The 56,160-nt window shown below is 78.0% G+C and carries 55 protein-coding genes (2 of these 55 running past the window's edge); 33 read left to right on the top strand and 22 right to left on the bottom strand.

Annotation, left to right across the window (positions count from 1 at the left end; all coding sequences use genetic code 11):
• Positions 1–200: the 5' portion of a hypothetical protein gene (locus ACRYMN_RS01200; protein ID WP_432491112.1), read on the bottom strand. Its footprint begins 106 nt before the window's first position; 200 of the gene's 306 nt are visible here — the first part of the coding sequence; the start codon lies at positions 198–200; its stop codon lies beyond the left edge, outside the window.
• A 50-nt stretch (positions 201–250) separates the two neighbouring features.
• On the opposite strand from ACRYMN_RS01200, the gene ACRYMN_RS01195 reads away from it, so the two are divergent.
• On the top strand, positions 251–976 hold the full coding sequence (locus ACRYMN_RS01195) for a copper resistance CopC family protein (RefSeq protein WP_432491110.1): 726 nt from the start codon (positions 251–253) through the stop codon (positions 974–976).
• On the opposite strand, the gene ACRYMN_RS01190 is transcribed toward ACRYMN_RS01195, so the two are convergent.
• On the bottom strand, positions 957–2,162 hold the full coding sequence (locus ACRYMN_RS01190; RefSeq protein WP_432491108.1) for an MFS transporter: 1,206 nt from the start codon (positions 2,160–2,162) through the stop codon (positions 957–959). The genes ACRYMN_RS01195 and ACRYMN_RS01190 overlap by 20 nt on opposite strands.
• A gap of 78 nt (positions 2,163–2,240) precedes the next feature.
• Positions 2,241–2,681, bottom strand: a complete 441-nt coding sequence (locus tag ACRYMN_RS01185) for a VOC family protein (RefSeq protein WP_432491106.1) — start codon at positions 2,679–2,681, stop codon at positions 2,241–2,243.
• A gap of 107 nt (positions 2,682–2,788) precedes the next feature.
• Between ACRYMN_RS01185 and ACRYMN_RS01180 the strand changes: the two genes are divergently transcribed.
• A complete protein-coding gene (locus tag ACRYMN_RS01180; RefSeq protein ID WP_432491104.1) occupies positions 2,789–3,310 on the top strand; it encodes a MarR family winged helix-turn-helix transcriptional regulator in 522 nt (173 codons plus the stop codon).
• Positions 3,311–3,375: 65 nt separating this feature from the next.
• Here ACRYMN_RS01180 and ACRYMN_RS01175 read toward each other — a convergent pair whose 3' ends face one another.
• On the bottom strand, positions 3,376–4,005 hold the full coding sequence (locus ACRYMN_RS01175; protein WP_432491102.1) for a superoxide dismutase: 630 nt from the start codon (positions 4,003–4,005) through the stop codon (positions 3,376–3,378).
• Between the two features lie 186 nt (positions 4,006–4,191).
• Between ACRYMN_RS01175 and ACRYMN_RS01170 the strand changes: the two genes are divergently transcribed.
• From ACRYMN_RS01170 to ACRYMN_RS01155, 4 genes are all read left to right on the top strand, one after another.
• Entirely contained in the window at positions 4,192–4,926 is a 735-nt protein-coding gene (locus tag ACRYMN_RS01170) for an HAD family hydrolase (RefSeq protein ID WP_432491100.1), read from the top strand.
• A gap of 114 nt (positions 4,927–5,040) precedes the next feature.
• Positions 5,041–5,424, top strand: coding sequence for a cold-shock protein (locus ACRYMN_RS01165; RefSeq protein WP_432491098.1), 384 nt, complete (start codon positions 5,041–5,043; stop codon positions 5,422–5,424).
• 2 nt (positions 5,425–5,426) lie between these two features.
• The gene (locus tag ACRYMN_RS01160) at positions 5,427–6,452 is read left to right on the top strand and encodes a DUF3027 domain-containing protein (RefSeq protein ID WP_432491096.1); all 1,026 of its coding nucleotides are present in this window, start codon (positions 5,427–5,429) and stop codon (positions 6,450–6,452) included.
• 146 nt (positions 6,453–6,598) lie between these two features.
• Positions 6,599–9,634, top strand: a complete 3,036-nt coding sequence (locus tag ACRYMN_RS01155) for a sacsin N-terminal ATP-binding-like domain-containing protein (RefSeq protein WP_432491094.1) — start codon at positions 6,599–6,601, stop codon at positions 9,632–9,634.
• On the opposite strand, the gene ACRYMN_RS01150 is transcribed toward ACRYMN_RS01155, so the two are convergent.
• On the bottom strand, positions 9,631–9,903 hold the full coding sequence (locus ACRYMN_RS01150; protein ID WP_432491092.1) for a DUF2530 domain-containing protein: 273 nt from the start codon (positions 9,901–9,903) through the stop codon (positions 9,631–9,633). The genes ACRYMN_RS01155 and ACRYMN_RS01150 overlap by 4 nt on opposite strands.
• A gap of 153 nt (positions 9,904–10,056) precedes the next feature.
• On the opposite strand from ACRYMN_RS01150, the gene ACRYMN_RS01145 reads away from it, so the two are divergent.
• Positions 10,057–10,773: an SDR family NAD(P)-dependent oxidoreductase gene (locus tag ACRYMN_RS01145; protein ID WP_432491170.1), complete on the top strand. Its 717-nt coding sequence runs from the start codon at positions 10,057–10,059 to the stop codon at positions 10,771–10,773.
• A 63-nt stretch (positions 10,774–10,836) separates the two neighbouring features.
• Here ACRYMN_RS01145 and ACRYMN_RS01140 read toward each other — a convergent pair whose 3' ends face one another.
• Positions 10,837–13,008, bottom strand: a complete 2,172-nt coding sequence (locus ACRYMN_RS01140) for a putative bifunctional diguanylate cyclase/phosphodiesterase (RefSeq protein ID WP_432491090.1) — start codon at positions 13,006–13,008, stop codon at positions 10,837–10,839.
• A gap of 155 nt (positions 13,009–13,163) precedes the next feature.
• Here ACRYMN_RS01140 and ACRYMN_RS01135 point away from each other — a divergent pair, with 155 nt between their 5' ends.
• From ACRYMN_RS01135 to ACRYMN_RS01125, 3 genes are read left to right on the top strand one after another with little or no spacing between them, the layout of a single operon-like run.
• Positions 13,164–13,688, top strand: a complete 525-nt coding sequence (locus ACRYMN_RS01135) for a MarR family winged helix-turn-helix transcriptional regulator (RefSeq protein ID WP_432491088.1) — start codon at positions 13,164–13,166, stop codon at positions 13,686–13,688.
• Positions 13,685–14,983 (top strand): MFS transporter, encoded by a 1,299-nt coding sequence (locus tag ACRYMN_RS01130; protein WP_432491086.1) that lies wholly within the window; start codon positions 13,685–13,687, stop codon positions 14,981–14,983. Before ACRYMN_RS01135 ends, ACRYMN_RS01130 begins: the two co-directional genes overlap by 4 nt.
• 30 nt (positions 14,984–15,013) lie before the next feature.
• Positions 15,014–16,252, top strand: a complete 1,239-nt coding sequence (locus tag ACRYMN_RS01125; RefSeq protein ID WP_432491084.1) for a class I SAM-dependent methyltransferase — start codon at positions 15,014–15,016, stop codon at positions 16,250–16,252.
• Here ACRYMN_RS01125 and ACRYMN_RS01120 read toward each other — a convergent pair.
• Positions 16,237–16,536: a DUF1540 domain-containing protein gene (locus tag ACRYMN_RS01120; RefSeq protein ID WP_432491082.1), complete on the bottom strand. Its 300-nt coding sequence runs from the start codon at positions 16,534–16,536 to the stop codon at positions 16,237–16,239. The genes ACRYMN_RS01125 and ACRYMN_RS01120 overlap by 16 nt on opposite strands.
• Before the next feature lie 110 nt (positions 16,537–16,646).
• Positions 16,647–17,798, bottom strand: a complete 1,152-nt coding sequence (serC, locus tag ACRYMN_RS01115) for a phosphoserine transaminase (protein ID WP_432491080.1) — start codon at positions 17,796–17,798, stop codon at positions 16,647–16,649.
• 75 nt (positions 17,799–17,873) lie between these two features.
• Between serC and ACRYMN_RS01110 the strand changes: the two genes are divergently transcribed.
• Positions 17,874–18,296, top strand: coding sequence for a DUF1810 domain-containing protein (locus ACRYMN_RS01110; RefSeq protein ID WP_432491078.1), 423 nt, complete (start codon positions 17,874–17,876; stop codon positions 18,294–18,296).
• A 49-nt stretch (positions 18,297–18,345) separates the two neighbouring features.
• On the opposite strand, the gene ACRYMN_RS01105 is transcribed toward ACRYMN_RS01110, so the two are convergent.
• The 7 genes from ACRYMN_RS01105 to ACRYMN_RS01075 form a co-directional block, all read right to left on the bottom strand.
• A complete protein-coding gene (locus ACRYMN_RS01105) occupies positions 18,346–19,536 on the bottom strand; it encodes a serine hydrolase domain-containing protein (RefSeq protein WP_432491076.1) in 1,191 nt (396 codons plus the stop codon).
• A 212-nt stretch (positions 19,537–19,748) separates the two neighbouring features.
• Positions 19,749–20,507 (bottom strand): FAD-binding oxidoreductase, encoded by a 759-nt coding sequence (locus ACRYMN_RS01100; protein WP_432491074.1) that lies wholly within the window; start codon positions 20,505–20,507, stop codon positions 19,749–19,751.
• Positions 20,480–21,076, bottom strand: coding sequence for a molybdopterin-dependent oxidoreductase (locus ACRYMN_RS01095; protein ID WP_432491168.1), 597 nt, complete (start codon positions 21,074–21,076; stop codon positions 20,480–20,482). Before ACRYMN_RS01095 ends, ACRYMN_RS01100 begins: the two co-directional genes overlap by 28 nt.
• Positions 21,077–21,105: 29 nt before the next feature.
• Complete coding sequence (locus tag ACRYMN_RS01090; RefSeq protein WP_432491072.1) at positions 21,106–21,885, bottom strand: SDR family NAD(P)-dependent oxidoreductase; 780 nt, start codon at positions 21,883–21,885, stop codon at positions 21,106–21,108.
• 82 nt (positions 21,886–21,967) lie between these two features.
• Complete coding sequence (locus tag ACRYMN_RS01085; protein ID WP_432491070.1) at positions 21,968–22,378, bottom strand: PPOX class F420-dependent oxidoreductase; 411 nt, start codon at positions 22,376–22,378, stop codon at positions 21,968–21,970.
• Positions 22,379–22,520: 142 nt separating this feature from the next.
• Entirely contained in the window at positions 22,521–22,892 is a 372-nt protein-coding gene (locus tag ACRYMN_RS01080; protein WP_432491068.1) for an antibiotic biosynthesis monooxygenase family protein, read from the bottom strand.
• Between the two features lie 49 nt (positions 22,893–22,941).
• Positions 22,942–23,505 carry a YceI family protein gene (locus ACRYMN_RS01075; protein WP_432491066.1) on the bottom strand — a complete coding sequence of 188 codons (564 nt, stop codon included), beginning with the start codon at positions 23,503–23,505 and terminating at the stop codon, positions 22,942–22,944.
• 148 nt (positions 23,506–23,653) lie between these two features.
• On the opposite strand from ACRYMN_RS01075, the gene ACRYMN_RS01070 reads away from it, so the two are divergent.
• On the top strand, positions 23,654–24,187 hold the full coding sequence (locus ACRYMN_RS01070; protein ID WP_432491064.1) for a MarR family winged helix-turn-helix transcriptional regulator: 534 nt from the start codon (positions 23,654–23,656) through the stop codon (positions 24,185–24,187).
• A 33-nt stretch (positions 24,188–24,220) separates the two neighbouring features.
• Here ACRYMN_RS01070 and ACRYMN_RS01065 read toward each other — a convergent pair whose 3' ends face one another.
• From ACRYMN_RS01065 to ACRYMN_RS01055, 3 genes are all read right to left on the bottom strand, one after another.
• The gene (locus tag ACRYMN_RS01065) at positions 24,221–24,418 is read right to left on the bottom strand and encodes a hypothetical protein (protein ID WP_432491062.1); all 198 of its coding nucleotides are present in this window, start codon (positions 24,416–24,418) and stop codon (positions 24,221–24,223) included.
• 67 nt (positions 24,419–24,485) lie between these two features.
• Positions 24,486–25,655 carry a zinc-dependent alcohol dehydrogenase gene (locus tag ACRYMN_RS01060; protein WP_432491060.1) on the bottom strand — a complete coding sequence of 390 codons (1,170 nt, stop codon included), beginning with the start codon at positions 25,653–25,655 and terminating at the stop codon, positions 24,486–24,488.
• The gene (locus ACRYMN_RS01055) at positions 25,655–26,152 is read right to left on the bottom strand and encodes a hypothetical protein (protein ID WP_432491058.1); all 498 of its coding nucleotides are present in this window, start codon (positions 26,150–26,152) and stop codon (positions 25,655–25,657) included. Before ACRYMN_RS01055 ends, ACRYMN_RS01060 begins: the two co-directional genes overlap by 1 nt.
• Before the next feature lie 126 nt (positions 26,153–26,278).
• Between ACRYMN_RS01055 and pdxH the strand changes: the two genes are divergently transcribed.
• Positions 26,279–26,953, top strand: a complete 675-nt coding sequence (pdxH, locus tag ACRYMN_RS01050; RefSeq protein ID WP_432491056.1) for a pyridoxamine 5'-phosphate oxidase — start codon at positions 26,279–26,281, stop codon at positions 26,951–26,953.
• 61 nt (positions 26,954–27,014) lie between these two features.
• Complete coding sequence (locus ACRYMN_RS01045) at positions 27,015–28,562, top strand: Mur ligase family protein (protein ID WP_432491054.1); 1,548 nt, start codon at positions 27,015–27,017, stop codon at positions 28,560–28,562.
• A gap of 51 nt (positions 28,563–28,613) precedes the next feature.
• On the opposite strand, the gene ACRYMN_RS01040 is transcribed toward ACRYMN_RS01045, so the two are convergent.
• Entirely contained in the window at positions 28,614–29,810 is a 1,197-nt protein-coding gene (locus ACRYMN_RS01040) for a helix-turn-helix domain-containing protein (protein WP_432491052.1), read from the bottom strand.
• Between the two features lie 119 nt (positions 29,811–29,929).
• Between ACRYMN_RS01040 and ACRYMN_RS01035 the strand changes: the two genes are divergently transcribed.
• From ACRYMN_RS01035 to ACRYMN_RS01000, 8 genes are read left to right on the top strand one after another with little or no spacing between them, the layout of a single operon-like run.
• Positions 29,930–30,778, top strand: a complete 849-nt coding sequence (locus ACRYMN_RS01035) for a nitrilase-related carbon-nitrogen hydrolase (RefSeq protein WP_432491050.1) — start codon at positions 29,930–29,932, stop codon at positions 30,776–30,778.
• Positions 30,775–32,190: a dihydropyrimidinase gene (gene hydA, locus ACRYMN_RS01030; protein ID WP_432491048.1), complete on the top strand. Its 1,416-nt coding sequence runs from the start codon at positions 30,775–30,777 to the stop codon at positions 32,188–32,190. The genes ACRYMN_RS01035 and hydA overlap by 4 nt, the downstream gene beginning before the upstream one ends.
• 13 nt (positions 32,191–32,203) lie before the next feature.
• Positions 32,204–33,244, top strand: a complete 1,041-nt coding sequence (locus tag ACRYMN_RS01025) for a TIGR03842 family LLM class F420-dependent oxidoreductase (RefSeq protein WP_432491046.1) — start codon at positions 32,204–32,206, stop codon at positions 33,242–33,244.
• 10 nt (positions 33,245–33,254) lie between these two features.
• Positions 33,255–34,208 (top strand): ABC transporter permease, encoded by a 954-nt coding sequence (locus tag ACRYMN_RS01020; RefSeq protein ID WP_432491044.1) that lies wholly within the window; start codon positions 33,255–33,257, stop codon positions 34,206–34,208.
• Positions 34,205–35,014 (top strand): ABC transporter ATP-binding protein, encoded by an 810-nt coding sequence (locus ACRYMN_RS01015; protein WP_432491042.1) that lies wholly within the window; start codon positions 34,205–34,207, stop codon positions 35,012–35,014. The genes ACRYMN_RS01020 and ACRYMN_RS01015 overlap by 4 nt, the downstream gene beginning before the upstream one ends.
• Positions 35,011–35,784 (top strand): ABC transporter permease, encoded by a 774-nt coding sequence (locus ACRYMN_RS01010; RefSeq protein ID WP_432491040.1) that lies wholly within the window; start codon positions 35,011–35,013, stop codon positions 35,782–35,784. Before ACRYMN_RS01015 ends, ACRYMN_RS01010 begins: the two co-directional genes overlap by 4 nt.
• Positions 35,781–36,947 (top strand): ABC transporter substrate-binding protein, encoded by a 1,167-nt coding sequence (locus tag ACRYMN_RS01005; protein ID WP_432491038.1) that lies wholly within the window; start codon positions 35,781–35,783, stop codon positions 36,945–36,947. Before ACRYMN_RS01010 ends, ACRYMN_RS01005 begins: the two co-directional genes overlap by 4 nt.
• A 53-nt stretch (positions 36,948–37,000) precedes the next feature.
• Complete coding sequence (locus ACRYMN_RS01000; RefSeq protein ID WP_432491036.1) at positions 37,001–38,020, top strand: potassium channel family protein; 1,020 nt, start codon at positions 37,001–37,003, stop codon at positions 38,018–38,020.
• 52 nt (positions 38,021–38,072) lie between these two features.
• Here ACRYMN_RS01000 and ACRYMN_RS00995 read toward each other — a convergent pair whose 3' ends face one another.
• Entirely contained in the window at positions 38,073–38,321 is a 249-nt protein-coding gene (locus ACRYMN_RS00995) for a hypothetical protein (RefSeq protein ID WP_432491034.1), read from the bottom strand.
• A 142-nt stretch (positions 38,322–38,463) separates the two neighbouring features.
• On the opposite strand from ACRYMN_RS00995, the gene ACRYMN_RS00990 reads away from it, so the two are divergent.
• The 7 genes from ACRYMN_RS00990 (at position 38,464) to ACRYMN_RS00960 (ending at position 49,204) form a co-directional block, all read left to right on the top strand.
• Entirely contained in the window at positions 38,464–39,996 is a 1,533-nt protein-coding gene (locus tag ACRYMN_RS00990) for a CYTH and CHAD domain-containing protein (protein WP_432491032.1), read from the top strand.
• Between the two features lie 71 nt (positions 39,997–40,067).
• On the top strand, positions 40,068–40,574 hold the full coding sequence (locus ACRYMN_RS00985; RefSeq protein WP_432491030.1) for a mycothiol transferase: 507 nt from the start codon (positions 40,068–40,070) through the stop codon (positions 40,572–40,574).
• 148 nt (positions 40,575–40,722) lie between these two features.
• On the top strand, positions 40,723–43,125 hold the full coding sequence (locus ACRYMN_RS00980; RefSeq protein ID WP_432491028.1) for a HelD family protein: 2,403 nt from the start codon (positions 40,723–40,725) through the stop codon (positions 43,123–43,125).
• An 87-nt stretch (positions 43,126–43,212) separates the two neighbouring features.
• Positions 43,213–44,289, top strand: a complete 1,077-nt coding sequence (locus ACRYMN_RS00975; protein WP_432491026.1) for a sigma-70 family RNA polymerase sigma factor — start codon at positions 43,213–43,215, stop codon at positions 44,287–44,289.
• Positions 44,290–44,324: 35 nt separating this feature from the next.
• On the top strand, positions 44,325–46,703 hold the full coding sequence (locus ACRYMN_RS00970) for a helicase-associated domain-containing protein (protein ID WP_432491024.1): 2,379 nt from the start codon (positions 44,325–44,327) through the stop codon (positions 46,701–46,703).
• A 79-nt stretch (positions 46,704–46,782) separates the two neighbouring features.
• Complete coding sequence (locus ACRYMN_RS00965) at positions 46,783–47,460, top strand: hypothetical protein (RefSeq protein WP_432491022.1); 678 nt, start codon at positions 46,783–46,785, stop codon at positions 47,458–47,460.
• A gap of 67 nt (positions 47,461–47,527) precedes the next feature.
• On the top strand, positions 47,528–49,204 hold the full coding sequence (locus ACRYMN_RS00960; protein WP_432491020.1) for a DNA repair helicase XPB: 1,677 nt from the start codon (positions 47,528–47,530) through the stop codon (positions 49,202–49,204).
• Positions 49,205–49,213: 9 nt separating this feature from the next.
• On the opposite strand, the gene ACRYMN_RS00955 is transcribed toward ACRYMN_RS00960, so the two are convergent.
• Positions 49,214–50,095 (bottom strand): glycerophosphodiester phosphodiesterase, encoded by an 882-nt coding sequence (locus tag ACRYMN_RS00955; protein ID WP_432491018.1) that lies wholly within the window; start codon positions 50,093–50,095, stop codon positions 49,214–49,216.
• Positions 50,096–50,356: 261 nt separating this feature from the next.
• Between ACRYMN_RS00955 and ACRYMN_RS00950 the strand changes: the two genes are divergently transcribed.
• The 3 genes from ACRYMN_RS00950 to ACRYMN_RS00940 all read left to right on the top strand — a co-directional run bounded on the left by ACRYMN_RS00950 (position 50,357) and on the right by ACRYMN_RS00940 (position 54,972).
• Positions 50,357–51,511: an FIST signal transduction protein gene (locus ACRYMN_RS00950; protein WP_432491016.1), complete on the top strand. Its 1,155-nt coding sequence runs from the start codon at positions 50,357–50,359 to the stop codon at positions 51,509–51,511.
• A 19-nt stretch (positions 51,512–51,530) separates the two neighbouring features.
• Positions 51,531–53,786, top strand: a complete 2,256-nt coding sequence (locus tag ACRYMN_RS00945; protein WP_432491014.1) for a putative bifunctional diguanylate cyclase/phosphodiesterase — start codon at positions 51,531–51,533, stop codon at positions 53,784–53,786.
• Between the two features lie 247 nt (positions 53,787–54,033).
• Positions 54,034–54,972, top strand: coding sequence for a helix-turn-helix transcriptional regulator (locus ACRYMN_RS00940; RefSeq protein ID WP_432491012.1), 939 nt, complete (start codon positions 54,034–54,036; stop codon positions 54,970–54,972).
• Here the strand turns inward: ACRYMN_RS00940 and ACRYMN_RS00935 are convergent.
• Positions 54,932–55,699, bottom strand: a complete 768-nt coding sequence (locus ACRYMN_RS00935) for an SDR family oxidoreductase (RefSeq protein WP_432491010.1) — start codon at positions 55,697–55,699, stop codon at positions 54,932–54,934. The genes ACRYMN_RS00940 and ACRYMN_RS00935 overlap by 41 nt on opposite strands.
• A 127-nt stretch (positions 55,700–55,826) precedes the next feature.
• Here ACRYMN_RS00935 and ACRYMN_RS00930 point away from each other — a divergent pair, with 127 nt between their 5' ends.
• Positions 55,827–56,160 carry the 5' end (the start) of a helix-turn-helix domain-containing protein gene (locus ACRYMN_RS00930; RefSeq protein ID WP_432491008.1) on the top strand. 518 nt of this gene lie beyond the right edge of the window, so the window shows 334 of its 852 coding nt (coding positions 1–334); it begins with the start codon at positions 55,827–55,829; the stop codon falls past the right edge of the window.

The raw sequence follows: 56,160 nt of genomic DNA, 5'->3' as shown, positions 1-56,160 counted from the left end.
CGCAGCCCGCGCACCGCCACGACGAGCGCCCCGACGGCCACGGCGATCGCCAGCGGGAAGAACACCACCGAGCACACCAGCGACACCACGGCCGCGATGACCGCGCCGATCGCGCCGGTGGCGGTGCGGGGCCGGTCCGCGCGCCCGGCGGGCGGGGCCTGCTGCGCGGGCCGGGGTCGGGGGTCTCTGCGCTGGGCCACGCGCCCACTGTGCCAGCCGGCGCCGCCGGGGCGCTCCGTAGGGTGGGGGCGTGGACCCGTCCCGCCGGCCGCCCGCCCCCGCCCCCGCCCCCGTCCCGCGCGCACCGCGCCACCGCCCCGCCCGGCGCACCCGGCGCACCCGGCGGGGCGCGGCCGCCGCGGCGCTGGTGCTGGCGCTGGGCGGCGGGGGTGCCGGCGCGCTGGCCGTGGCCGTGGTCACCGCCGTGGTCGCCGCGCCGCCCGCCGCGGCCCACGACCGCCTCGTCTCCAGCGACCCGGCCGGCGGCGCGGTGCTGGCGCAGGCGCCCGGGCAGGTCGTGCTGACCCTCTCCAGCACGCCGGTGGGCCTGGGCACGCTGGTGGAGGTCGCCGGCCCGGACGGCGTGGTCTCCACCGGCGAGGCGCAGGTCGTCGACCGGACGGTGACGCAGGCGCTGGGCGCGGACCGGCCTGCCGGCGCCTACGAGGTGCGCTGGCGGGTCACCTCCGGCGACGGGCACCCGATCTCCGGCACCTTCACCTTCACCGCCGAGGCGGCGGTGGGCGCCGCGGCACCGGCCGGGCCGTCCGCGGAACCGCCCGCGGGACCCTCCGCGGAACCGTCCGCGGACGGGGCCCAGCCGTCCGCCGCGGAGGCGCCGGCGGAGCCGTCCGCGCCGCAGGACCCGGTGGCCGCGGCGCTCGCGGGGCCCGGCGGGGCGCTGGCCGCGGTGGCCGGCGGCGCGGTGCTCCTCGGCGCCGCGGCCGCGCTGCTGCTCAGGCGCCGGCGGGGCTGAGGCCCGGGCGCCCCCCGCGCCGCTCCACGCGCACGTCCCACAGCCACAGCGCGATCGTCGCGGCGGTGAACGCGGCGCCGGCCAGCGTCACCGCGCCCCAGCCGCCGGCGATCCAGGCGGCCGAGCCCACCGCGGAGCCGAGCGCGCCGCCGGCGAAGTACGTCGTCATGTAGGCGGAGTTCAACCGCGCGCGGGCGTCCGGGCGCAGCGGGTAGACGACGTTCTGGCTGGACACGTGCACCACCTGCAGCGACAGGTCCGCCAGCGCGTAGCCGACGACGAAGAGCGCCAGCGAGGCCGCCGCGCCCGGGCCCGACAGGCCCAGCGCCGCCCACGCGAGCACGAACAGCAGCGCACCGGCGCCGGTGGCGAGCTGACCGCGGCCGGCGTCGGCCAGCCGGCCCGCCAGCGCCGCCGCGGCCGCCGCGCCCGCCCCGGCCACCCCGATGAGGCCGATCTGCGCCTCGCCCAGCCCGAACGGGCGCCCGGCCAGCAGGAACGTCATCGAGCTGAAGAGCACCGAGACGCCGGCGAACCCCGCCGCGCTCAACAGCGCGCGGGTGCGCAGGCGCGGCTCCTCGCGCACCAGCGCCGCCGTGGAGGCCAGCGTGGCGGCGTAGCCGCCCACCCGCTGCGGCACGCTCACCGGCAGCCGGCGGCGCAGCACGAGCGCCAGCACGACCAGGCCGGCGGCCACCGCCGCGTAGGGGGCGTGCCAGTCGGCCACCTGCGCCAGCGCGCCGGAGGCGCTGCGCGCCAGGAGCGCGCCGACGAGCAGCCCGCTCATGACGGTGCCCACCGCGCGCCCGGCCCGGCCCGGCTCGGCCAGCTCCGCGGCGAAGGGCACCAGCACCTGGGCGGCCACCGAGAACAGCCCCGCCACGGCCGTGCCCACCAGCAGCACGGGGAACGAGGTCGCCACCGCGCACAGCGCGTGCCCGGCCGCGGCCAGCAGCGCCAGCACCGTCAGCAGGCGGCGGCGCTCGAGCAGGTCGCCCAGCGGCACGACGAGCAGCAGCCCGAGGCCGTAGGAGACCTGGGCGGTGGTCACGAGGGTGGCGGCGGTGCCCTGCGGCACCGCCAGGTCGGAGGAGATGGCGTCCAGCAGGGGCTGGTTGACGTAGTTGCCGCCGACGGTCAGGCCCGTGGCGACGGCCATGAGGAGCAGCAGGGGCCGGGTGAGCACGGGCTCGAGCCTGCACCACCGCCCGCGCCGCCTGCCGGGGGTTCCGCCGGTGGCCGCGCCCGCGGCGCGCCGGGGGCCTCAGCCGGCGTCGGCCGCCGGCGGTGGCGAGTGGTGCACCGCCTCGACGTTGACGCCGTCGGGGTCGGAGACGAACGCGCCGTAGTAGCCCGCGTGGTACTCCGCCCACACCCCCGGCGGGCGCAGGCTCGTGGCGCCGGCGGCGAGCGCCGCCGCGTGGAAGGCGTCGACGCTCGCGCGGTCCGCGGCGGTGAAGGCCACGTGGGTGTCGGCGTCGTAGCGCGGGCCCTCCCCTCCGCTCTCGACGAGCCAGAAGAACGGTTTGCGCCCGGCGCCGAAGGCGTGCATGGCCTTCTGGTCCCGCTCCGGGGAGGCGGGCACCCGCAGCAGCGTGCCGATGCCCAGCGGGGCCAGGGCGGCCTCGTAGAAGCGCACGGCGCGGGGCAGGTCGCCGACGGGCAGGTTGAGGTGGTCGATCATGGATCCGGTGAAGCCGTCCACGGGGTTCCCCTCCGAGCGTCGGGGCGGAGATGTCTGCGTCGCGCAGCATCTGCGCGACACAGTAGGTTTGGGGTGGCAGTCGGCGCAAGAGCGGACCAGGAGGTGCGGTGGACCCGATCCGCGAGGACCTGCTCGACCGGGTCGTGCGGGCGCTGCCCGGGTGGCAGGTGCTGGTCGTGCAGTTCAACGACACCGTCGCGAGCGCCCTGGGGGTGTCCGCGTCCGACCTGCAGGCGCTCTTCGTCCTCAGCCGCCACGGCTCCTGCACCCCGGGGACCCTGGCCCGGCACGTCGGGCTGAGCACGGGAGCGGCCTCGCGCATGGTCGAGCGGCTCGTCGAGGCGGGGCTGGCCACGCGCGCGGCGGACCCGGCCGACCGGCGCCGCGTCCTGGTCACCGCCGCGCCCGAAGCCCTGGACGCCGTCTCCCGGCGCTACCAGCCGCTCAACGACGACCTGCGCGAGCACCTGGGCGGCTTCGACGAGGAGGGGCTGCGCGCGATGCTGGCGTTCGTCCACGCCGCCGAGGCCAGCACGCAGCGGCACCTCGACGGCGCGGGGGGGCGCGCGGCGGTACCCGCGGGTGCGCAGCCGGACGGCCCGCGCGGGGCCGGGCGGGCCCGGACGTGAGGAGGGGGTGGTCCCGGTCGGGACCACCCCCTCACCAGCGGGCCCGCGAACGGGCCCGGCGGCGCTCAGACCAGCGGCACGATGAGGCCGGCGGTCTGGGTGCGGGCCTTGTCGAAGCGCTGCGCGGCGTCCGCCCAGTTCACGACGTTCCACCACGCCTTGACGTAGTCGGCGCGCACGTTCTTGTAGTCGAGGTAGTACGCGTGCTCCCACACGTCCAGCAGCACGATCGGCACCAGGCCGAGCGCGAGGTTGCCCTGCTGGTCGTAGAGCTGGACGTTGATGAGCTTCTGCCCCACCGAGTCCCAGGCCAGGATCGCCCAGCCGGAACCCTGCACGCCGGCGGCGACGGCCGCGAAGTGCGCGCGGAACTTGTCGAACGAGCCGAAGTGCTCGTCGATGGCGGCGGCCAGCTCACCGGTGGGGGCGTCGCCGCCGTCCGGGGACAGGTTCGGCCAGAAGGCCGAGTGGTTCACGTGCCCGCCGAGGTTGAACGACAGGTTCTTCTCGTGCAGGTTCACGGTCGCCAGGTCGTCGGCGTCGCGCGCCGCGGCCAGCTTCTCCAGGGCGGTGTTCGCGCCCGTCACGTACGCCTGGTGGTGCTTGTCGTGGTGCAGCTCCATGATCGTCCCCGAGATGTGGGGCTCGAGAGCGGAGTAGTCGTACGGAAGGTCCGGCAGCGCGTAGTCGGCCATGTCGTCTCGTCGTCTCCTCGTCCGTCACCTGGGTCCTCGCGCGGTGCGGGCAGCACCCGGCGACCCGCCCGCGCGCTCGACCTTCGCGCAGCCACCCGGGCTGCGCAACCGGCCGCGGGCAGCATCCCACCCGTGATCGCGGCGGCGGTGCCGGGGGTGCCGGCGCGCGCTGGCAGGGTGGTCCCCGTGACCGACCCGGCCGAGCCCGACCGCCCCACCCCCGCCCGGCCCGCCGCCCCGCACGTCCCCGCGGCGCCCGTCGTCGGCTTCGACCTGGACATGACGCTGGTGGACTCCAGCGAGGGCATCGCCGCCACGCTGCGCGCGACGCTGGCGGAGGTGGGCGTGCACGTCACGGCCGAGGACGTGTGGCCGTACGCGGGCATGCCGCTGGAGCTGATCGTGGCCGGCCTGGCGCCGGGCTCGAGCCCCGGGCGGGTCGAGGAGCTGGCCGCGCGCTACCGCGAGCTGTACCCCTCGCTGGGCGTGCCCGGGGTGCGCGCGTACCCGGGCGCGGCCGCGGCGCTGGCCGCCCCGGGCGCGCTCGGCGGGCGCAGCGTCGTCGTCAGCGCCAAGCACGCCCCGAACGTGCACCGGGTGCTGGCCGCGGCCGGGCTGGACGGGGCCGTCTCCCCCGACGACGTGGCCGGGGACCTCTTCGCCGAGCGCAAGGGCCCGCGCCTGGCCCAGCTGGGCGCCACCGCCTACGTCGGCGACCACCCCGGCGACGTGCGCGCCGCGCGGGCGGCCGGCGCGGTGGCGGTGGCGGTGACCACCGGCGCCCACGACGCCGCGGCCCTGCGCGCGGCCGGCGCCGACGTCGTGCTGGCCTCGCTGGAGGAGTTCCCCGCCTGGCTGGCCAGGTGGCTGGACGGGCGCGCCGCCGGGCGGCGGGAAGGCGGCACCCCCGGTCCCCGTTAACCTGGGTGTCGGCCGACGCGCCCCCGCCGGGGCCGCGCGACGGCCCGCAGACACCCGATGCTCACCCGGGCCGCGGCCCCGCGCCGCGCCCGCCGCTCACACGAGAAGGTTCCCGTGCCGACTGGCAAGGTCAAGTGGTTCGACGCCGACAAGGGGTTCGGCTTCCTCGCCGCCGAGGACGGCGGTGAGGTGTTCGTGCACGCCTCGGCGCTGCCGGCGGGCACCACCACGCTGTCCAAGGGCGCGCGCGTGGAGTTCGGCGTCGTGCAGGGCGACCGCGGCACCCAGGCGCTGTCGGTGCGCCTGCTGGAGCCCGTGCACTCCGTGGCGCGCGCCACCCGCAAGGGGCCCGAGGACATGGTCGTCATCGTGGAGGACCTCATCAAGCTGCTCGACGGCGTCTCCGGCTCGCTGCGCCGGGGCCGGTACCCCGAGAAGGGCGGCGCCCGCAAGGTCGCCACCGTCCTGCGCGCCGTCGCCGACGACCTCGAGGCGTGAGGGTGGCCGAGAGCACCGCGGCCCGCCCGCGCCGCACGCGCAAGCCCGTCCTGGACGCGGCGGCCGCCGGCGCCGTCGACCTGGCCCGCGCCGCGGCCGAGGAGGTCGCCGACGAGGGCACCGTCGGCGAGCACCTGGAGGCGGTGGCCGAGGGCGACCGCGTCGTCAGCCACGCCTTCGCCTGCCTGCTGCCCGGCTACCGCGGCTGGCGCTGGACGGTGACGGTCACGCGCGCCTCGCGCGCCCGCAACGTCACCGTCAGCGAGGTGTGCCTGCTGCCGGGCGACGACGCGCTGCGCCCGCCGCAGTGGCTGCCGTGGTCCGAGCGCGTCTCCCCCGGCGACGTCGGCCCGCGCGACACGCTGCCGCGCCGCGAGCACGACCCGTACCTCGAGCAGGGCTACCAGGCCACCGGCGAGACCGAGGCCGACGAGCTGGCCCTGTTCGAGCTGGGCCTGGGCCGCGAGCGGGTCATCTCGGCGCTCGGCCGCGACGAGGCCGCGCGCCGCTGGTACGAGGGCGACCGCGGCCCGGCCACCGAGATCGCCGAGCACGCCGGGGCGCAGTGCTCCACCTGCGGCTACTTCCTGCTCATGGCCGGCTCGATGCGCCAGGTCTTCGGCGTGTGCGCCAACGAGTGGTCCCCCGAGGACGGCCGCGTCGTCAGCGCCGACCACGGCTGCGGCGCGCACAGCGAGACCGACGTCGAGGCGGAGCCGGAGGTGCGCGCCGCGCCGCTGGTCGACGACCTGGCCGTGGACGTGCTGACCCTGACCGACCCCGAGGACACCGCCGACTCCCTCGACGACGCGGACGACGCCACCGACGGCGGCGCCGCGGCGGAGGACAGCGCCGCGGCGCAGGACGCCCGGGCGGCGGGGGTCGAGGTGCCCGACGCGCCCGAGGTCGAGGAGGCGCCCGAGGTCGAGGAGGCGCCCGAGGTCGAGGAGGCCGGGGCGCTCGCGGACGCCGGGGCGGCGGACGCCGAGGGGGACGGCGCCGCGGCGCAGCCGGCGCCGGCGTCCTGAGCGCGCCGGCCGGCACCGCCGACCCGTTCGGCACCGCCGCGCTGCGCCGTCGGGTCCTGGACGCCTGGGCGGCCTCCCCCGCACGGCTGCGCGAGGACGCCAACGCGGAGGAGGACGCCGCCCTCGGCGCCTACCGCGACCGCCTGGTGGTGGAGCTGGCGCAGAACGCGGCCGACGCCGCCGCGGCGGCGGGCGTGCCCGGCCGGCTGCTGCTGCGCCTGGAGGACGACCCCGGCGGCGGGCCCGGGCGGCTGCTGGCCGCCAACACCGGCGCACCGCTGGACGCGGCCGGGGTGCAGGGCCTGGCCACGCTGCGCGCCTCGGCCAAGCGCGAGCCCGGCGGCGCGGTCGTGGGGCGCTTCGGCGTGGGCTTCTCGGCGGTGCTGGCCGTCACCGACGCCCCGGTGGTCTCCTCCACGAGCGGGGCGGTGCGCTTCTCGCGCGCCGCCACCGCCGAGGCCGTGCGCGCGCTGGCCGCGGCCCCCGGCGGGGAGGGCCTGCGCGCGGAGCTGGGGCGGCGCGGCGGGCACGTGCCCGCGCTGCGGCTGCCCTTCGCCGCCGTCGACGCCGCCGCTCCCCCGGCCGGCTTCGACACCGTCGTGGAGCTGGCGCTGCGCGACGGCGCCGCCCGCGCGCTGGTGCTGGAGCTGCTGGCCGGGGCCGACGACGTGCTGCTGCTGGCCCTGCCCGCCCTCGACGAGGTCGTCGTGCAGCTGCCCGGCGCGCCGCCGCGGGTGCTGCGCGACGTCGAGGAGCGCTGGCGGGTGCTGCGGCGCACCGGCCGCCACGAGGCGTCGGCGCTGGCCGGGCGCGGGGTGGAGGAGCGCGAGCGGCGCACCTGGCAGCTGGCGTGGGCGCTGCCGCGCACCGGGGCGGTGGCCGGCCCGAGGGTGCTGTGCGCGCCCACGCCCACCGACGAGGAGCTGCCCTGGCCGGCGCTGCTGGTGGCGAGCCTGCCGCTGGGTCCGGACCGGCGCCGGGTGGCACCTGGCCCGGCCACCGACGCGCTGCTCGACGCGGCCGCCGAGGCCTACGGCGACCTGCTGGTGCAGGTGGCCGCCGACGGCGGCGACGCGCCAGCGCTGCTGCCCGGCGGGGTGCCCGCCGGCCGGCTGGACGCCGAGCTGCGCACCCGCGTGCTCGAGCGCGCCCGGCACGTGCCGCTGCTGCCCGCCGTGGAGGAGGCGCCCGAGGGCGGACCCGGCGAGGACGGCGCCGGGCCGCTGCTGCTGCGGCCCGGCTCGGCGGTGGCGCTGCGCGGCGCCGGCGCGGACGACCCGCGGCTGCTGGCGGCGCTGGCGCCGTCGCTGGCGGGGCTGGTGGCCGCCCCGCGGCACCTGGACCGGCTGCTCACCGAGCTGGGCGTGCTGCGCCTGGGCCTGGCCGACGCGCTGGAGCTGCTGCCGGGCACCGGCGCGCCGGCCGCGGTGCGCGAGCTGCTGGCCGCCCTGCTGCCCCTGGCCGGCGACCCCGCCGCCCGCGAGGCGATGGCGGGCCTGCCGGTGCCGCTGCTCGACGGGCGCGTCGTGCGCGGCGCGCGCGGCCTGCTCGTCCTGGACGCCGAGGCCGCCGGGGCGCTGGACGACGACGCCGCCCGGCTGCTGGCCGGGTACGGGCTGCGCGTGGTGCACCCGGACGCCGTCGCCGGCGGCGGCGCGGACCTGCTGGTGCGCCTGGGCGCGCGCGAGGGCGGGGCGTGGGCGCTGCTGACCGACCCCGCGCTGGCCGCGGCCGTCAGCGCCTCCCCGGACGCGGAGGACCCCGACGCGGTGGCCGAGGCGGTCCTCGCGGTCGTCGAGGCGGTCGTCGACGCCGCCGGCGGGGCAGGGGGCGCCGACGCCGGGGAGGCGGTGGTGGCGCGCGTGGCGCGCGGGGTGCCGGTGCTGCGCGACCTGGCCCTGCGCGACGCCGACGGCGAGCTGACGCCGGCCGCCGCCCTGGTGCTGCCCGGCAGCCCGGCCGCCGCCGCCCTGGACCCGGACGCGGTCGGCGAGGTGGACCCGGACCTGCTGGCGGCGTGGGGTCCGCTGGTGCTGCGCGCGGCCGGGGTGCTCTCCGGCCTCGTCGCGGTGCCGGTGACCGCGCTGGACCTGGCCGACCCGGAGGAGGTCGACGCCGCGGCCGAGCGGGGCCTGGCCGACCTGGTGCGCTACGCCGAGGAGGTGTGGGGCGACCTGCTGGACGCCCCCGGCCCGCACGACGCCCCCGGCCCGGGCGGCACGGCCGTCGAGGACGCGCTGGCCGTGCCGGACCTCGACCTCGTCGTCGACGGGTGGGCGCGGGTGCTGGGCGACCTGGCTGCCACCGCGGACGGCGCCGCGGCGCTGGCGCGGCCGTGGAGCGCGGGCGGTCGCGCGCGCCCCGGTCCGGCGGCGTGGTGGCTGCGCACGCGCGGGCCGCTGCCGCCGGTCAGCCGCGCCCCGGGCGGCACCGCGCCCGCCTGGCTGGCGCCCGCGCCGGCGTGGGCGGGCGCGCTGCCGGCACCGGTGCGTGCGGCGCTGGGCGTGCTCGACGACCTCGCCGCCGCCGGCCCGCACGACGCCCTGCCGCTGCTGGAGGCGCTGGCCGCCGCCGACGCCCCGCCGGTGGCGGACGTGCTGCGGGTGTGGGCGCTGCTGGCCGAGCACGCCGCCGCGCTGGCGCCGGGCGAGCCGCCGGCGCTCCTGGTGGCGCTGGACGCCGCCGGGCGCCCGGTGCGCGCCCGCGCCGCCGACGTCGTCGTGCCCGACGACCCGTGCTGGGCGCAGCGCACCGACCTGGGCCCGCGGCTGCTGGTGCCCGCCGCGCACGCCGAGGCGGTGGCGGACCTGCTCGACGTGGACCTGGCCTCCGAGCGCGCCGACGGGCTGGCCGGCGCGCCGGCCGGTGCTCCCGCGGACGAGCGGCCGGTGCCGGTGGACGTGCCGGCGGAGGTGGCGGTGCTGCTGCCGGGCTGCCCGCGGCGGTGGTGGCGGGTGCCCGCCCTGCGGGTGGACGGGCACCCGGTGCCCTTCTGGGTCGAGCGCGCCCCGGGAGCGGCCGGTGCGCACGGGCCGGCGGTGCTGGCGGTGGACGAGACCGGCGCCGCGGCGGGCCTGGCGCTGGCGGCCGGGCGCTGGCCGCTGCGCCGCGCGGTGGCCGCGCTGCTGGCGGCGCCGGCGCCCGAGCGGGCGGCGCTGCTGGCCGAGGAGCTGCCGGGCTAGGCGCGAGCGCCCCCCGGTCCGTCGCCGCGCCGGGCGGCGCGGCGCTCGCGGCGGTGCACGTGCGCCAGGCCCACCAGGCCCAGCGCCAGGCCCGCCACGCACGAGCCCAGCCAGCGCCCCTCGCCGGTGGCGCGCACCTCCGGCACGGCCAGCGCCACGCCGAGCAGCACCGCCCAGACCACCAGCCCCACGAGCACGGGGCGGCGCTCGTCGGTGCGCAGCGGGGGCGGCGGCGGCTTGGCCTTCGACGGCGGCAGGTACAGGGGCACGCCCCCAGTGTGGCGCGCGGGGGCGTCTGCTGGGATGGGGCCGTGACCGCTCCGACGCCCCCCTCCCCCGCCCCGAGCCCCGCCGCGAGCGCCGCCCCGAGCACCGCCCCGAGCACCGCCCCGAGCGGCGGTGCAGCGCGCCGGCGCACCGCGCTGGTGACCGGCGCCAGCAGCGGCATCGGCGCGGCGACCGTGCGGGCGCTGGCCGCGGCCGGCTTCGACACCGTGGCCGCCGCGCGCCGGGTGGAGCGCTGCGAGGAGCTGGCCCGCGAGGTCGGCGGGCGGGCGGTGGAGCTGGACGTCACCGACGACGCCTCGGTGGCGGCGCTGGCCGCCGCGCTGCCCGAGGTCGACGTCGTCGTGCACTCCGCCGGTGGCGCGCTGGGCACCGACCGGGTCGAGGACGGCGACGTCGAGGGCTGGCGGCGCATGTACGACGTCAACGTGCTCGGCGTGCTGCGCGTGCACAAGGCGCTGCTGCCGGCGGTGCGGCGCGGCGGGGACGGGCACGTGGTGGTGCTCGGCTCCATCGCCGGCTTCGAGACGTACCGGGGCGGCGGCGGCTACACGGCCGTCAAGCACGCGGTGAACGCGCTGTGCCGCACGATGCGCCAGGAGATGGTCGGCGAGCCGGTGCGGGTCACCGAGGTCGCCCCGGGCATGGTCGAGACGGAGTTCTCCCTGGTGCGCCTGGGCGACGCCGAGGCCGCGGCGGCGGTCTACCGGGGCCTGACGCCGCTGACGGCCGAGGACGTCGCCGACGTCATCGCCTTCGCGGTCACCCGGCCGCCGCACGTGGACCTCGACCGCGTCGTGGTGCGCCCGGTGCAGCAGGCGGACGCCGCCCACGTGCACCGCCGCCCGTCCTGACGGCGCGGCTGGCGCCGCCGACACCGCCGGCGGCGCCCCGCTCGAGCGGCTGCGGGGCGCCGCTCAGCGGCCGGCGGTCAGCCGGCCGGCGTCCACGGGCCGCCCGAACAGCCAGCCCTGGGCGCGGTCGCAGCCCATCTCGCGCAGCATCGTCGCCTGCTCGCGGGTCTCGACGCCCTCGGCGGTGACGACCATGCCGTGCGCGTGGGCCAGGCCGATGAGGGCCTCGACGACGGCCGCGGCGCGCGCCGAGGTGCCCAGCGGGCGCACGAAGCTCATGTCGATCTTCAGGAAGCTCAGCGGGAAGCGGTCGAGGTAGGACAGCGAGGAGTAGCCGGTCCCGAAGTCGTCCAGGCCCACGCGCGCGCCGACGCTGCGCAGCTCGCCCAGGCTGGCGCGGGTGGAGCTGGACAGGTCGATGAGGGTGCGCTCGGTGACCTCGCACAGCAGGCTCGAGCCGGCCGCGCCGGTGCTCTCGACGCTGTGCGCGAGGCGGTGCGCGAAGGCGGGGTGCTCCAGCGTCTTGCCGGAGACGTTGAAGGAGACCTGCAGGCCGTTGCCCTCCCCGCGCCAGCGGCGCAGCTGGCGCAGCACCTCCCCGAGCACCCAGGTGTCGACGTCGACGATGAGCCCGGTGTCCTCGGCCGTCTCGACGAACGCGCTGGGCTCCAGCAGGCCCTCGACGGGGTCCTGCAGGCGCACCAGCGCCTCGGCGGCCACCAGGCGCTCGTCGCGCAGGTCGACGATGGGCTGCCACACCACCCGCAGCCCGTCGGTGCGCAGGGCGCGGCGCACCTTGTGCTCGGCCTCGCGGCGCGCCTGCGCGTCGTCGCGCATGGCCGAGTCGTAGACGGCCACCCGGTCGCGGCCGGCGTCCTTGGCGCGGTACAGGGCCATGTCGGCGCTGCGGAAGAGCTCGTCGGCGGTGCCGCCGTGCCCGATGGCCACGCCGGCGCTGGAGGTGCACACGAACGGCTCGGGCAGGCCGGGCAGCAGCACCGGCGCGCGCAGGCGCCGGATGACGTTGCGGGCCATGGCGACGGCGGACTCGGGCCGGTCCACGCCGGGGACCATGAGGACGAACTCGTCGCCGCCCAGGCGGGCCAGGGTGGAGCCGGCGGGGGCGGCCTCCTGCAGCCGCTCGGCGGTGCGGCGCAGCAGGGCGTCGCCGATCTGGTGGCCGAGGGTGTCGTTGACGAGCTTGAAGCGGTCCAGGTCCAGCAGGACCAGGGCGACGGCGCAGGCCGGGCCCGCCGCGGCCAGGGCCTCGCCCAGGCGCACGTCGAGCACGGCGCGGTTGGCCAGGCCGGTCAGGGAGTCGCACTGCGCCAGGCGCACCAGCTCGCCGGTGGAGCGGTCCCCGGCGCCCAGGTCGAGCACCAGGCCCTGCACGACGCCGGGGTGGGCGGCGTCCAGGGGCACGCTGGTGCCCAGGAAGGTGCGCTCGGAGCCGTCGGCGCAGCGCACCCGGAACGGGTAGGGCACCGAGGTGCCGACGCGGGTGACGGGGTCCTCCACGCCGGTGAAGGGGCCGCGGTCGTCGGGGTGGACGCGCTCGCGCCAGTCGGCCAGGTCCGGGTCCGGGTCGGTGGGCTCGGCGCCGAGCATGGCGCGCAGCCGGTCGTCGAGGACGACGCGCCCGGTGGCCGCGTCCCAGGACCACGAGCCCAGCCCGGCCAGGCGCACGGCGCCGGAGAGCAGCTGGCGCACCCCGGCCAGCTCGGCGGCGGCGCGCTCGGCCTCGGCGGCGGCGCGCACCGCGCACCAGGCCGCGCCCGCCGCGGCGGCCAGCACGTCCAGCGCGGCGGCGCCGGGGGCGGGAGCGCCCCAGACCGCCAGGCGGGGCGCGCGGGGGTCGCCGGCGACGAGCTCGACGACGGCCGCGGGCGCGGTGCGGGTCAGCTCGGCGCCGGTGGTGCGCTCCCCCGGTGCGGGCGCGCCCTCGCCGCGGGCGGCGAGCACCTCCAGCTCGCGGTGGCGCGAGCGCGCCACGGTCAGCAGCAGCAGCGCGCGCGCCCAGCCGGCGGCGCGGGCCTGCTCGACGACCTCCTCGGCCAGGGCGGCGGGGTCGGCGCAGTCGGCGAAGCGGCGCTGCGCGCGCAGCACGGCGGGGGCCGAGGTGGCGCCGTCGACGTCGAGGGTGGCGCCCAGCGGCCCGGTGGGGGCGGACAGCGGGCCGGCCGCGCGCAGCACCGGCTCCGCGCGCAGGGCGGAGCTCGCAGGAGAACCGTTCACGCGTCAGCTCCCGTCCGCGGGGAGGCTTCGCCGCCCGCCACCATGTCACTACTGAACGTCAGCAACTGTAACGCTTCGTAGAGCGTGCTGGTACCGGACCTCGCGCCCTTTCGTTGCTGTTGGTAATTAGCCTTGCTAAGAACTACCGTCGGGCTGTGCCTAGCGCCCCCGGACCCGCCGCCCCACCGCGCCCAGCGGCCGCGCCCTCCCCGCCCTCGCCGCCCTCCTTCCAGGTCGCGCCGGGCGCGGGCGCCGGCCAGGAGCGGGTCGAGCGCCTGGCCGTGGACCTGCGCGTGGCGCTGCTGCGCGCCGCGCGGCGGCTGCGCTCGCAGAAGAGCGTCGAGGACCTCACCGACGGGCAGTTCTCGGTGCTGGCCCACCTGCACGTGCACGGCCCGGGCACCCCCGGCGAGCTCGCCGAGGCCGAGCACGTGCGCCCGCCGTCCATGACGCGCACCCTGGCCGCCCTGGTCGCCGCCGGCTACGTCGAGCGCAGCGGCCACCCCGACGACGGCCGGCAGGTCCTCGTCGGGCTCACCGCGGCCGGGCGCGCCGCGGTGGAGGAGACCCGCGCGCGCCGCTCCGCCTGGCTCGGCGAGCGCCTGGCGGGCCTGGACGAGCAGGAGCTGGCCACCCTGGAGGCCGCGGCGCGCCTGCTGCGCTCGGTGGTCGAGCGGTGAGCCGGACCTTCCGCTCCCTGCGCCACCGCGACTACCGCCTGTGGGCCGGTGGCGCCGTCGTCAGCAACACCGGCACCTGGATGCAGCGCGTGGCGCAGGACTGGCTGGTCATCCAGGTCCTCACCGACGGCTCGGGCACCGCCGGCGGCATCACCACCGGCCTGCAGTTCGGCCCGATCCTGGTGCTGGCGCCGGTGGCCGGCTGGGTGGCCGACCGCTTCCCGCAGCGGCGCACGCTCATGGCCACGCAGGCGGCGATGATGGTCGTCGGCGCGGTCCTGGCGGTGCTGGTGCTCACCGACGTCGCCCGGCTCTGGCACGTGTACGTGCTGGCGACCCTGCTGGGCTGCGCCTCGGCGATCGACGGGCCGGTGCGCCAGACGTTCGTCAGCCGGCTCGTGCCGCCGGAGGACCTGCCCAACGCCATCGGGCTGAACTCCGCCTCCTTCAACGCCGCGCGCCTGATCGGCCCCGGCCTGGCCGGGCTGCTCATCGCCTGGTTCGGCACCGGGCCGGTGTTCGCGCTGAACGCCGCCTCGTTCCTGGCGCCGCTGCTGATGCTGCACCTGATGCGCCCGGCGCACCCGGTGCGCCGCGAGCGCCCGGCGAAGGGCACCGGCGGCATGCGCGAGGGGCTGCGCTACGTGCGCGCGCGCCCGGACCTGCTGGCGGTCTTCGCCCTGGTGGGGGTGGTGGGCACCTTCGGGCTGAACTTCCAGCTCACCTCCGCGCTGATCACGAGCGTGAAGTTCGGCCGGGAGGCGGCCGCGTTCGGGGTGGCCGGCACGGTGCTGGCGGTCGGCTCGCTGCTCGGCGCGCTGGTGGCCGCGCGCCGCGAGCGCCCGCGCTGGCGGCTGGTCATCGGCGCGGCGCTGGCGTTCGCGGGAACCGCGTCGGTCTCGGCGGTGATGCCGAGCTACTGGCTGTACCTGGTGGTGCTGCCGTTCCTGGGCCTGTCGTCGCTGACGCTGCTGACGGCGGCGAACGCCACTGTGCAGATGAGCACCGAACCGCACCTCCGCGGCCGGGTCATGGCGCTGTACATGTCGCTCATGCAGGGCGGCACCGTGGTCGGCGGCCCGTTCGTGGGCTGGGTCGGCACCCGCTTCGGGCCGGAGTGGTCGGTGCTGGTGGGCTCGATCCCCTCGGGGCTGGTGGCGGTGGTGGTCGCGCTGCTGGTGCTGCGGCGCGCGCGGGTGCGCGTGACGTACTCCCTGCGCACCACCCCGCACCTGCGCGTGGTGCCGGTGCGCTCCCCCGACGGCGGCGACGGCCGCGACGTCGCGGCGGCCTGAGCACCCTCCGCCGCGGCGGAGAATGGTGGCGTGCCCACCACCGACCTCGCCACCGCCCTGACCGACGTGCGCGCCCTGCTGCTCGACGCCGGGAACCTGGTGCGCGCGGTGGCGGCCGGGCGCCGGCGCGGGCTGGAGCCGCCGGCGCACGAGCGCGTCGAGGTGCGCCCGGTGGCGCTGCGCTCGGGGGCGCACCTGCAGTTCCTGTCTCGCACCGGCCCGGTGGTCGGCACGCGCAACGTGCCGCTGGGCGAGGCGGCCGGCGCGGTGGACGAGCTGCTGGCCCAGCCGCACGGCAACTGGCACGTGGAGACGGCCACCGAGACGGTGCAGCTGCGGGTGACGAAGAGGGGCGAGGCCCAGGTGCACCGCGCCGCGCGCGGGGGCGCGGCCCCGGCAGGCCCGCAACCGCACGACCGCGCCAAGCAGCGCCTGGTGGACCCCGACGACCCGGTGTTCGCGGTCCTGGGCGCCGGCGGGGACAAGCGCCGGCAGGTGGAGGCGTTCGTGCGCCAGCTCGCCCCGCTGGCGCCGGGGGTGCTGGCGCAGGCCGGGCCGGTGGTGCGCGCGGTGGACCTCGGCTGCGGCAACGCGTACCTGACGTTCGCCGCGCACCGCTGGCTGGCCCGCGAGGCCGGTGCGGGCGGGCGCGAGCTGCGCACCGTGGGCGTCGACGTGCGCGAGGACGTGCTGGAGAACGGCCGCCGCGCGGCGGGCGCGGCGGGCCTGGTCGGGCTGGGCTTCGCGCGCGGCAGCATCGCCGCGGCCGAGCCGTTCGCGCCGGGCGAGCGCCCGGACGTGGTGCTGGCGCTGCACGCCTGCGACACCGCCACCGACGAGGCGCTGGCGCGGGCGGTGCGCTGGGGCGCGCCGCTGGTGCTGGCCGCCCCGTGCTGCCACCGCGACGTGCAGCGGCAGATCGCCGCCGGCGGCGGGCGCGACCCGCTGGTGCGCCACGCGATCCTGCGCGAGCGCTTCGCCGACGTGCTCACCGACGCGCTGCGGGCGCTGGTGCTGCAGCTGCTGGGCTACCGGGTGGAGGTCGTGGAGTTCATCGACTCCGCCCACACCCCGCGCAACGCGATGCTGCGCGCGGTGCGGACGGGGTCCGCACCGCGCGCCGAGCACCTGGCGGAGTTCGACGGGCTGTGCCGCGCGTGGGGCGTGCAGCCCGCCCTGGCGGCCGCGCTGGCACCGGAGCTGGACGCGGTGCGCTCAGCGCTGGCCGAGGGCCCGGCCGGCGACCGGGAGCCTCAGGCGGCGCTGTAGGTCAGGCACCGCGTCTCGCCGGAGGCGGCGGTGCCGACCTCGATGGCGGGCGCGTGGCAGGTCAGGTCCGCGTTGTGCACGCAGTCGGCGAGCTGGCACGCGCCGACGTGCCCCTCGGGCACCGGCTTGTGCTTGGTGGGCAGGCCCAGGAAGGTCCCGCAGTGGTTCGCGCCGTGGTCGCCGACGGTGATCGTCGGGGCGTGGCAGCTCACGTCCGCGTTGAAGGTGCACCCGCTGACGGAGCACTGGTGGATGGGGGTCAGGTCCAGGTTCACGGTCGCCATGCCTTCGACCATAACGACGCGGAGGCGTTCCCGCCACGAAGGAACGCCTTTCCTGAGCTTTCCCGGGAAAGGCAGGTGAGGCATTCCTTCGTGGCTCCGGGAAACAGAGGTCAGGCTTTCCTGAGCTGCGCCACCACGTGGTCCACGCACCGGGTCAGGGCGCGGGCGTCCTCGGGCTCGACCGCCGGGAACAGCCCGATGCGCAGCTGGTTGCGGCCCAGGCTGCGGTAGGGGAAGACGTCCACGACCCCGTTGCAGCGCAGCACCTCCCGCACCGCGGCGGCGTCGATCGAGGCGTCGAGGTCGATGGTGGCGACGACGGGGCTGCGGGCGGCCTCCTCGGCCACGAACGGCGCGGCCCACGCGCGCTCGGCGGCCCAGCCGTAGACGATCGCGGCGGACTCGGCGGTGCGCTGCGCGGCCCACGGCAGCCCGCCGTTGCCCAGCAGCCACTCGACCTGCTCGGCGAGCATCACCAGCGTGGCCACCGCGGGGGTGTTGTACGTCTGGTCCAGGCGGGAGTTGACCAGCGCCGTGCGCAGGTCCAGCGAGGGCGGCACCCAGCGGTCCGTGGCGGCCAGCTCCTCCACGCGCTGCACGGCGGCCGGGGAGAGCAGCGCGACCCACAGGCCGCCGTCGGAGGCGAAGGCCTTCTGCGGCGCGAAGTAGTAGGCGTCGGTCTGCGCGACGTCCACGGCCAGCCCGCCGGCGCCGGAGGTGGCGTCGACGAGCACCAGCGGACCGCCGTCGGCGGGGGCGGGCCCGGCCGGCCGGCGCACGGGGGCCGCGACGCCGGTGGAGGTCTCGTTGTGCGGCCAGGCCACCGCGTCGACGCCCCCGGCGACCTCACCCAGGCGCGGCAGGGTGCCCGGCTCCCCGCGCACGACGACGGGCTCGGCCAGGAACGGCGCACCGGCGGTGACGGCGGCGAACTTGGCGGAGAACTCCCCCAGCACCAGGTGCTGGGAGCGCTCGCGCACCAGGCACAGCGCGGCGACGTCCCAGAAGGCGGTGCTGCCGCCGTTGCCGAGCACCACCTCGTACCCCTCGGGCAGCGAGAACAGCTGCGCCAGGCCCTCGCGCACGCGCCGGACCAGCGACTTCACGGGCGCCTGCCGGTGGGAGGTGCCCAGCACGGTGCGCCCGGCGCGCACCAGCGCCTCGACCTGCTCGGGGCGCACCCGGCTGGGGCCGGAGCCGAAGCGCCCGTCGGCGGGCAGCAGCTCGGCGGGGATGCGGATCTCGGGCGGCGCGTCGCTCACGCCCCGATCCTCCCGCACGCGGCGCCCGCGCCCGCCCGGGAGGTGCGCGCGCCCGCGCCGGTGCAGGGTGGGGGCGTGGACGACCCCTTCGACCTGCAGCGCTTCGTCGACGCCCAGGAGGGCACCTACGAGCGCGCCCTCGCCGAGCTCGGCGCCGGCCGCAAGACCTCGCACTGGGTGTGGTGGGTCTTCCCCCAGGTGGCCGGGCTGGGCAGCAGCCCGAACTCGCGGCGCTACGCCGTCTCCGGGCTGCCCGAGGCCCAGGCGTACCTGGCGCACCCGGTGCTGGGGCAGCGGCTGCGCGAGTGCGCGCGGGTGCTGCTGGACCTGCCCGGTGACGACCCGGTGGCCGTGCTCGGGGAGGTGGACGCGGCCAAGCTGCGCTCGTCGATGACGCTGTTCGTGGCCACCGACCCCGAGGAGCCGACGTTCGACGCGGTGCTGGAGAAGTTCTTCGGCGGCGAGCGCGACGGGCTGACGGAGGACCTGCTGAGCTGAGGCGGGCGCGGCGGGAGCGCCCCCGCCGCGCCCGCCGCGCCCGCGGCGCTCAGCCGCAGAACACCCCGGCCAGCAGCTCGTCCTGACCGCGGAACTCCCCCGGGTCCGGGGCGGTGGTGAGCGAGACGACGAGGCGCCGGTCGGTCCGCTCGGTGCTCAGCGCGACGCTGAGGTAGCCGGGGATGCCGCCGTCGTGGCCGTACAGCACGCCGGTGCTCGTGCCGCACACCAGCGGCGCCACGACCAGCCCCAGCCCGTACGCCGGGGAGACGGCCGTGGTGCGCTTCATCTCCGCCAGCAGCTCCGGCGGCAGCAGCCGGCCGTCGAGCAGGGCGTCGAAGAAGCGGTCGAGGTCGGCGGTGGTGGACACCAGCTCGCCGGCCGCCCCCGCCACGGAGGGGTTCAGGCGGGTGACGTTGACGACCTGACCGCCCACGCGCGCGTAGCCGTGGGCGTGCGGCGGCGGCAGGCTGACCCGGTCCCCGGGCAGCGAGGTGGCGCGCAGGCGCAGCGGGCGCAGGATGCGCTCCTCGACCGCGCGCGCGTACGGCGCGCCGGTGACCTCCTCCACGAGCTCGCCCAGCACCAGGTACCCGGTGTTGGAGTAGCTCCACGACGTGCCGGGCTCGAAGCCCAGCGGGCGGGCGGTGGCCAGGGCGATGAGGTCGCGCGCCTCGTGGTGCTGGTAGCGCACCGCCTCGTACGCCGCCGGCGTGGGCAGCGAGGCGGCGTCGGCGGGGATCAGCTCGGTGTAGTTCGCCAGTCCGCTGGTGTGCTGCAGCAGCATCCGCACGGTGATCCGGTCCCCGTCGGGCAGCAGGCCCGGCAGGTACCGCGAGACGGGTTCGTCGAGGCCGACGCGGCCCTCGGCGACCAGCTGCAGCACCACGGTGGCCACGAGCGTCTTGGTGATGCTGCCCGCGCGGAAGCGCCCGTCGGCCGGCACGGGGGTGCGGGCGCCGTGGTGGGCGCTGCCGCTGGTGAGGACCACCCGGTGGCGGCCGTCGGTGATCCGCGCCTGCACGCCCTGGGCGCCGCTGGCGGTCAGCTCGTCCAGCGCGCGCTGCAGCGCGGCGCGCTCGGCGGCGCGCTCGGCGCCCCGCCCGGCGGGCGCCGGTGGCGCGTCCGGCGGCGCGGCGGTGGCGGTGAGCGCGGGCGCGGTGAGCAGGGCCGCGCAGGCCAGCGCCGCGGCGGCGCGGGTGCTGCGGCGGGTGCGGGCGGGCGTGGTGGTCGGCGTCATCGTCGTGCCCCTCCTGTGGACCGGCTGAGAGCACGAGCGTGGCGCGCGGACCGTAGTCCGGCGATCCCCTCGGGGGCGCGCGCCGCGCGCCCCGGGGTCCTCCCGCGGTCGCGGGGCCCGTCAGCCCACGGGGGGACGCCGTGGGCGGCGGTTCGGCTGCGCACCGGCACCCCCTCCCCCCGGGCCCGGGCCCCGCACCGCCACCGGCGCGCTCAGCCGGCCGCGCCGAACCGCTCGGTGCGGATGCGCGCCGCCGGGTGGCCCGCGGCGAGCAGCAGCTCGGCGACGGCCTCCACGAAGGGGGTCGGCCCGCACACGTAGCAGGTCGGCCCCTGCTCGGCGGGCACGGTCGCCGCGGCCAGCCGCGCGGCGTCGAGGCGGCCCACCGGGCGCGCCTCGCCCTCGGGCGCCCGCCGGGTCCACACGACGTCGAAGGCGAAGCCCGGCTGCCGCAGCGCCCGGCGGCGCAGCTCCGGCACGTGCATCGCCAGCTCGGGCGAGCGCGCCGACAGCAGCAGCCGCACCGGCACCGGCGAACCGGCCGCCGCGTGGGTGCGCACCACCGAGACCAGCGGCACGACGCCGGAACCGCCGCCGACCAGCTGCACCGGCCCGGGGTCCTGCGGGCGCCAGACGAACCACCCGCCCAGCGGGCCGGTCACCTCCAGCACGTCGCCGGCGCGCACCTCGCGCACCAGGAACGGGGAGACCTCGCCGTCGTCGAGCTCCTGCACGCCGATCTCGACGCGGGCCGGGCCCGGCGGCGCAGCGGCCGAGGCCAGGGAGTACGAGCGCACGGCGCGGTAGCCGTCGGGGGCGCTCAGGCGCACGTCGAGGTGCTGCCCGGCGAGGTGGCCGGGCCAGTCGGGGACCTCCAGCACGAGCGTGCGGGCGGTGGCGCTCTCACGGCGCACCTGCACCACGCGCGCCGGGCGCCAGCCGCTCAGAGCGCGTACCGCTGCTCGCGCCACGGGTCGCCGTAGGCGTGGTAGCCGACCTGCTCCCAGAAACCCAGCTGCTCGGTGTGCGCCAAGGTGATCGAGCGCACCCACTTCGCGGACTTCCACAGGTACAGGTGCGGCACGAGCAGCCGCGCCGGGCCGCCGTGCACCGCCGGCAGCGGCCGGCCGTCGTAGCCGACGGCGATCCAGGCGCGCCCGCCCAGCAGGTCGGCCACCGGCAGATTCGTGGTGTACCCGCCGTAGCAGCTCACCAGCGCGTGCGCGGCGGAGGTGCGCACGGCGGCGAAGAACGCGTCGAGGGGGTAGCCGGACCAGCGGGTGCCGAACTTCGACCAGCGGGTGACGCAGTGCAGGTCGGTGGTGAACTCCTGCCGCGGCAGGCGGTGCAGGCCGTCCCAGTCCCAGTGGTGCGAGCTGCCGTCCTCCGTGGTCAGGGTGAAGCGCCAGTCGGCGGTGTCCACCCGCGGGGTCGGCCCGGCGGAGAGCACCGGGAAGTCCTCGGTGCGGTACTGCCCCGGCGGCAGCTCCTGCGCGCGCTCGCGGCGTCGGCCGACGAAACCGCGGGTGGCCGCGGGCACGCGCAGCTCCGGCTCGGGGGGTTCGGCGCTCACGGCAGGATCGCGTCGACGTAGCCGCCGTCGACGCGCACGGCGGCGCCGGTGGTGGCGGAGGCCAGCGGTGAAGCCAGGTAGCAGCACATGTTCGCGATCTCCTCGGGTTCGATGAGCCGGCCGAGCAGGGACTGGGGGCGGTGCTCGCGCATGAACCGCTGCTGCGCCTCCTCCCACGGCAGGTCGCCGGGGATCAGCTGGCGCACGAACTCCTCCACGCCGCCGGTGCGCGTGGGCCCGGCCAGCACGCTGTTGACGGTCACGCCCGTGCCGGCGGCGGCCTTGGCGAACCCGCGGTGCACGCCCAGCAGCGCGGTCTTGGTGACACCGTAGTGGATCATCTCGGCCGGGGTGACGACGGCGGAGTCGCTGGAGGTGTACTGCACCCGGCCCCAGCCGCGCTCGACCATGCCGGGCAGGTAGTGGCGGGTCAGGCGCACGGCGGTGAGCACGTTCGTCTCGAAGTAGCGGCGCCACTCGTCGTCGCCGGTGGTCAGCGGGTCCGCGGCGCCGAAGACGCCGAGGTTGTTCACCAGGACGTCCACCGCCGGCACCTCCTCGACGAGGCGGGCGTGCCCGTCGCCGGTGGTGAGGTCGGCGGCGACCCAGCGCACCTCGCCGTCCACGCCGCCGGCGGCCGCGCGCAGGCGCTCCTCCGAGCGGCCGGTGAGCACGACGGCCGCGCCGGCGGCGGCCAGACCGGTGGCGATGGCCAGGCCGATGCCCTGCGAGGAGCCGGTCACCAGGGCGGTCCGCCCCGCCAGGTCGATGCGCACGCCCGATGTCTACCGGGCGCCGGGCGCCGCTGACCAGACCCCGCGGGCGGTCGAGCCGCCCGCGGGTCCCGGCGGCGGGGCTTCAGGCGGCGGGGGTGATCCGGACGATGAGGCGCTCGTCGGTCTCCCCCCTGCGCCGGCGCGCGCTCGCCTCCAGCGCGGTGATGCCGCGGTACTCCAGGCCGTACTTGCGCCGCAGCACCTCCGTCTCCCCCGGGTGCTCGCGGTCGGGGCCGAGGACCTCCGCGAGGCCCTCCACCGGCACCGCGCCGGGCTCGACGCCGCCGAAGCGCCCGCACGGCACCAGCAGCACCCGCCCGTCGCGGCGCAGGCGCTTGACCTTGCCGCTGGCCGCGGGGGTGGTGACGACCAGGTGCTCGCCGAACCGGGCGATCCACACGGGGGTGGCCACCCCGTCGCCGTTGCGGCGGAAGGTCGTCAGCGACACGAAGCGCGCCTCGCCCAGGGACGTGAAGCCGTCGGGCACGCTCACCGCGGGAGCACCCCGTCGCAGCCGGCGCGGGTGCCGCTCGGGCCGCCGGAGGGCTCACGGCTGCCGGGGGTGCTGGGGGCCTCGGGTGTTCCAGGGGTGCTCACGGGTGCTCCGGTCCTCGGGTGGTGGGGTCGCAGGGGTCTCACGCGGTGCACACGCTGGCGACGGCCTGCTTGGTGAACAGGTGCGGCGTCGCGACGGTCTCGGGCGGGTAGGTGACCAGCAGCTCGCGGAAGGCGGGGTCTTCGTAGGCGGCGCGGTAGGCCGCGGTGCTCTCCCAGAGCGCGTAGTTCAGGAAGGTCCCGCTGCCGGCGGTGCCGCGGTGGAACTGCGCGGAGAGGAACCCCGGCGCGGTGCGGAAGCGGCGCAGCACGTCGCCCCAGGCGGCGAGCAGGTCGTCGCCGTGCTCGGGGTCGACGTGGAAGACGTTGACGAGCACGACGGGGCCGGGGGTGTCGTCGGCGAGCTGGGCGTCGTGGTCGACGTGGGCGTCGAGGGGCAGGACCTGGACCATCGCGGGCTCCTTCGAGGACGTCGGGGGTTCGGGGGTTCGGGTGCCGCGCTCAGGCGCCGCGGGTGTCCACGGCCACGTCGAGGTCGACGTCGAGGAAGCGCCCGGCCAGGGCGGCGGGGATCGCGATGCCGTGGCGACGGCGGTCCACGCGGGCGCCGGCGCGCACGCGCACGGTGCCGTCCGGGTGCTCGCCGCCACCGGCCCCAGGGGCCTCGACGAGCAGGTCCACCGGGGCGCCGACGCCCTTGACGGTCAGGGTGCCGTGCACCAGCCACCCGCCGGGGCGCGGCTGCACCCGCGAGGAGCGGTAGGTGGCGCGCGGGTGGGCGGCCGAGCCCAGCAGCCGGGGCGAGGCGACCGCGCGGTCGCGCGCCCGGCTGCCGGAGTCGAAGCTCGCGGTGTCCAGCTCGGCCACCACCTCCAGCGGGGTGCCGTCGGCGGCGACGAGCACGTGCCCGTCGAGCAGCCGCAGGGAGCCGGCCACCCGGCCGAGCCCGAGCAGGTGCGTGGTGCGGAAGCGCACCTGCGCCCCGCCCGGCACGAGCCGGTGGCTGCGCGCCGCCGCGGCAGCGGTGGAGGCGGTGTCGTCGGTCGGGTGCGTGGTCGGGCTCACGGTTCCTCCTCGGTCGGTGCCCCACCGGGGCTGAGCCCGACATTAGCTGTCTATGACAGGTAGTACAAGAGGAGCGTGGAGCCTGTGCGGCGCTGGGGTTCCCGGCGGGTCCGGCCGGGCCGGTCGCCCGCTCTGCTGTAATGGGCAGGTGCCGCACCGGCACCGCACCAGCGAGGAGGGGACCGTCGTGCCGCAGGAGAGCTCCACCCCCGCCGGGCCGGTCGTGGAGTTCGGCCCGCTCAGCGCGGCCGTGCTGCGCCTGGCCCGCGCGCACCGGGCGCTGGCGTCGCAGCTCATGCGCGAGGTGGGCCTGCGCCCGGAGCAGGGCGCACTGATGATGCACCTGTGGACGGCCGGGCCGGTGCGCCAGACGCACCTGGCGGCCCGCTTCGGCAAGGACTCCGCCGCCACCTCCCGCACGGTGCAGCGCCTGGAGGCCGCCGGCTACGTGCGCCGGCGCACCGACCCCACCGACCGCCGCGCCACCCTGGTGGAGCCCACCGCCGCCGGCGACGCCCTGCGCGCGCACGTGGAGCGGCTGTGGACGCGCCTGGAGGACGCCGTCGCCCGGGGCCTGGGCGAGCACGAGCGCGAGGTCGCGCAGGACCTGCTCGACCGCCTCGGCGACGCGCTGCTGGAGCAGCTGGACGCGGAAGCGGCCCGCAGCCTCGAGGAGATCTAGCGGGCCGCTGCGCGCCCGGGCGGGCGCCGGTCCTCAGCCAGCGTCGGCGCCCTCGCCCACGCCGTCGGCGTCGTCGGCCCGCTCGGGGGTGTCCACGGCCGAGCCGGGGCCGGTGCGCTGGTCGGCCTCCTCGGCCTCGAGCGCGAAACCGGTGTCGTTGCCGTAGCCGGGCTCGGTGGGCGCCTCGGCGGCCTGCTCGCTGCCGGGTTCCTGGCCGGGCTGGGTGGTCATGGCGGTCCTCTCGTCGGGGTTCGTCAGCGGTGCGCGCACCCGCGGAGCCGGGCGCGCCGGGTGGGCCTCAGGGGCGGAAGACCGAGCGCAGGCAGCCGTCCTGCTTGTGCTTGAACATCTCGTAGCCGCGCACGGCGTCCTCCAGCGGCATCTCGTGGGTGGCGAGGAAACCGGTGTCCAGCTCGCCGTCGGCGATGTGCTGCAGCAGCCGCGGCACGTAGCGCTGACCGTGCTGCTGCGAGGCGCGGATGGTCAGGCCCTTGTTCAGCGCCACGCCCATCGGGAACTTGTCGGTGAGCCCGTACACGCCCAGCACGGCGACGACCCCGCCCTTGCGGCACGCGAGGATCGCCTCGCGCAGCGGGGTGGCGCGGTCGGTCTCCAGGCGCAGCGCCTGCTTGGCGCGGTCGTACACCTCCTGCACGCCGGTGCCGTGCCCCTCCATGCCCACCGCCTCGATCACGGCGTCCGGCCCGCGCCCGCCGGTGCTCTCGCGCAGCGCCTCCTGGACGCTGTCGACCTCGGAGTAGTCCAGGGTCTCGGCGCCCACGCGGGTGCGCGCCAGCTCCAGCCGCTCGGGCAGGCGGTCCACCACGATCACCCGCTCGGCGCCCATGAGCTTCGCGCCCGCGGCGGCCATGAGGCCCACCGCCCCGGCGCCGAACACCGCGACGACGTCGCCGGGGGCGATGTCGCAGAAGTCCGCGCCCGTGAAACCGGTGGGGGCGGCGTCGGAGGTGAACAGCGCCTGCACGTCGCTGACCCCCTCGGGCACCGCGAAGCAGTTCACGTCGCCGAAGGGCACCCGCACGAACTCCGCGTGCGAGCCGGCGTAGCCGCCGAAGGGGTGCGTGTAGCCGTAGATCCCGCCGCTGGGGTACCCCAGGGCGGGCTGCTGCAGGGCGGCGTTGGGGTTGGTGGTGTCGCACAGCGCCCACATGTCGCGGGTGCAGTAGAAGCACTCCCCGCAGCCGATGAACGAGGGCACCACGACGCGGTCGCCCACCCGCACGCGCTTCACCTCGGGGCCGACCTCGGCGACCACGCCCATGAACTCGTGGCCGAAGACGTCCCCGCGGCGCATGCCGGGCAGGTAGCCGTCGATGAAGTGCAGGTCCGAGCCGCACGTGACGGTCAGCGTCACGTCGAGCACGACGTCGTGGGGGTTGAGGATCCCCGGGTCGCGCACGGTCTCCACGGCGAGGTCGTTCACCCCGTTCCACACCAGCGCGCGCATCAGCGCTCCTCCTCCCTCGCGGCCGGCTGCGGGCCGAGCGTGGGGATCTCCCCCGTCAGCAGCAGCGCGCGCAACCGGTACAGCAGCGTGAACGGCACCGCGCCGAGGCCGGCGCTCAGCTCGGGGGCCACCTCGCAGGTGACCTCGGTGCCCAGGTCGGCCGGCGCGGGGCGGGTGCTCACCCGCAGCAGCACGTCCCCACCGCCGGGGCGGCGGAACTCCAGGCCCTCGCCGGTAGGCACGAGCTCGGCGTCCACGGGCCCGCCCGCGGCCGGGGTGAACGTCCAGCGCGCGCCGTCGGCCTCGGCGCGCCCCGCCTCGCCCAGCAGGCGGGAGACCACCTGCGCGTCGCCCCACGCGGCGAGCACGTCGCCCGCCGGGCGCGCCACGGTCAGCGTCTGCTGCGCGGGCGCCCCCGGGCCCCTGCCCGGCAGCTTGCGCGCGGCGGCGCCCACGGCGGAGACGACCGCGTCCCGCGCCTTCTGCGTCACGTCCACGATCGGCTCCGTCCGTCCTGCCCGCCGCACCGGCGGGCGTCCCCCGAGGCGCTGTGCCGCACCGCGCGCCACGCTACGGCGGGGCGTGCGCGGCGGCACCTCGGCGCCGCCCCCTACGCTGGCCCGGTGGAGGACCCCGCCCAGCGCCGCGTCGACTACGGCGACCGCTCCTTCGACGAGGCCGACCTCGCCGCCTGCCCGCTCGAGCAGTTCCAGCGGTGGTACTCCGCGGCGGTGGACTCCGGGGAGCCGGAGCCGAACGCGATGACGCTCGCCACCGCCGGCCCCGACGGCCCCTCGGCGCGCACGGTGCTGCTCAAGGGCGTCGACGCGCGCGGCTTCGTCCTCTACACCAACCAGCGCTCGCGCAAGGCCCGGGCGATCGCGCACGAGCCGCGGGTGGCGCTGCTGCTCGTATGGCACGGCACGCACCGGCAGGTCGCGGTGCGCGGGCGCGCCGAGGTGCTCCCCCGGGCGGAGACGGAGGCGTACTTCGCCTCGCGCCCGTACGGCTCGCGCATCGGGGCGTGGGCCAGCGAGCAGTCCGAGCCGATCGCCTCGGCCGCCGGGCTGCACGAGCGCGAGGCGCAGCTGCGCCGGCGCTTCCCCGACACCGGATCGCCCGGCGACGTGCCGGCACCGCCGCACTGGGGCGGGTACCTCGTGCGCGCGGTGGAGGTGGAGTTCTGGCAAGGGCGCACCTCGCGCCTGCACGACAGGCTGGTGCTGCTCAGCCGCGACGGCTCCCCCGCCGCGCTGGACGACGGCGCGGCCTGGCGCCTGGAGCGCCGCCAGCCCTGACGCACCGGCCCCCGCGCGTGTCGGCTCGTGCGGGCGGGCCGCGGGTGCGTCAATCAGCCCCGTGACCGAGCCACGGACGGCCCCCGCGACGGCCCCGCCCGCCCCGCACGACCCGCCGCGCCACCGCCCGGAGCCGGAGCGCCCCGTGGCGCTGGCCGAGCTGGCCCGCGCGCTGGGGCTGGCGGCGCCGCCCGGGCCCGGCCCGCTGGTGCGCGGCGCGACCCTGGACTCGCGCCGGGTGCTGCCCTGCGACCTGTACGCCGCGCTGCCCGGCGCACGGCAGCACGGCGCGCGCTTCGCGGCCGAGGCCGCGGCGGCCGGCGCGGTCGCCGCGCTCAGCGACCGACCGCTGCCGGGGCTGCCCACCCTGGTGGTGCCCGACCCGCGCGCCGTGCTCGGGGAGCTGGCCGCGCACCTGCACGCCCGGCCCAGCGCGGCGCTGGCGGTGTACGCGGTGACGGGCACCAACGGCAAGACGAGCACCACGCACCTGCTCGACGCGGGGCTGCGCGCGGCCGGCCGGCGCACCGGGCTGCTCAGCGGCGTGGAGGTGCGCACGCCGGGCTGGTCGCGCCCGGCGCGGCGCACCACCCCGGAGGCGCCGGAGCTGCAGGAGGTGCTCGCCTCGCTGCGCGCGCAGGGCGCGACGTCGGCGGCGGTGGAGGTCTCCAGCCACGGCGTCGCGCTGCACCGGGTGGACGGCACCTGCTTCCGCGCGGCGGTGTTCACCAACCTCGGCAGCGACCACCTCGACCTGCACGGGGACGTGGAGTCCTACTTCGCCGCCAAGGCGGCCCTGTTCGAGCCGCGCCGCTGCGCGCTGGCGGTGGTCAACGCCGACGACGCGCACGGGCGCCGGCTGGCCGCGCAGGTGCGCACCCCCGTGGTGACCTTCTCCGCCGCCGGGCGCCCCGGCGCCGACTGGCGCGCCGAGCAGGTGCGCGCGGACGCGGCGGGCACCTCCTTCCGGCTGCTGGGCCCGGGCACGGACCGGCGCGTGCGGCTGCGGCTGCTGGGCGCCCACCAGGTCGACAACGCCCTGGGCGCCGTGGCGGTGCTGCACGCGACCGGCGTGGACGTCGAGGCCGCGGTGCGCGGCGCCGAGGGCCTCGGCGGCGTGCCCGGGCGGCTGCAGCGCGTCGACGCCGGCCAGCCGTTCCTGGCGCTGGTCGACCACGTGCACAACGTCGCCGGCCAGGAGCGGCTGCTGCCCTTCCTGCGCGGCCTGACCACCGGGCGCCTGGTGGTGGTGCTGGGCGCCACCGGCGAGCGCGACCCCGGCAAGCGCGAGCCGCTGGGGCGCACCGCCGCGCGCTGCGCCGACGACGTCGTCGTCACCGACGAGAGCGCGCACGGCGACGACCCGGCGGTGCTGCGCGAGGCGGTGGCCGCCGGGGCGCGCGCGGCCGGCGTGGCGCGGGTGCACGTCGAGCCCGACCGCGACGCGGCGCTGCGCCTGGCCGTCTCCCTGGCCGGTCCGGGCGACGTGGTCGTCGTGTGCGGGCGCGGGCACGAGCGCGAGCTGGTCGCCGGCGGGCGCAGCCGCCCCTTCGAGGACGCCGAGCGGCTGCGCGCCGCGCTGGGGCAGCGGGCGGCGCCCGGCCGATGAGAGAGCGGCCGGGGGGACGTCGGGAGAGCGCCGAGGGGTCGCGGAGAGCGCTCAGCCGGGCGCGGGTCCGCTGCGCCGGTGCACGGCCAGGGCCAGCAGCAGCGCCGCGGCCTGGCGCGGCACGGTGACGTCCAGCCCGGTGCACTCGCCCACGCGCCGCAGCCGGTTGAGCACCGTGTTGCGGTGGCAGTACGTGCGCGCGGCGGCCGCGGCGACGGAGCCGGTGGCGGCGAAGGCCTCGACGACCTCCAGCAGGCGCTCGCGCTCGGGCGGGGCCAGCGCGAGCAGCTCGCCGAGCACCTCGTGCGCGACGTCCTCGCCCAGCGCCCCGAGGCGGGCGGCGGCCACGTCGAGGGCGACGTGCGCCAGCCGGGCGGGCCCGGCGGCCTCCGCCGGCAGCGCCGCGGCGACGTGCTCGGCCAGGCGCACCGCACGCGGCACCCGGGCCAGCCCGCGCGCCAGCGGCCCGAGGCCGCAGGGCACCGCGGACAGCGGGGCGGGCACCACCGGCAGCCCGGGCCCCTCGGTGGGCCAGGCCCCGCGGGGGCGGTGGCCGACGACGAGCGTGCCCGCGTGGTGGTCCAGCAGCCGCAGCGCGCCCGGGCGCTGCAGCAGCGGCGCGAGCCGGCCGCGCGCGGCGGTGGGCACCACGGCCACGAAGACGTCGTCGCCGCGCCCGGCGCCCAGCACGGCCGCGGCGCCGGCCAGCAGGTCGGGGTCCTCCCCGTCGGAGGCCAGGAACGCCGCGAGCAGGCGGCGCCGGTCGCGCTCGCGCTCGTACGCCAGCGCGGCGGCGGCCTCGTGGTAGCCGACCTGCACGTCGGCGGAGTGCTCCTCCACGGCCTGCCACAGCTGCACCGGCAGGGTGACCGCCCCGGCCAGCGCGTGCGGCGGCAGCCGCTCGGCCAGCTCCTCCCACACCACCCGGAAGTGCAGCCGGGTGCCGGTGGTCACCGCCGCCAGCGGCACGTCCAGGCCGGCGCGGTGGCGGCCGAGGTCGCGGGAGACCTCCACCAGCCGCTCGGGCACGGGCAGGCCGACCAGGCGGCGCAGCACGCGCTCGCAGGTGGCCACCGCGTCGCGCAGCAGCACCTCGCGGGCCACCGCCCCGTCGGAGTAGGGCACCACCTGCAGCAGCTGGGCGAGGAAGCGCTCGGCGAGCACGTCGACGTCGCCGAGCAGCTCCAGCAGGACCGAGCGGACCTCCGCCGAGGCCGCGGTTTCCGCGGCGTTTCCGGCGTTGTGCACGTGCACAGGATACGCGCCGGATCGCGCGGCGGGGGGTCCTTGCCGCTGCCGCCGCGCCCTGGCGATCCTGCTCGCACCTCGCGGGGAACCCCCCGCCGCCCGAACTGCGAGGAGCAGGCATGACCACGGTGCGCGTCGCGCTGGTCCAGACCTCCTGGACCGGCGACCAGGAGAGCATGGTCAAGGTCCACGAGGAGTACGCCCACCAGGCCGCCGACGCCGGCGCGCAGGTGGTGTGCTTCCAGGAGCTGTTCCACGGCCCGTACTTCGGGCAGGTGCAGGACGCGGCGTACTACGAGTACGCCCAGGCCGTCCCCGGCCCGATCGTGCAGCGGTTCCAGTCCATCGCCGCCGAGACGGGCATGGTGATGGTGCTGCCGGTGTACGAGCAGGAGCAGCCCGGCGTGCTCTACAACACCGCCGCCGTGGTGGACGCCGACGGCAAGTACCTGGGCAAGTACCGCAAGCACCACATCCCGCACCTGGACCGGTTCTGGGAGAAGTTCTACTTCCGCCCCGGCAACCTCGGCTACCCGGTGTTCGAGACCGCGGTCGGCAAGGTGGGCGTGTACATCTGCTACGACCGGCACTTCCCGGAGGGCTGGCGCGCCCTCGGCCTGGCCGGCGCCGAGATCGTCTTCAACCCCAACGCCTCCAAGCCGGGGCAGTCCAACCGGCTCTGGGAGCTGGAGCAGCCCACCGCCGCGGCCGCCAACGGCTACTTCGTCGCCGTCCCGAACCGGGTGGGCCGCGAGGTCGGCGAGTTCGGCGAGGACGCCGTGGACTTCTACGGCACCTCCTACGTCGTCGACCCGCGCGGGAACTTCGTCGGCGCCAAGGGCAGCAGCACCTCCGACGAGCTGCTCGTGCGCGACCTCGACATGGACCTCATCAAGGAGGCGCGCACCGACTGGCAGTTCTACCGCGACCGCCGGCCGGACTCCTACGGCGACCTGGTGCGGCCGTGAGGACTCTCGTCTCCGGGGGCACCCTGGTCACCTCCACCGGCGCCTCGCCGGCGGACGTCCTGCTCGACGGGGAGAGCGTCGCCGCGCTGCTGACGCCGGGCACCGCGGCCGAGCTGGCCGTGGACGCGCACATCGACGCCACGGGCTGCTACGTGCTGCCCGGCGGGGTGGACGTGCACACGCACATGCAGATGCCCTTCGGCGGCACCGAGGCCTCCGACACGTTCGCCACCGGCACCCGGGCCGCCGCGTTCGGCGGCACCACGACGATCGTGGACTTCGTCGTGCAGCGCACCGGCGAGGTCGTCGAGCGCGCGCTGGAGCAGTGGCACGCGAAGGCCGCCGGCAACTGCGCCGTCGACTACGGGTTCCACATGATCCTCGGCGGGGTGGACGAGGACTCCCTGAAGGCCATGGACTCCCTCGTCGCCCACGAGGGCATCACCAGCTTCAAGCTCTTCATGGCCTACCCGGGGGTGTTCTACTCCGACGACGGGCAGATCCTGCGGGCCATGCAGCGCGCCACCGACAACGGCGCGATGGTCATGATGCACGCCGAGAACGGCACCGCCATCGACGTGCTCGTGCAGCAGGCCCTGGCCCGCGGCGACACCGACCCGGTCTTCCACGGCCTGACGCGCCCGGCGGCGCTGGAGGCCGAGGCCGTCAACCGCGCGGTCGCCCTGGCCGAGGTGGCCGGCGGCACCCCGCTGTACGTGGTGCACGTGTCCGCCTCGCAGGCGCTGGAGCGCATCGCGACCGCGCGCAGCACGGGCGCGAACGTCTTCGCCGAGACGTGCCCGCAGTACCTGTACCTGACCCTGGAGGACCACCTCGGCGCCGGCGGCCCGGGCAGCTTCGAGGGCGCCAAGTACGCCTGCTCCACCCCGCTGCGCTCCAAGCACGAGCCGCACGCGGCGGACCTGTGGCGGGGCCTGCGCACCGACGACCTGGCCGTCGTCTCCACCGACCACTGCCCGTTCTGCTTCAACGACCAGAAGGAGCTGGGCCGCGGGGACTTCTCGCGCATCCCCAACGGCATGGGCGGGGTGGAGCACCGCATGGACCTGGTGCACCAGGGCGTCGTGGACGGGCACCTGTCGCTGCAGCGCTGGGTGGAGACCTGCTCGACCACCCCGGCGCGGCTGTTCGGGATGTACCCGCGCAAGGGGACCCTCGCGCCCGGCTCGGACGCCGACCTCGTCGTGTACGACCCGGCGGGCACCACGACCATCAGCGCCGCCACCCACCACATGAACATCGACTACTCCGCGTTCGAGGGTTTCCGCCTCACCGGCGCCGTCCGCACCGTGGTCTCGCGCGGCACCGTCCTGGTGGACCGCGGCACCTGGACCGGCCCGACCGCCCACGGCCGCTACGTGCCGCGCGGCCTGTCGCAGTACCTGCGCTGAGGGAGGGGGAGACGTGGACTTCGGCATCGTCCTGCAGACCACCCCGCCGGCCTCGCGGGTCGTCGAGCTGTCCCGCCTGGCCGAGACCCACGGGTTCAGCCACGTGTGGACCTTCGACTCGCACGTGCTGTGGGAGGAGCCGTACGTCGTGCACTCGGCGATCCTGCAGGCCACCCGCAAGGTGGTGGTGGGCCCGATGGTCACCAACCCCGCCACCCGCGAGTGGTCGGTGACCGCCTCGACGTACGCGACGCTGAACGAGATGTACGGCCCGCGCACCATCTGCGGCATCGGCCGCGGCGACTCCGCCGTGCGCACCCTGTCCGGCAAGCCGACCACCCTGGCCACCCTGCGCGAGTCCGTGCACGTCATCCGCGAACTGGCCAACGGCCGGGCCGTGGAGCACCGCGGGCGCACCCTGCGCCTGCCGTGGGCGCCGGTGACCGGGCCGACGAACCGCACGCAGGTGTGGGTCGCCGCGTACGGGCCCAAGGCCCTGCAGCTGACCGGGGAGGTCGCCGACGGGTTCATCCTGCAGCTGGCCGACCCCGACGTCGCCGCCTGGACCATCAAGACCGTCAAGGAGGCCGCCGAGCGCGCCGGGCGCGACCCGGACGAGGTGAAGGTGTGCGTGGCCGCGCCCGCCTACGTCACCGGCGGCTCCGAGGCGGAGCTGGCGCACGCGCGCGAGCAGTGCCGCTGGTTCGGCGGCATGGTCGGCAACCACGTCGCCGACCTCGTCGCGCGCTACGGCGACGGCGGCGAGGTCCCCGCGGCCCTGACCGACTACGTCGCCGGGCGCAAGGGCTACGACTACAACCAGCACGGGCGCGCGGGGAACACCCACGCCGACTTCGTCCCCGACGCGGTCGTCGACCGCTTCTGCGTGCTCGGCGACGTGCAGCAGCACGTGCAGCGGGTGCGCGACCTGCAGTCCCTGGGCGTCGACCAGTTCGCGCTGTACCTGCAGCACGACGCCAAGGAGGAGACCCTACGCGCCTACGGCGAGCGGGTGCTGCCCGCCCTGGCCCCGCCCCCGGTCGCGCTCTCGTGAGGCTCGCACCGTGACCGGGCTGCTGGAGGGCGCACCCCCCGCCGGACCCGCGGCCGCCGCGCCCGCCGCCTCCGGCGCCGCGCGCGGCGTGCCGCCCGCGGTGCGGCGCGCGGGGTCGGCGCTGCTGGGCGTGGCGGTGCTGCTGGCCGCGTGGGAGCTGTACCGCGCGCTCGGGCCCACCGCCGGCGTGGAGGTCGGCGGGCAGCGGGTGCTGCCGCGCGCCGACCCGCGTTCCATGCCGGGCGTGCTGGAGGTGCTGCGCACCCTGGGCACCCCCGAGGTCGCCGTGCCCGGCTCGCGCACCGTGGGTGCCGCGGTGCTCGCCGCGGCCTGGGGCACGCTGCGCACGGCCGCCGCCGGCTGGCTGCTCGGCGCGGCCGTCGGGATCGCGCTGGCGGTGCTCATGCAGCGCCTGCGCGTGGCCGAGCGCGGCCTGCTGCCGTACGTGGTGCTCAGCCAGACCGTGCCCGTCATCGCCGTCGCCCCGCTGGTGGCTGCCTGGGGCGGGCGGCTGCGGCTGACGCCGGAGCTGACCTGGCAGCCGTGGACGTCCGTCGTCGTCCTGTCCGCCTTCCTGGCGTTCTGCCCGGTGGCCGTGGGGGTGCTGCGCGGGCTGCAGTCCCCCGCCCCGGCCGCGGTGGAGCTGTTCGCGGCGCTGCACGCGAGCCGCCGGCAGACCCTGCTGCGCCTGCGGCTGCCGGCGAGCCTGCCGTTCCTGCTGCCGGCGCTGCGGCTTGCCGCCGCCCAGGCCGTGGTCGGCTCCATCGTCGCGGAGATCTCCACCGGCACCCGCGGCGGCACCGGGCGCCTGGTCCTGCAGTACGCGCAGCAGGCCACCTCCGCACCGGGGCGCCTGTACGCCGCGGTCCTCGGCGCGGCCCTGCTGGGCCTGCTCGCCGCGGGCTGCGTGGCCCTGCTCGAGACCGTGCTCCTGCGCACCCGCACCCCCGGGAGGAACCCGTGACCGCCGCGGTCCGCGTCGTGGACCTGCACCAGCGCTTCGAGACCCCCGGTGGCGCCGTGCACGCGCTCTCCGGCGTCGACCTGACCGTCGAGCCGGGCGCGTTCGTCTCGCTCATCGGCCCCTCCGGGTGCGGCAAGTCCACGCTGCTGCGCTGCATCGCCGACCTCGTCACGCCCACCTCCGGCGAGGTGAGCGTCGGCGGGCTCAGCGCCGCCGAGGCGCGGCGCCGGCACTCCTACGGCATCGCGTTCCAGTCCGCCGGGCTGCTGGAGTGGCGCAGCGTGCAGCGCAACGTGGAACTGCCCCTGGAGCTGCACGGCGTCGGCCGGCGCGAGCGCGCCGAGCGCGCCCGGGACCTGCTGGAGCTCGTGGGCCTGGGCGAGTTCGCCTCCGCCCGCCCCGCGCAGCTCTCCGGCGGCATGCAGCAGCGCGTCGCGATCGCCCGCGCGCTGGCGGAGGAGCCCCCGCTGCTGCTCATGGACGAGCCGTTTGGCGCGCTGGACGAGATGACCCGCGAGCGCCTGCAGGCCGAGCTGCTGGCGGTGCGCGAGCGCACCGGCACCACGGTGGTGCTCGTGACGCACTCCATCGCCGAGGCGGTGTTCCTGTCCACGCAGGTCGTGGTGATGTCCGCGCGCCCCGGGCGCGTGGTGCGCGTCGTGGACGTGGAGCTGCCCGGCCGCGACGAGGACGCCCGCGAGCACCCGGCGTTCTTCGCCGCCGTCACCGAGGTGCGCGAGGCGCTGCGCGGGCGCACCGCGAGCGGGGCGGCGCAGCCGCTGGCGCTGCGGGGCGAGGACCGGTGAGCGCCGGCACGTCGCTGCGCACCCGCCTGCTGCCGCCGCTGCTCGTCGGCGTCGCGGCGCTGCTGCTGTGGCAGGCCGTCGTGGTCCTCGGCCGGGTCGCCACGTTCGTGCTGCCCTCGCCCCTGGCGATCGCCGGGGCGTTCGGCGGGGTGGCCGGCGACGTCGCGCGCGCCGCGGCCGCCACCGGGACCACGGCCGCGGTGGGCCTGCTGGCCGGCTCGGTCGCCGGGATCGCCGCGGCCGCGCTCGCCGCCCGCTCCCGGCTGCTCGACGAGGTCCTCTCGCCGCTGTCGGCGGCCGCCAACGCCCTGCCGATCGTCGTCCTGGCGCCGGTGTTCAACGCGATGTTCGGCTCCACCAGCCCCGTGCCCCGCCGGCTCGTGGTGGCCGTGGCGGTGTTCTTCCCGGTGTTCGTCAACACCGCCCGCGGCCTGCGGCGCGTGGACCCGGTGCACGCCGAGCTGGTGCGCGCCCTGGCCGTGTCCGGCTGGGCCGTCACCCGGCACGTGCGGCTGCCGGGGGCCGTGCCGTTCGTGACCACCGGCCTGCGGCTGGCGGCACCGCTGTCGGTCATCGCCGCGGTGGTCGCCGAGTACTTCGGCGGCCTGCAGGACGGGCTCGGCTCGCGCATCACCTCCGCCGCCAGCGCCACCGCCTACCCCCGCGCCTGGGCGTACGTGCTCGGGGCCGTCGCCCTGGGCCTGGCGTTCCACCTCGCCGCCCTGCTCGTCGAGCGCCTGCTCGCCCCCACCACCAGGAGGTCCCGTTGAACCCTCGCTCCCCCCTCAGCCGCCGCGCCGCCCTGCTCGGCGCCGCCGCCGGGGCCGCGGCCCTGGGCGCGGCCGCGTGCGGCAGCGCCGACCAGGAGGCCACCGCGGGCGGCCCGAGCGCCGGCGCCGACGGGCTGACGCCGGTGAAGCTGCAGCTGCAGTGGGTCACCCAGGGGCAGTTCGCGGGCTACTTCACCGCGCTGGAGCGGGGTTTCTACCGCGACGAGGGCCTGGACGTGCAGATCCTCGAGGGCGGCTCGGACATCGTCCCGCAGACCGTGCTGGCCCAGGGCCAGGCCGACTACGCGATCGCGTGGGTGCCCAAGGCGCTGGCCTCGCGCGAGCAGGGCGCGGCCATCACGAACGTCGCGCAGGTGTTCCAGCGCTCGGGCACGCTGCAGGTCTCGTTCAAGGGGGCCGGCATCGACTCGGTGGAGGCGCTGCGCGGCAAGAAGGTCGGCAACTGGGGCTTCGGCAACGAGTACGAGCTGTTCGCCGCGATGACCGCCGCCGGGCTCGACCCCGCCACCGACGTCACGCTCGTGCAGCAGCAGTTCGACATGCTCGGCCTGCTGCAGGGCGACGTCGACGCCGCCCAGGCCATGACGTACAACGAGTACGCCCAGCTGCTGGAGGCCGAGGACCCCGCCACCGGCGAGCTGTACACCGCCGACGACTTCACCGTCCTGGACTGGAACGAGGTCGGCACCGCGATGCTGCAGGACGCGGTGTGGGCCTCCAGCGACAAGCTCGGCGACACCGCGTACCAGGAGCAGACGGTGGCGTTCCTCAAGGCGTCGCTGCGGGGCTGGGCCGCCGCCCGCGACGACGCGGCAGCCGCCCGCGACGTCGTGGTGGCCGGCGGTTCCACCCTGGGCGCCAGCCACCAGCTGTGGCAGGTCAACGAGGTCAACAAGCTCGTGTGGCCGGCGCCGGCCGGCGCGGGGGTCGTCGACGCGGCGGCGTGGGAGCGCACCGTGGCCATCGCCCGCGACACCCGCAACGCCGAGGGCCAGACCGTCATCAGCCGGGACCCCGGCGCCGACGCGTACACCAACGAGTTCGTGCAGCGGGCCGTGGACGAGCTGAGCGCCGACGGCGTGGACGTCACCGGCGAGTCCTTCACCCCGCTGGAGGTGACGCTGAACCCCGGCGGCGCCTGAGCGGCGGGCGCGCCGCCTCGCGCGGGCGGGCGCGAGGCGGTAGGCAGGGGGGCGTGCACGCGCCGGACGTCAGGGTGCGGCTGCCGCGCGGGCGGCGGCTGTCGCCGCTGCGCGCCATCGCGCTGCGGCTGGGCGTGGCGCTGGCCCTGGTGCTCGTCGCCTGGCTCATGGTGGTGATCGAGCGCGAGAGCTACACCGACAACCTCGACGGGGACGTCTCCGTCGTCGACGCGCTGTACTACACCACCGTCACGCTGAGCACGACCGGCTACGGCGACATCGTGCCCGTCACCCCGGGCGCCCGGCTGCTCAACGCCCTCGTGGTCACGCCCATGCGCGTGCTGTTCGTCATCGTGCTGGTCGGCACCACCATCCAGGCGCTCACCGAGCGCTCCCGCACCGAGTTCCGCCTGGCCCGCTGGAGGTCGCGCATGCGCGAGCACGTCGTCGTCCTGGGCTACGGCACGAAGGGCCGGGCCGCGGTGCGGCAGCTGCGCCTGCACGGCCACCCGGCCGCGCAGCTGCTCGTGGTCGACAGCGACCCGCGCGCCACCGCCGACGCCTCCACCGACGGGTACCTGGCCGTCACCGGCGACGCGACCCGCGCGGCGACCTTCGAGGCCGCCCTCGTCGACCGGGCCGCCCGCGTGGTGGTCGCCCTGGACCGCGACGACACCGCGATCCTGGCGACCCTGGCCGTGCGGCGGCTGAACCCGCGCGTCGGCGTGGTGGCCGCGGCTCGCGAGTCCGAGCACGCGGAGCTGCTGCGCGAGAGCGGCGCCAGCTCCGTGGTGGTCTCCTCCGAGACGGCCGGGCGGCTGCTGGGCATGGCCTCCGACAGCCCCGCGGCCGTGGCCGTCGTGGAGGACCTGGTCTCCTTCGGCAACGGCCTGGACCTGGCCGAGCGCCCCGTGGCGCCCGACGAGGTCGGCCGCGCGCCCGGCTCCCTGCCCGTGCCGGTGCTCGCCGTGCTGCGCGGGGGGCACGCGCACCGCTACACCGACCCGCAGGTGTCCGAGCTGCGCGAGGGCGACCGGCTGCTGTACGTCCTCACCGGCCAGCAGCACGGCTGAGGCCCGCCGACCGGCCCCGCGGGGCCGGTCGCGTGGACCGGTCGCGAGCGGGTCAGCTCATCGCGCGCACACCGGCGAGGAACTCCGTGAGCACCGCGGGCTGCACGTGCACCCTCAGCGTGGCCACGAGGCCGTCGACGTCCCAGGCGACGGACACGTCGGGCACGTGCACGCCGTGGTAGGCGAGTTCGAGGGCGACGACCTCGGGCAGGTGGGTCCCGGGTTCGATGTCGAGGGCCTGGTGGCGGCGCTCCTCGTCGAGGGAGGCCCACCAGCTCTCGAGGGCGGCGGTCTGGGTCACGTGCTGCTCATCGCGGCGACCCCCGGCGGTGAAACGAGGTGTCCCCCGGGTGGCCCAGCGGGCCCCCGACCGCCGCCGCCCCGGGGTGCGCGCGGGCACCCGGTCCGGTTTGATCGAGCAGGTGTCAGCAACCACCCGGGACGTGAGCACCCACGACGAGGTCGAGCTGAAGTACGACGTCGAGGAGGGCGCCGAGCTGCCCGCCCTGGACGGCCTGGAGGCCGAGGGTCGCACCCTGCACCTCGAGGCGGTGTACTTCGACACCCCCGGCCAGCGCCTGGCGGCCGCGCGCGTGACGCTGCGCCGGCGCACCGGCGGCGACGACGCCGGCTGGCACCTGAAGCTGCCGGTCGCCGGCGCGCGCCGCGAGGTGCGCCTGCCCCCCGGGCGCGCCGCCCGCCGGGTCCCCGAGCAGCTGCAGCGGCTCGTGGCCGCCCTCACGCGCGGCGAGCCGCTGGTGCCGGTGGCGCGGCTGACGACCGCGCGCACCGTGCGGCACGTCGTCGACGACGGCGGCCGGGTGCTCGCCGAGGTCGCCGACGACCGCGTGGAGGCGCAGCGGCTGCTGGCCGAGGGCCCGGTGCCCGAGCCGCAGGTCTGGCGCGAGCTGGAGGTCGAGCTGGTCGAGGGCGAGCGCGACCTGCTGGACGCGCTGGACGCGCAGCTGCGCGCGCACGGGGTGGCCCCCGCCGGGCACGGCTCGAAGCTGGCGCGCGCCCTGGGCACCGACGCGCCCGCCGCGCCGGCGCCCGCCGCGCTCAGGCGCCGCTCCCCCGCCGGCGCCGTCGTCGGCGCCCACCTGGCCGCGCAGGTGCGCCAGCTCGTCGCGCAGGACCCGCTGGTGCGCCTGGACGAGCCCGACAGCGTGCACAAGGCGCGCGTGGCCACCCGGCGCGCGCGCAGCGCGCTGAAGACGTTCCGGCCGCTGTTCGCCGAGGGGGTGCCCGAGCGGCTGCGCGCGGAGCTGTCCTGGCTGGCCGACGAGCTCGGCGGCGCGCGCGACGCGGAGGTCATGCGCGACCGCCTCGCCGGGGCCGTGGAGCGCCTGGAGCCGGTGGAGGGCGAGGACCCCGCCGCCGAGCGCGAGCGGCTGCGCGCGGCGCTGGAGGCCGACCACCGCCGCGCCCACGACGAGCTGCTGCTGGCGCTGGGCTCCGAGCGGTACCTGGCGCTGCTGCGCGAGCTGGAGGAGCTGGTGGCCGCGCCGCTGGACGGCGCGCCCTGGGCGCCGCCGGCCGCCGAGCCGGCCCGCGAGGTGCTGCCGGCCCTGGTGCGGGCCACGGACAGGAAGCTGCGCAAGCGCGTGGCCGCCGCCTACGCCGCCGACGCCGACCCGGCGGTGCCGCCCGACGAGGCGGACCACCTCTTCCACGAGGCCCGCAAGCGCGCCAAGGAGGCCCGCTACGCCGGCGAGGCGCTGCAGCCGGTGTGGGGCTCGGACGCGGGCGCGTACGCGGCGGCCGTGGAGGGGCTGCAGGAGGTCCTCGGCGAGCACCAGGACTCCGTCGTGGTGCGCCGGGTCCTGCACGCCCTGGCCGGGCGCGAGCCGTCGCTGGGCTTCACGTGCGGGCGCCTGTTCGCCGCCGAGGGCGAGCGCGCGGCGGCCAGCCGGGCCGCCGTCGACGCCGCCTGGGAGGCCGCCTCGCGCCGGCACCTGCGGCGCTGGCTGCGCTGACCCCCCGGCGCGCCCGACGCGCCCGACGTGTCCGACGTGCCCAGCGGGCGCGGCGGGGGTAGGCAGGGGGCGTGGACGCCAAGGACCTGCTGCTGGACGGCTACGGCCGCATCCGCCCCGCCGTGCACGCCGTGCTGGGGCAGTGCGACGACGCGGCCCTGACCGCCCGGCTGGACCCGGGCGCCAACACGGTGGCGTGGCTGCTGTGGCACCTGGCGCGCGTGCAGGACGACCACGTCAGCGAGGTCGCCGGCACCGAGCAGGTCTGGACCGCCGACGGCTGGGCGCGCCGCTTCGACCTGCCGCTGGACGACGCCGAGACCGGTTACGGCTTCTCCGCCGAGCAGGTCGCCCTGGTGCGCGCCGGGGCCGCGGAGCTCGGCGGCTACTACGACGCCGTGCACGAGCGCACCGAGCGCTACCTGCGCACCCTGTCCGACGCCGACCTCGACCGCGTCGTCGACGAGCGCTGGGACCCGCCGGTGACGCTGGGCGTGCGGCTGGTCAGCGTGCTCGACGACGACCTCGAGCACGTCGCGCAGGCCGCCTTCGCCGCCGGGGTGCTGCGGCGGCGCTGAGCGGCGCTGAGCGGCGCGCGTCCCGCGCCGGGGCCCGCACCCGGCGGAGCCCCGCCGGGTGCGCCCCACCGGCTGCCCCCCGCGGGCGCCGCGGGCCTAGGCTTCCGGGGTCCTCGCACTAGGCACGCGCATCAGGAGATCCCGCCGAGTGAGCCAGCCCACCGAGCAGCACCCCGCCGTGCAGCACCCCGACGGGCGGCACCCCGACGGGCAGGGGCCGGGCGCGGCGGACGAGCGCGCCGCCGAGCGCGCCGCCGCCGAGCACGCCGAGCAGGAGGTCGCGCTCGAGGACGCCCACGTCGGGCGGCTGTACGCGCGCCTGGACGAGCTGCGCGAGCAGACCGCCGCCCAGCTGGCCGAGGTGCGCCGCACCCGCGCCACCGGCACCCACCAGAACCGCTTCGAGCGCGACGCGTTCGCCACCCTGTACGAGGACCGCCTCTCGCAGCTGTGGTCGGTGGAGAACCGGCTGTGCTTCGGGCGCCTGGACCTGCGCCCGGGTACCGAGACCCCGCGCCGCTACGTCGGGCGGCTGGGCCTGTCCGACGAGCGCGGCGAGCAGCTGCTGGTGGACTGGCGCGCCCCGGCGGCGCAGGACTTCTACCAGGCCACCGCCGCCGCCCCGCGCGACGTGGTGCGCCGCCGCCACCTGCTGACCAAGGGCCGGCACGTCACCGCCGTCGACGACGAGGTGCTCGTGGCCTCCGAGGGCGGACGCACCACGGGCGACGCGGCGCTGCTGGCGGCGGTGAGCGCCCCGCGCACCGGGCGCATGACGGACATCGTCGCCACCATCCAGGCCGAGCAGGACCGGGTCATCCGCGCCTCCGAGCGCGGGGTGCTCGTCGTGCAGGGCGGGCCGGGCACCGGCAAGACGGCCGTGGCGCTGCACCGCACCGCCTACCTGCTCTACACCCACCGCGACCGCCTGGCCCGCAGCGGCGTGCTGCTGCTGGGCCCCAGCCCGGTGTTCCTGCGCTACGTCGAGCAGGTCCTGCCCGCCCTGGGCGAGACGGGCGTGGTGACGATGACGCTGGGCGAGCTGTTCCCCGGCGTCGCCGCCCGCGGCACCGACTCCCCGCGAGCCGCGCGCGTGAAGGGCTCGCCGGTCATGGTCGACGTGCTCGCCGCCGCCGTGGCCGCGCGCCAGCGCGTGCCCGAGCGGGCGGTGCGCCTGGAGCTCGACGGCGCGCGCGTGCTGCTGCGCCCGGAGGCGGTCGCCTCCGCGCGCACCCGCGCGCGCCGCAGCCGCCGCCCCCACAACGGCGCCCGCGCGCTGTTCGTGCGCGAGGTGCTCGGCTCGCTGGCCCAGCAGCTGGCCCGCGCCCGCGGGGTGGACCTGGCCGAGGAGCGCGAGGACCTGCTCACCGAGCTGCGCGAGTCCGTCGACGTGCGCCGCGAGGTGAACCTGTGCTGGATGCCGCTGACGCCGCAGAAGGTGCTCGCGGGGCTGTACCGCTACCCCGGTCAGCTCGAGCGCGCCGCACCGCAGCTGACGCGCGCGGACCGCGAGGCGCTGCACCGCGCGGACGCCGAGGCGTGGAGCGAGGCGGACGTGCCGCTGCTGGACGAGCTGGCCGAGCTGCTCGGGCCGCTGGAGGAGGGCCGCGCCTCCGAGGAGGCCCGGCGCGCCGACCGCGAGGACCAGCTGGCGTACGCGCGCAAGGTGCTCGAGGACTTCGAGGCCTCCGGGGTGGGCAACCCGCTGGTGACCCCGGAGCTGCTGGCCGACCGCTTCGCCGGCGAGGGCCCCTCGGGCTCGGTGGCCGAGCGCGCGGCCGCGGACCGCACGTGGGCGTACGGGCACGTCGTCGTCGACGAGGCGCAGGAGCTGTCGGCGATGGCCTGGCGCCTGGTGGAGCGGCGCTGCCCGGCGCGCTCGATGACGCTGGTGGGCGACGTGGCGCAGACGTCGAACCCGGCCGGGGCGCGCAGCTGGGCCGAGGCCCTGCAGCCGGTGGTCGGCGAGCGCTGGCGGCTGGAGGAGCTGACGGTCAACTACCGCACCCCGGCGCGCATCGCGCGGGTGGCCGCGGAGGTGCTGCGCGCGGCGGGCGTGGACGCGCGCCCGCCCACGCCGGTGCGCGAGGGCGACGCGGACCCGGTGGCCGTGCGCCTGGACGGGCCCGGCGACGCCGCCGGCGTCGTGGCCGCCGTGCGCGCGGTGCTCGGCGAGCTCGCCGAGGGCCGGGTGGCCGTGCTCACCGCGCACGAGGACGGCCCGCTGGGCTCGGACGCGCTGCGCGCGGCGGTGGCGCGCGCCCTGGAGCCGGGGGCGGTGGCCGCCTCCCCCGACGACCTGGACGCGCGGGTGGGCGTGCTGGACGTGCACCGCGCCAAGGGCCTGGAGTTCGACGTCGTCGTGCTCGTGGAGCCGGCCGCGGTGCTGCGCCGCCCGCGCGGCGCCAACGACCTGTACGTGGCCCTGACGCGCGCCACGCAGCGGCTGGTGGTGCTGCACGCCGAGGACCTGCCGGCCTCGATGACCTCGATGGCCCCGGTGAGCGCGCCGACCGCGGCGACCGGGCCGACCGGGCTCGCCGCGCGCTGAGGCGCGCGGCGGGGCCGGCCGGCGCCGGTGGGGCCAGTGGCGGCGGACCCCTGCCGCGTGTCGGTCCCGGGTGGTTGCCTGTGGCGGGTGACGATCCCCGCCCAGGCCCCCGCGCCCGTCCCGCCCGGTGAACCCCCCGCGCCCGGAGGGCCCGTCCCGCCCGGCGGCGGCTCCGCGGCCGCCGCCCTGGAGCCGCGGCTGGCCGCGCACCGCCGCGAGCTGACCGGCTACTGCTACCGCATGCTCGGCTCGGCGTTCGACGCCGAGGACGCCGTGCAGGAGACGATGCTGCGCGCCTGGCGCGGCGCGGACGGCTTCGAGGGCCGCTCCTCGCTGCGCTCGTGGCTGTTCCGCATCGCCACGAACGTGTGCCTGACGATGATCGAGGCGCGCGGGCGCCGGGCGCGGCCGATGGACCTGTCGGCCGCGGCCTGGGAGCCGGTGGAGGCCTCGCTGGCCGCCCGGCGCTCCGAGGACACCTGGCTGGAGCCGATGGTCGACACCCGGGTGCTGCCCGAGGGCGGGGACCCGGCCGACGTGGCGGTGGCCCGCGAGTCGATCCGCCTGGCGTTCGTCGCCGCGCTGCAGCACCTGCCCCCGCGCCAGCGGGCGGTGCTCGTGCTGCGCGACGTGCTGCGCTGGCGCGCCGAGGAGGTCGCCGGGCTGCTGGAGACGTCCACCGCCTCGGTCAACAGCGCCCTGCAGCGCGCCCGCGCCACGATGGCCTCGCGGCCCGGCGTCGGCCCCGACGCCCCCGGCGCCCCCGGCGCCGCGCGCGCCGCGGACCTCGACGCCGAGCACCGCGCGCTGCTGGAGCGCTACGTGCACGCCTTCGAGTCCTACGACATGGACGCCTTCGTCGCGCTGCTGGCCGAGGACGTCACCCAGAACATGCCGCCGTTCGAGATGTGGCTGGCGGGCCCGCGCGACGTGGTGCGCTGGATGACCGGGCCCGGGCGCGGCTGCCGCGGCTCGACGCTGGTGCGCGTGGACCTCAACGGCTCCCCCGCCTTCGCGCAGTACAAGCCGGGCCCGGACGGCGCGCTCGTGCCCTTCGCGTTCCAGGCGCTGGAGCTGCGCGGCGGGCGCATCGCGCACATCACGTCGTTCCTGGACACCCGCCTGTTCGCGCACTTCGGGGTGCCGGCGGCACCGCCGCGCTGAGGCGGGCGCGCCGCGGCCCACCTAGACTCCCCCGGATGCCCCCGGCCGCCCGCAGCAGCGCTCCCCGCACCCTCGCGGAGGACCTGCGCGCGCGCGACGACGACGAGCTCGCGGCCCTGTTCGCCGCGCGCCCGGACCTGGCGACGCCGCTGCCGACGACCACGACGGCGCTGGCCACCCGGGCCACCACCCGCGCCAGCGTGCAGCGGGCGCTGGACGGCCTGGACACCCCCGCGCTGCAGGTGGCCGAGGTGCTCGCCGTGCTGCCGGACCCCACCAGCGCCACCGCCGTCTCGCGGGCGTGGGGCGCGCGCGCCGGCGGGGTGCTGGCGCTGCTGCGCGCGCGGGCGCTGCTGTGGGGCCCGGACCGGCGCCTGCACCTGGTGCACGCCGTGCGCGACCTGCTCGGCCCGCACCCGGCGGGGCTGGGCCCGCCGCTGGCCGACGCGCTGGGCCGGCGCTCCCCGCAGCGCCTGGCGGAGCTGCTGGAGGACCTGGACCTGCCCGTCACCCACGACCCGGAGGCGGCCCTGCCGCGCCTGGCCGCGCACCTGGGCGAGCCGGCCGTGGTCGAGGCGCTGCTGGCCGGCGCCCCCGCCGGGGTGCGCGAGCTGCTGGCGCGGCTGACGTGGGGGCCGCCGGCGGGCTCGGTGGAGCGCGCCGACCGGCAGGTGCGCGCCGCGGCGGCCACCGGGCCGGTGGACTGGCTGCTCGCGCACGGGCTGCTGGCCGTCTCCGGGCCGGGCACGGTGGTGCTGCCGCGCGAGGTGGGCCTGGCGCTGCGCGGCGGGCGGGTGCACCGCAGCGCCGACCGCGAGCCGCCCGAGCCGGCCGTGCAGCGGCGCCGCCCCGAGCACGTGGCCGCCGCGTCCGCCGAGGCGGCGGCCACGGCCTGCCGGCTGGTGGAGGAGCTGGGGCTGCTGTGGGGCTCGGCCCCGCCGCCGGTGCTGCGCGCCGGCGGCGTGGGCGTGCGCGAGCTGCGCCGCACCGCCGCGGCGCTGGAGGTCGACGAGGCCACCGCCGCGCTGGTGGCCGAGGTCGCGCACCTGGCCGGGCTGGTCGCCGACGACGCCGAGGTGGAGCCGCGCTGGCTGCCCACCCCGGCGTTCGACGCCTGGCGCGAGGAGGGCGTGCCGGGGCGCTGGGTGGCGCTGGCGCGCCCGTGGCTGGGCTCGACGCGGGTGCCGGCGCTGGTCGGCACCCGCGACGCCAAGGACTCCCCGCGCAACGCGCTGGGACCGGACCTGGACCGCGGGGCGGCGCTGGCGGTGCGCCGCGCGGCGCTCGAGCAGCTCGCCGCGGCCGGCCCGGGCGGGGCCGTGGACGCCGACGAGCTGGCCGCCCGGCTGCGCTGGGACGCGCCGCGGCGCGCGGGGCGGCTGCGCGAGGACCTGGTGCGCTGGACGCTGCGCGACGCCGGGTGGCTGGGGGTGCTGGGCGCCGGGGCGCTCTCGCCGGCCGGGCGCGAGCTGCTCACCGGCGACGACGAGGGCGCGGCGCGCACCCTGGCGGCGGCGCTGCCCGCACCGGTGACCGAGGTGCTGCTGCAGGCGGACCTGACGGCCGTGGCGCCCGGCCCGCTGGAGTCGCACCTGGCGCAGCGGCTGGCGTCCCTGGCGCGGGTGGAGAGCCGCGGCGGCGCCACCGTCTACCGCTTCGACCCCGCGACGGTGCGCCGCGGCCTGGACGAGGGGCTGACGGCCGACGATGCGCTGCGCTTCCTCGCCGACGTCTCCGCCACGGGCGTGCCGCAGCCGCTGGAGTACCTGGTGCGCGACGTGGCCCGCCGGCACGGCCGGGTGCGGGTGGGCCGCGCGGGCAGCTACGTGCGCGCGGAGGACCCCGCGGTGCTGGCGGAGCTGCTCTCGGACCGCCGCTGCGCCCGGCTGGGCCTGCGCTCGCTGGCGCCGACGGTGCTGGCCGCCGAGGCCGAGGCCGACGAGGTGCTGGCGGTGCTGCGCGGCGCCGGGCTGGCGCCGGCCGCGGAGGGCCCCGGCGGGGAGCTGCTGGTGGGCCGGGCGGCGGTGCTGCGCAGCGGCCCGCGCGCGCTGCCGCGGCCGGTGACCGGCGAGCCGCCACCGCCGTCGCCGGCGCTGCTGTCGGCGGCGGTGCGCTCGGTGCGCGCCGGCGACGAGGACGCCGAGGCGGGCGAGCGCCGCCGCGCCGAGCACGTCGGCGCCCCGGCGCTGAGCCACCTGGACCCCGCCACGTCGCTGGCGCTGCTGCGCGACGCGGCCGCCGCCGGGCGGCCGGTGTGGATCGGCTACGTGGAGGCCGACGGCTCCCCGCGCCGGCACCTGGTGGAGCCGCTGGGCGTGGAGGGCGGGCGCGTGACCGCGGTCGACCGCGCGCACGCGGAGGTGCGCACCTTCTCCGTGCACCGCATCACCGGGGTGGCCCCGCAGGGCGGGTGAGCCGCGCGCGCGTCGGCTAGCGTCGTGCCCCGGTCGCGGCCGGGCGGTCGCGGCGGCACGGCGTCGGGAGGAGCGGGCTGTGAGCGGGTGGGGACGGGACGAGGAGCCGCGTGCGCCGTGGCCGGAGCCGGGCGCCGACCGGCTCCCCGACGCGCACGACCCCTACCGCGTGCACGAGCCCGCGCGCGCCCGGGACCCCTTCGGCACCCCCGACCCGTTCAGCGCCCCGGACCTGTTCGGCACCCCCGACCCGTTCAGCGCCCCGGACCCCTCCGGGGCACCGGCACCCCCCGGGCCGCCGCAGCGGCACCGGCCGGGTGCGGACCCCGCCGGCGCACCGCTGCGCAACGAGGTGCTCGGCGACGGGTACGGGTACGGGCACGGGTCCGTCCCCGTGGCCGGCGCGGCGCAGGCGGTGCTGTGGACGGCCGTCGGGGGCCTGCTGCTGGTGCTCACGGGCACGGGCTGGATCGCGGCGGTGGTGGCGCTGGCGGTGGCGCCCGGGGCGCGCCGGCGGGTCCTCGCCTCCGGCGGCGCCCGGCGCGGGCTGGGGCACGTGCTGGCCGGGAAGGTGGTCGCCTGGGCGACGATCGCGCTGACGGTGCTGCTGGTGGTGGCCCTGGTGGCTCTGCTGCGCCTGCTCGACGGCCCGGGCCCGCTCGTGCCCGGCCCCTGGGGCGGGCCCTGGGGCGGGCCCTGGGACGGCCCCTGGCAGGGCCCTGCCGGTGGGGCCCCGCCGGGCACGACCGCGGTGTGAGCGTGCTCACGCGCACCGCGCCCGCGCGCCGCGGAAGCACCCGGCGCGGGCGGGGGTTGGAGCAGCTGTGACCGACGGCCCCCTCATCGTCCAGAGCGACAAGACGCTGCTGCTGGAGGTCGACCACGCGCGCGCCGGCGAAGCGCGCGCGGCCATCGCCCCCTTCGCCGAGCTCGAGCGCGCCCCCGAGCACGTGCACACCTACCGCCTGACCCCGCTGGGGCTGTGGAACGCGCGCGCGGCCGGGCACGACGCCGAGCAGGTCGTCGACACCCTGCTCGAGTTCTCCCGCTACGCGGTGCCGCACGCCCTGCTGGTCGACGTCGCCGAGACCATGGCCCGCTACGGGCGCCTGCAGCTGGTGGCCGACCCCGCCCACGGGCTGGTGCTGCACGCGCTGGACGTTCCCGTGCTCGAGGAGGTCCTGCGCAGCCGACGCGTCGCGCCGATGCTGGGCGAGCGCGTGGCGCCGGACACCGTCGCGGTGCACCCCAGCGAGCGCGGCAACCTCAAGCAGGCGCTGCTGAAGCTGGGCTGGCCGGCGGAGGACCTCGCCGGCTACGTCGACGGCGAGGCGCACCCCATCGAGCTGGCCGAGGACGGCTGGTCGCTGCGGCCCTACCAGTCCGAGGCCGTGGAGGGCTTCTGGCACGGCGGCTCGGGCGTGGTGGTGCTGCCGTGCGGGGCGGGCAAGACGGTGGTGGGCGCCGGCGCGATGGCGCGGGCGAAGGCCACCACGCTCATCCTGGTGACGAACACCGTCTCGGCGCGGCAGTGGCGCGACGAGCTGATCAAGCGCACCTCGCTGACCGAGGACGAGATCGGCGAGTACTCCGGGGCCCGCAAGGAGATCCGCCCGGTGACGATCGCCACCTACCAGGTGGTGACCACGAAGCGGAAGGGCACCTACCCGCACCTGGAGCTGTTCGACGCGCGCGACTGGGGCCTGATCGTCTACGACGAGGTGCACCTGCTGCCCGCGCCGATCTTCCGGATGACCGCCGACCTGCAGGCGCGCCGGCGCATCGGCCTGACCGCCACGCTGGTGCGCGAGGACGGCCGCGAGGGCGACGTGTTCTCCCTCATCGGCCCCAAGCGCTACGACGCGCCGTGGAAGGACATCGAGGCGCAGGGCTACATCGCCCCGGCCGACTGCGTGGAGGTGCGCGTCACCCTGCCCGACGGCGAGCGCCTGGCGTACGCCACCGCCGAGGACGACGAGCGCTACCGGCTGTGCTCGACCTCGCCGGCGAAGTCGCGGGTCGTGGAGAAGCTGGTGGCCCAGCACGCCGGGGAGCCCACCCTGGTGATCGGGCAGTACATCGACCAGCTCGACGACCTCGCCGCGCGCCTGGACGCCCCCGTCATCAAGGGCGACACCTCCGTCAAGGAGCGCCAGCGCCTCTTCGAGGCCTTCCGCCAGGGCGAGATCACCACGCTGGTGGTCTCGAAGGTGGCGAACTTCTCCATCGACCTGCCCGAGGCGAAGGTCGCCATCCAGGTCTCGGGCTCGTTCGGCTCGCGCCAGGAGGAGGCCCAGCGCCTGGGCCGGGTGCTGCGCCCCAAGGGCGACCACGGCTCGGCGCGCTTCTACACCGTCGTCTCGCGCGACACCAAGGACCAGGACTTCGCCGCGCACCGCCAGCGCTTCCTGGCCGAGCAGGGCTACGCCTACCGCATCGTCGACGCCGACGACATCGACGGCGGCGTGCCGGACGCGGACGGGGTGCTGCCGGGCAGCTGAGCCCGGCGCTCAGCGCGCCGCGAGCCGCCGCAGCTGCTCGTCGGTGGTGGGGCGGGCCCGGCCGCCCTGCTCCAGCGCGCGCACCAGCAGCTCGGCCGGGGCGGCGTCGGCGTCGGCGCGCGCCTGCAGCCAGCCGCGCAGGCCGTCGGGGCGGTTGGTGATCAGGCCGTCCACGCCGGCGTCGACCAGCGCGCGCCACAGCACCGGCTCGTCCACCGTCCACGACCACACGGCCAGGCCGGCGGCGTGCAGCTCGGCGACGGCGGCCGGGCGGGCCACCAGGGAGGCCACGGAGGGGTTGCAGGCGATGACGCCCAGGTCGCGGCGCAGCGCGCGGCCCTGGGCCAGGGCGTCGGCGGCGGGCTCCTCCAGCAGCACCGCGCGGCGCACCCCGGGGGCGACGTCCTGCACGTGCGCCAGGGTGCTCACCTCGAAGCTCTGCACGACGACCTGGTCCACCGCGCCGGCGCGGCGCACGTCGGCCAGCGCGCCGGCCACCTGCGCGGCGGACCAGCGGCCCTTCAGCTCCAGCAGCAGCTGCGCGCCGGGGTGCTCGTGCAGCAGGTCGAGCAGGTCGGCCAGCAGCGGCACGCGCTGGCCGCGGTAGGCCGGGGAGAACCACGCGCCGGCGTCCAGGCGGGCCAGGTCGGTGGTGGACAGCTCCGCCACGCGCCCGCGCCCGCCGGTGGTGGCGGCCACGTCCTCGTCGTGGATGAGCACGGCGGCGCCGTCGGCGGCCGGGTGCAGGTCGGTCTCGACCACGTCGGCGCCGCAGCGCAGCGCGGCCTCGAACGCGGCCAGGGTGTTCTCCGGCGCCACCGAGGAGTAGCCGCGGTGGGCGACGACGAGCGGGGCTGCGGGGGGCGGGGTGAGCCGTGCGGCGCTGACCACAGCCCCACGCTGACCCCGGCGCGCGTCGGGCGGGTCACCTGCGGGCGAACGCCCCGTGACGGCTCCCTGACCGGTGTGCACCACGAGCTCCTCCTCGTCCCGCCGCCGGGCGCCGCCCGCCGGGTCCGCCCGGGAGCATCGGCACGCGCGCGGCGCAGCTGGAGCCCCCGGCCGCGACGGCGCCCGCGGTCGCTGCGCCGAACGGGTCCGCCTGCCCGGGGCGCGGTCAACCCCGCCGCCGCGCGGGCCGATCCAGCGGGGGTGAACGCAGACCGCTGGGTGTCCGTGGGCGTCGCCACCGCCGGTGACGACGTCGCCGCCGCCACCGCCCGCGCCGTCGAGCGCGCCCGCGCCGGGCGCGAGGCCGCGCTGCTGCTGGTGATGGCCCGCTGGGAGCTGGACCTGGCCGCCGTGGCGGCCGGCGCCTGCGACGCCGCCGGCGGTGCCGCCGTGGTTGGCACGAGCACCGCCACGGTCTTCGCGCGCGGCGGGCAGGAGGCCGCCGACGTCGTCGTCACCGCGGTGGGCGGGCCGGGCCTGAGCGCGCGCAGCGCGGTGAGCACCGCCGCCGACCCGTACGAGCGCGGCGCGCAGGCCGTGGCGGCCTGCGGCGGCGCCGAGCGCGCGCACTCCACCGTGCTGCTGCTGCCCTCGGGCACCGACGGCCAGCAGCAGGCCGTGGTGCGCGGCGCCTACTCCGAGCTGGGCCCGTCCGTGCCGCTGGTCGGCGGCGGCTCCGACGGCGACGTCCCCGGCCGGCGCACCTGGCAGCTGCACGGGCGCGAGGTGGTCGAGGACGGCCTGGTCGTGGTGCGCCTGGACACCGACCGCCCGCTGGGCGTGGGCACCGGGCACGGGCTGGCGCGCGTGGGCGAGCCGATGGTCGTCACCGACTCCGACGGGCTGACCGTGCGCGGCCTGGACGGGCGCCCGGCGCTGGACGCCTACCTGGAGCGCCTGGGCGTGGACGCCGGCGCCGGGCTGGACGCGGCCGCGCTGGCGCCGCTGGGCTTCGCGCACCCGCTGGCCCTGGTGCGCCGGCGCCGCGAGGAGGTGCGCACGGTCGTGGCCGTGGACCCGGCCGAGCGCACGCTCGCGTTCGTCTCCGAGGTGCCCCAGGGCAGCCTGGTCTCCGTCATGGGCGGCGGCCAGGACGACATGCTCGGCGGGGCGGTCAGCGCCTGCGCCGACGCCGTGGCGGGCCTGGGCGGCGGCGAGGTGGCCGGCATGGTCGTCTTCAGCTGCATCGCCCGGCGCGAGCTGCTCAGCCACGAGGGCCGCCTGGGCGAGGCGCGCGCGGCGCTGGAGGCGGCCGCCGGGCCCGAGGTGGTCCTGAACTACAGCTGCGGCGAGATCGCCCGGGTCTCCGGCGCGGCGGGCTGCCACAACCAGACCGTCGTCGCGCTGGCGCTGTGAGCGGGCCGGGGGGCGCGGGGTGAACGGGGCGGAGCAGGAGGCGCTCGGGCAGCGGGGGCTGCAGCTCGTGGAGCTGCTCGTGGCGCTGGCGCGCGCCGGCGGGCCGCGGGCGATGGGCGCGTGCGCGGCGCAGTGGACCGCCGACCAGCTCGACAGCGAGGTCGTCGCCGTGCTGCGCGAGGGGCGGGTGCTCTCCGCGGTGGGGCTGCCCGGCGGCGGCGGCAGCGCCGCCGCCGCGCTGGCCGCGGCCGCGGACGCGGGCGCCGGCGCGGTGGACCTGCCGGGCCTGCCCGGCGCGCACCTGCTGCAGGCGGAGGTGCCGCACCCGCTGAGCCCGGCGAGCCTGGTCGTCGCGCGCGCCGAGGAGCCCTTCGACGCCACCGAGCGGCTGCTGCTGCTGGGCGTGGGGCGCCTGCTGGGGCAGGCCGTGCAGTCGGCGCAGGCGCTGGGCCGCGAGCGCGAGCAGCGCGAGCGCAGCGAGCGGCTGGCCGCCGAGCGCGAGGAGCTGCTGGGCACCCTGCGCGAGCGCGAGCTGGTGCTGAGCACCCTGCTGACGCTGCAGCGCGCCATCTCGCACCGCCGCCCGCTGGAGGAGGTGCTGGACCTGCTGTGCGACGGCGCGCGGCGCGTGCTGGGCGGGCAGGCGGTCGCGGTGGTGCTGGAGAACCCCCTGCACCCCGGGCGCCTGGAGGTGCGCGCGCACGGCGGCGGCACCGGCGCGCCCTCGTGCCCGCAGCTGGACGCGCACGCGGCCGAGGCCGTCGGCGCGGACGCGGGCGCGGCCGGCGGGCACGGGGCGTGCCGCTGGCGCGCGGCGCCGGTGCGCGCGCACGACCGCGCGGTCGGCGCGCTCGTCGTGATCGACGGCGAGGCGCCGGTGGCCCCGGGCGCGGACCACCTGCTGACGACGTTCACCGAGCACGCCGGCGTGGCGCTCAACGACGCCTACACCGCGCGCAGCCTGCGCGAGTCGTTCTACGACCAGCTGACGCGGCTGCCGAACCGGGCGCTGTTCCTGGACCGGCTGGCCGCCGCGGTGCAGGACGGCGAGGCCGCCGGCGAGCCGCCGGCGCTGCTGTTCCTGGACCTGGACGGGTTCAAGGCCGTCAACGACCGCCACGGCCACGCCGCCGGGGACGCGGTGCTGCAGGCGTGCGCGGAGCGCGTGCGCGAGTGCCTGCGCCCGGAGGACACCGCCGCGCGCCTGGGCGGGGACGAGTTCGCCGTGGTGCTGCGGGGCACCGGCGTGGACGGCGCCCGGCGGGTCGCCGAGCGGCTGCTGGCGCAGCTGCGGCGGCCGGTGGAGCACGAGGGCCGCGCGCTGCACGTCGGCTGCAGCATCGGCGTGGCCGCGCCCGGCCACGAGGGCACCACCGCGCAGACGCTGCTGCGCGACGCCGACACCGCCATGTACGCGGCCAAGAGCGCCCCGCGCCCGGCGCAGAGGCCGACGGTGGCGCTGTTCGAGCGCTCCCTGCGCGAGGCGCGCGCGGACCGCCTGGAGCTGGAGGCGGACCTGGCGTGCGCGGCGCGCGAGGGCCAGCTGGTGCTGCACTACCAGCCGACGGTGCGCCTGTCCGACGGCGCCACCACCGGCGTGGAGGCGCTGGTGCGCTGGCGGCACCCGCGCCGCGGCCTGCTCTTCCCCGACCGCTTCATCGGCGTGGCCGAGGAGAGCGGCGCCATCGACGCGGTGGGCAGCTGGGTGCTGCGCGAGGCGTGCGGGCAGGTCGCCGCCTGGCGCGCGTGCGCACCCGGTGCCGCCGACCTGACCGCGGCGGTGAACCTGTCGGTGGCGCAGCTGCGCCCCGGGCTGGTGCAGGAGGTGCTCGGCGTGCTGCGCGACACCGGCCTGCCCGCCGGGGCGCTGGTGCTGGAGGTCACCGAGACGGTCCTGGTGCGCGAGGGCGAGGACGCGCGCGACGTGCTGGCGCAGCTGCGCGCGCACGGCGTGCGCATCGCCGTGGACGACTTCGGCACCGGCTACTCCTCGCTGTCGTACCTGCGCCAGCTGCCGGTGGACGTGCTGAAGGTGGACCGCTCGTTCGTGCAGGCGATGAGCCGCGGGGAGGACACCGCGGTGGTGCGCACCATCGTCGGGCTGGCCGAGGCGCTGGGCCTGGAGACGGTGGCCGAGGGGGTGGAGAGCGCCGAGGACGCGCGGGCGCTGCGGGGCCTGGGGTGCGACCAGGCGCAGGGGTACCACTGGTCGCGCCCGGTGCCGGCGGCGGAGCTGACGGCCCGCTGGACGGCGCCGGCCGCGGTCGCGTCCTGATGCCGGCACCCGGTCGAGCTCCCGGTCCGGCTCCCGGCTGGGCGCGCCGGCCGTGGACGACCGCGCCCGTGCGGGCGGTGGCGGCGCCGATGCCGCTGGTGGAGCCGGTGATCAGGACGGTGCGGGTTCCCGCTGCGGTGGTCACGGGCCCCGGTCGACCCGGCCGGCGCGGCGGGCACCAGGGCGCGCGCTGCCTGGTCACGCCACGACCAGGCCCGGTCCGGGGGCGCGCTCCTACGCTGGGCCGGTGCCCGAGCACCGCCGCGACGACCGCTCCGCGCTGGGGGCGTTCCTGCGCTCCCGGCGCGACCGCCTGACCCCCGCGCAGGCGGGCATCACGGCCTTCCCCGGCCCGCGCCGGGTGCCGGGCCTGCGCAAGGAGGAGCTGGCCCCGCTGGTCGGGCTGAGCCCGGACCACTACAGCCGCCTGGAGCAGGGGCGCCAGCGCGCGGTCGGCGAGGACGTGCTCGAGGCGCTGGCGCGGGCGCTGCAGCTCGACGACGTCGAGCGGGCCCACCTGCGCGACCTGGCCGCCCCGGCCGCGCGCCGGCGCTGGAGCGGACCGGAGGCCCCCCAGCGCCCCGACCCAGGGATGCTGCGCCTGATGGGCGCGCTGGAGCACGTGCCGGTGCTGCTGCTGGGGCGCCGCTCGGAGGTCCTGGCGCGCAACGCGCTGCTGAGCGAGGTGCTGGGGTTCCCCGCGGAGCCGGGCTCCTCGCTCGCGCGCTGGCTGTTCCTGGACCCCGCTGCGCGGGTGCGGCTGGCGAACTGGGCCGAGTTCGCCCCCGCCGCGGTCGGGGCGCTGCGCTACGAGGTGGGCCGCCACCCCGAGGACCGCCGCCTGGCCGCATTCGTGGACGAGGTGCGCCGCGCCGACCCCGACCTCGCGCGCTGGTGGGACGACCAGCGGGTCACCTTCCGCACCTCGCTGACCAAGCACGTCGCGCACCCCGCCGCCGGCCCGCTCACCTTCGGCATCGAGACCCTCGTCAGCCCGCACGACCCCGACCAGAGCCTGATCGTCTACACCGTCGAGCCCGACTCGCCCACGGCGCGGGTGCTGCCGGTCCTGGCCAGCTGGGCGGGAGCGGCGGCGCCCCCGCACCGTCCCGCCGGCGAGCGCGGGGGCGCGGTGGCGGACGAGCTCAGGGGCGCTGGGCGGCGGGGCGGACCACGACCTCGTTGACGTCGACGTCGCCCGGCTCGCCGACCGCGTAGGCGACCGCGCGCCCGATCGCCGAGGGCGCGATGGCGCTGCGGCGGTACTCGACCATCCCCGCGCTGGCCACCGGGTCGGTGATGTGCTGAGCCAGCTCGCTCTGCACCACCCCGGGGCTGATGGTCGTGGCGCGCACCGTCGGCGGCAGGTCCTGGCGCAACCCCTCCATCAGCGCCCACACCGCGTGCTTGGTGGCGCAGTACACCGCGGCGGTGGGCACGACCTCGTGCGCCCCGATCGAGGCGGTGGTCACGAAGTGCCCCGAGCCCTGGCGCAGGAAGTGCGGCAGGGCCGCGGCGATCCCGTGCAGGACGCCCTTGACGTTGACGTCGACCGTGCGGTCCCACTCCGCGGTCAGCAGCGAGGTCATCGAGGACAGCAGCATGACGCCGGAGTTGCCCACCAGGACGTCGAGGCGGCCGTGCTCGGCGACGACCGCCTCGACCACCCGCGCGTACGCCTGCGGGTCGGTGACGTCCAGGACCGCGGTCGAGGCGCTCCCCCCGGCGCCGGTGATCTCGGCGGTGACCCGTGCGAGCCGTTCGGCCCGGCGGGCGGCGAGGACGACGTGGTGCCCGGCCGCGGCCAGCTCCCGGGCGACGGCCTCGCCGATCCCGCTGGAGGCGCCGGTGACGAGGACGATCCTGCGCGCGGTGGTGCCGGTGCGCGCGGTGGTGCCGCTCTGTTCGCTCATGCCCACGACGGTGCCCGCGCGCGCGGCTCCGGGGGAGACCGCGTCGAGGGTGGTAGCGCCACGGCCACCCTCGCCGGGCTACCGCGCACTACCGTGCAGGGGTTCGCGAACGGAGGACGGTGAGGGTGTGGACGGCCTGGGGCAGTACCTGCGCGCACGCCGCGGCGAGCTCTCCCCCGCCGACGCCGGCCTGCCGGCCGGTGCGCGCCGGCGGGTGCCGGGCCTGCGCCGCAGCGAGGTCGCCCTGCTGGCCGGCATCAGCGTCGAGTACTACGTGCGCCTGGAGCAGGGCCGCGAGCGCAACCCCTCACCGGCCGTGCTCGACTCCCTGGTCGCGGCGCTGCACCTGACCCGCGACGGCGCCGAGCACCTGTACCGGCTGGCGGGCATGGCCCCCGGCGTCCCCGCCGGCGGCGCCGCCGGTCCCGAGCGGGTCGACCCGCGGCTGGTGGAGCTGCTGC

Source organism: Kineococcus gypseus (assembly GCF_050871305.1).
Classification (GTDB): domain Bacteria; phylum Actinomycetota; class Actinomycetes; order Actinomycetales; family Kineococcaceae; genus Kineococcus; species Kineococcus gypseus.
The sequence above is the reverse complement of the archived record's forward strand: the minus strand, read 5'-3'. Positions and strand labels throughout refer to the sequence as shown.

Excerpts from the sequence above, each read along its gene's own strand:
- ACRYMN_RS01065 (WP_432491062.1), bottom strand. The coding sequence starts at position 24,418 with ATGACCACCCAGCCCGGCCAGGAACCCGGCAGCGAGCAGGCCGCCGAG.
- ACRYMN_RS01035 (WP_432491050.1), top strand. The coding sequence starts at position 29,930 with ATGACCACGGTGCGCGTCGCGCTGGTCCAGACCTCCTGGACCGGCGAC.
- ACRYMN_RS01105 (WP_432491076.1), bottom strand. The coding sequence starts at position 19,536 with ATGACGCCGACCACCACGCCCGCCCGCACCCGCCGCAGCACCCGCGCC.
- ACRYMN_RS01120 (WP_432491082.1), bottom strand. The coding sequence starts at position 16,536 with ATGGCGACCGTGAACCTGGACCTGACCCCCATCCACCAGTGCTCCGTC.
- ACRYMN_RS01175 (WP_432491102.1), bottom strand. The coding sequence starts at position 4,005 with ATGGCCGACTACGCGCTGCCGGACCTTCCGTACGACTACTCCGCTCTC.
- ACRYMN_RS01080 (WP_432491068.1), bottom strand. The coding sequence starts at position 22,892 with ATGGTCCAGGTCCTGCCCCTCGACGCCCACGTCGACCACGACGCCCAG.
- ACRYMN_RS01060 (WP_432491060.1), bottom strand. The coding sequence starts at position 25,655 with ATGCGCGCGCTGGTGTGGAACGGGGTGAACGACCTCGCCGTGGAGACC.
- ACRYMN_RS00970 (WP_432491024.1), top strand. The coding sequence starts at position 44,325 with ATGCCCCCGGCCGCCCGCAGCAGCGCTCCCCGCACCCTCGCGGAGGAC.
- ACRYMN_RS00935 (WP_432491010.1), bottom strand. The coding sequence starts at position 55,699 with ATGAGCGAACAGAGCGGCACCACCGCGCGCACCGGCACCACCGCGCGC.